Source organism: Spirillospora sp. CA-142024, from assembly GCF_050942325.1.
Classification (GTDB): domain Bacteria; phylum Actinomycetota; class Actinomycetes; order Streptosporangiales; family Streptosporangiaceae; genus Spirillospora.
The window spans coordinates 3,084,339-3,140,253 of sequence record NZ_CP192077.1 but is presented as its reverse complement, the minus strand read 5'-3'; the positions used below and the strand labels follow the sequence as shown (position 1 = coordinate 3,140,253).

The following is a 55,915-nucleotide window of genomic DNA, read 5'->3' as shown; positions in this document are numbered from 1 at the left end:
ATCAGGCCCTCGGCGCGCAGCAGGTCGAGCGCCTCCCGGACGGCGTTGCGGGACGCGCCGAACTCCCGGACGAGGTCGGCCTCGGAGGGCAGCGCGCCGCTGCGGAAGTCCCCGTACAGCACCTGCCGGCGCAGTACGTCCGCGATCTGCCGGGCGCGGTCGGCGCGCAGCCGCCGTGCCTCCGCGAGCGTGGCCGGTGCGGCACCGTCTCTGCTGGTCACGGGGGTAAACTACTAAATCAATCGGAATAGGTGAATAGCGGTCCGGATGCGCCACCCGCGACATCCGGCGCACCCTCCTCCACCTGCGCCGCGGCATCGGCACGGCGGCGTTCCGCCACCTCCGCGGGCCGGCCGGCGCGTCCGGCACCCCCGGCCAGGCGGGTCCCCGGGCCGGGCAATGCTTGATCCAAAAGGACGAAACCGGTCACCGGGAGGACTAACATCGGGCTACGTGACGAGCATCAGCCTTGACAGCGCAGACCTGGCCGGCCTGGACACCGACGCGATCGTGATCGGGGTCGTCCCGGGAGATGCGGGTGCCGCCCCGGCCGCCGGAGCCGACGCGATCGACCGCGCGATGAACGGCGGGCTCGCCGGCGCGCTGGCGGCGCTCGGCGCAACCGGCAAGGCCGGCGAGGTCACCAGGCTGCCGTCGCTCGGCACCGTCACCGCCAAGGTCATCGTGGCCGCCGGGCTGGGCGACGACCCGTCCGCCGAGGACGCCCGCCGCGCCGCCGGCGCCGCCGTCCGCGCCCTCGCCGGCACCCCCCGGGTCGCCGTCGCGCTGCCCGCCGACGGCGCCGAGGGCGTGGAGGCCGTCGCGCTGGGCGCGCTGCTCGGCGCCTACTCCTTCGACGCCTACCGCACCGGAGACGGCCACAAGAGCCCGGTCGAGGAGATCCGCCTGATCGCGCCCGCGTCCGAGGAGGCGGCCGTCGAACGGGCCCGGACCCTCGCCGCCTCCGTCAAGCTCGTCCGCGACCTGGTCAACACCCCGCCGTCCCACCTGTCCCCCGAAGACCTCGCCGGGGAGGCCGAGCGCGTCGCCGCCGACGCGGGCCTCGCCATCGAGGTGCTGGACGAGAAGGCCCTCGTGGAGGGCGGCTACGGCGGCATCGCCGGGGTCGGGCAGGGCTCGGTCAACCCGCCGCGGCTCGTCCGCCTCGCCTACACCCACCCCGAGGCGTCCAGGACCCTCGTGCTGGTCGGCAAGGGCATCACCTTCGACTCCGGCGGCCTGTCCCTCAAGCCGACCGACGCGATGGACTGGATGAAGTCCGACATGGGCGGCGCGGCCGCCGTGCTCGGCGCGCTCGCCGCCATCGCCGAGCTCGGCCCCAAGGTCGACGTCGTCGGCTACCTCGCCATCGCCGAGAACATGCCGAGCGGCACCGCGCAGCGCCCGTCCGACGTGCTGCGCATCTACGGCGGCAAGACCGTCGAGGTCCTCAACACCGACGCCGAGGGCCGGCTCGTCATGGCCGACGCCCTCGTCCGCGCGGGCGAGGACTCCCCCGACCTGATCGTGGACGTCGCCACCCTGACCGGCGCGCAGCTCGTCGCGCTCGGCACCCGGACGACCGGCGTCATGGCCAACGACGACGACGTCCGCGAGAAGGTGGTCGCGGCGGCCGACCGCGCCGGCGAGCCGTCCTGGGGCATGCCCCTCCCGGCGGAGCTGCGCAAGGGCCTCGACTCGGCGGTCGCCGACATCGCCAACATCAGCGGCGAGCGCTGGGGCGGCATGCTCGTCGCCGGGACGTTCCTGAAGGAGTTCGTCCCGGACGGCGTGAAGTGGGCGCACCTCGACATCGCGGGCCCGTCCTTCAACAAGGGGGAGCCGTACGGTTACACCCCGAAGGGCGGCACCGGCGCCGCTGCCCGTACGCTGGTCCAGATCGCCGAGGACGTCGCCGCGGGCATTCTGTAGAGCCGCAGGAATTCTGTGGTGGCCCCGCCCGCTGTGACCGGGTGGGGAGCAGAATAGGTTTTCTCGTGGCGGTCGGGGGCCCGGGCACCGGTGCGCCCCGTCCCGCCCAGGACGCCGCGGCCCACGCGGCGCCACAACCGGGGAAAGGGAGCGTCCAGTGGCCAACAACGGCCCCTTCGACATCGTCGTCCTGGGTGCCGGCAGCGGCGGATACGCGTGCGCGCTGCGCGCCGCCGAGCTCGGCAGGTCGGTCGCGCTCATCGAGCGCGACGAGTCCCTCGGCGGGACGTGCCTCAACCGCGGCTGCATTCCCACCAAGGCGCTGCTGCACGCGGCCGAGGTGGCGGACCAGTCCCGCGAGGCGGCCAAGTTCGGCGTGAGGACCACCTTCGAGGGCATCGACGTCGCGGGCGTGAACGCCTACAAGGACAAGGTCGTCTCGACGACCGTCAAGGGCCTCACCGGGCTGATCAAGTCCCGTGGCATCGAGGTCGTGCACGGTACCGGCCGGCTCGCCGGCCCGACCACGGTCGAGGTCGACACCCCCGGCGGGCTGCGGACGATCGAGGCCGGGCACATCGTGCTCGGCACCGGATCGGTGCCGAAGTCGCTGCCCGGCCTGGAGATCGACGGCGAGCGCGTCATCTCCAGCGACCACGCCCTGCGGCTGGAGCACGTCCCCGGCTCGGTCGTCATCCTCGGCGGCGGCGTCATCGGCGTCGAGTTCGCCAGCGTGTGGCGCTCGTTCGGCGCCGAGGTCACGATCGTCGAGGCGCTGCCCCACCTGCTGCCGCTGGAGGAGGAGTCCAGCTCCAAGCGGCTGGAGCGGGCGTTCCGCAAGCGCGGCATCACGTTCGAGGTCGGCACCCGCTTCGAGAGCGCCAAGCCGACGCAGGGCGGCATCTCCGTCACGCTCGAAGGCGGCAAGACGATCGACGCGGAGCTGCTGCTGGTGGCGGTCGGGCGCGGCCCGGTCTCCGACGGCATCGGGCTGGCCGAGGCCGGCGTCGAGACCGAGCGCGGGTTCGTCAAGGTCGACGAGTACTGCCGGACGAACGTCCCCACGATCTCGGCGGTCGGCGACCTGGTCCCGACGCCGCAGCTGGCCCACGTCGGCTTCGCCGAGGGCATCCTCGTCGCCGAGCGGCTGAGCGGGCTCACCCCGCCGCCGATCGACTACGACGGCGTCCCTCGCATCACCTACTCCGACCCCGAGGTGGCCTCGGTCGGCATCACGTCCGCCGTGGCCCGCGAGCGCGGGTACGAGATCAAGGAGGTCACCTACGACCTCGCCGGCAACCCCAAGAGCAAGATCCTGGGGACGCAGGGCGAGGTCAAGGTGATCGCGGCCGCGGACGGTCCCGTCCTCGGCCTCCACATGGTCGGCGCACGCGTCGGCGAGCTCATCGCGGAGGGCCAGCTCATCTACAACTGGGAGGCCCTGCCCGGCGAGGTCGCCCAGCTGATCCATCCCCACCCGACCCAGTCCGAGGCGGTCGGCGAGGCACATCTCGCCCTCGCCGGCAAACCACTGCACGTGCACGGCTGAACGTCGCACAAGTAATACGAAGGAGTCGCTGAGACATGCCGGTCTCCGTCACCATGCCCCAGCTCGGCGAGAGCGTCACCGAGGGCACCGTCACCCGCTGGCTGAAGAAGGAGGGTGAGCGCGTCGAGACCGACGAGCCGCTCCTGGAGGTGTCCACCGACAAGGTCGACACCGAGATCCCCTCCCCCGCCTCGGGCATCCTGACCAGCATCACCGTCGCCGAGGACGAAACCGTCGAGGTCGGCGCCGAACTGGCCGTCATCGGCGACGAGGGCGAGGCGCCGTCCGGCGGCGGCGCCCCGGCCGCGGAGGACGCGCGCGAGGAGGCCCCCGCCGCCCCGCCGCAGGCCGGGCAGGCGCCCCCGCAGCAGGCACCGCAGCAGCAGGCGCCGCCGCCCGCGGCGTGGCCGCCGCCGGCGCAGCAGCAGCCCGCGGCCCCGCCGTCCCCGGCGCCCGCCCCGGCCCCGCAGCCGCCGGCCCCGCCCGCGCGGCCGCCCGCGCCGACCCCGGTGTCGCAGCAGCCGGCGCAGCCGCAGGCGGAGCCGGGCGAGGGGCCGTACGTCACGCCGCTGGTCCGCAAGCTGGCGGCCGAGCACAACGTGGACCTGGCCACGGTCAAGGGCACCGGCGTCGGCGGCCGCATCCGCAAGCAGGACGTCCTGGAGGCGGCCCGCACCGCCCAGCAGGCCGCCCAGCAGCAGGCCGCGCCCGCCGCCCCGCCCGCTCCGGCCGCCCCGGCGCCCGCTCCGGCCCAGGCCCCGGTGGGCCGGCACGCGGCCCCGGCGCCCGCCGGCGCCCCCGCCGAGCAGCTCGCGCTGCGCGGCCGGACCGAGAAGATGTCCCGCATGCGGCAGACGATCGCCCGCCGCATGGTCGAGTCGCTGCAGGTGTCCGCGCAGCTCACCACCGTGGTCGAGGTGGACATCACCAAGATCGCGCGGCTGCGGGACCAGGCCAAGGCCGACTTCCAGGCGCGCGAGGGCGTCAAGCTGTCGTTCATGCCGTTCTTCGCGCTGGCGACCGTCGAGGCCCTCAAGGCGCACCCGAAGCTGAACGCGGTCATCAACGGCGAGACCAACGAGGTCACCTACCACGAGGTGGAGAACCTCAGCATCGCCGTGGACGTGCCCGAGCGCGGCCTGATGGTCCCGGTCGTGCACAACGCGGGCCAGCTGAACCTCGGCGGCCTCGCGCAGCGGATCGCCGACATCGCCGAGCGCACCCGCACCAACAAGGTGAGCCCGGACGAGCTGGCCGGCGGCACGTTCACGCTGACCAACACCGGCAGCCGCGGCGCGCTGTTCGACACCCCGATCCTCAACCAGCCGCAGGTCGGCATGCTCGGCACGGGCGCCGTCGTGAAGCGCCCGGCCGTCATCGACGACCCGGAGCTGGGCGAGGTCATCGCGGTCCGGTCGATGGTCTACCTGGCGCTGACCTACGACCACCGGCTGATCGACGGCGCGGACGCCGCCCGCTTCCTCGCCACGGTCAAGCACCGCCTGGAGGAGGGCAACTTCGAGGCCGAGCTCGGCCTCTGAGCACGCCACCGGGACCCCGCCGCGCCGCAGGCCGGCGGGGTCCCGCGCGTCCGGGGAAACGCGGGACCCCGATGAGAATCTCAGCGTTCGGTGGCGTCGTCGTCCTAGGCTGGGAGCATGAGGGTCACCGTCACGGGCTCGTCGGGCCTCATCGGCTCGGCGCTGGTGCGATCGCTGCGGGATGACGGCCACGAGGTCGTCCGGCTGGTGCGGCGGGAGCCGTCCAGATCCGACGAGGCACGCTGGTCCCCCGCCGACGGCTGCGTCGACAAGGGGGCGCTGGAGGGCGCGGACGCCGTCGTGCACCTGGCCGGCGCCGGGGTCGGCGACCGGCCGTGGACGAAGGCGTACAAGCGGAGGATCTACGACAGCCGGGTGGTCGGCACCCGGACCCTCTCCGAGGCGATCGCGGCCGCCGATCCGCGTCCCGGCGTGCTGGTCTGCGGGTCGGCGATCGGCTACTACGGCGACACCGGCGACCGCGAGGTCGACGAGAAGTCCCCCGCCGGGCAGGGGTTCCTGGCGGGCCTCGTGCGCGACTGGGAGGCCGCCGCCACACCCGCGCGGGAGGCCGGGGTCCGGGTCGTCCATCCGCGGACGGGGGTCGTGCTGGCGCGTGAGGGCGGGATCCTCGGGCGCACCCTGCCGCTGTTCCGGCTCGGCCTCGGCGGCGACCTCGGGGACGGCCGGCAGTGGACGAGCTGGATCTCCATCGGCGACCTGGTCTCGGCACTGCGGTTCCTGATCGGCCACGAGATCGCCGGGCCCGTCAACATGACCGCGCCGAACCCGGTGACCAACGACGCCTACACGAAGGCGGTCGGCCGGGTCCTGCACCGGCCGACCCGGCTGGCCGTCCCGAAGTTCGCGCTGCGGGCCGCGCTGCTCGGCTTCGCCGACGAAGGGCCGCTGGTCAGCCAGCGGGTGCGTCCGCGCCGGCTGGAGGAGGCCGGGTTCCGGTTCGCGCACGAGGACGTCGAGTCGGCCATCGCCGCCGTCCTGTGAGTCCCAAGAATCGTCAAAGTCCTGCCCGATCCCGTTCGGTAGTCATACGGTGACATTGAGACAACATGGCCTACGAGGGGGATGAATGAGCACCGACGGACAGCCGCACATCCTCGCGATCGGCGGGGGCACGTTCGTGCCCGACGGCCGGGACGGCCTCGAACCGAGCCCCCTGCTGCGCTACGCGTTCGACCTGACCGGCCAGGACCGGCCGCGCGTCTGCGTCATCACGACGGCCATGGGCGACGCCCCCCAGTACATCGCCCGCTCCTACGCCGCGTTCTCCTCCATGGACGCCGAGGTCAGCCACCTGGCGCTGTTCCCGATGCCGAACATCGCCGACATGCGGGCACACCTGCTCACCCAGGACCTCGTCTACGTCGGCGGCGGAAGCGTCGCGAACCTGCTGGCCCTGTGGCGGCTGCACGGGCTCGACGAGATCCTGCGGGAGGCGTGGCAGGAGGGCGTCGTGCTGTCCGGGCAGAGCGCGGGCGCGCTGTGCTGGCACGCCGGCGGCAACACCGACTCCTTCGGGCCGCAGCTGCGCCCGCTGACGGACGGGCTGCGCTTCCTGCCGTTCTCGTGCGGGGTGCACTACGACAGCGAACCGCAGCGCCGCCCGCTGCTCCAGCAGCTCGTCGGCGAGGGGTCCCTGCCGGGCGGGTACGCGGCCGACGAGGGCGTGGCGCTGCACTATGTCGGCACCGAGTTCGTCCAGGCCGTCTCCTACCGGCGGGACGCGGGCGCCTACCGGATCGAGCCCGACGGGCCGGGGACGGCGAAAGAGTACCGGCTGGAGCCCCGGCTGCTCGCCGCCCTCTGAGGAGCGGTCCGGCCGTCCACGGCATAAGCTGGCTCGCGTGAGCGATGTGGACGTACGCGAGCTGGTGGTGGTGCACGCGGGGTTCGGCACGGCGGCCGTCCCCTACGAGGCGGGATGGGAGCTGCAGAAACGCACCCATGCGCTGCGGGTGGACGACCTCGTCCCCGACACCGTCCTGCTGATGGAGCACCAGCCCGTCTACACCGCGGGCAAGCGGACCGCGGCGCTCGACCGCCCGTTCGGCGACCCCGGCGCCCCGGTCGTGGACGTGGACCGCGGCGGCAAGATCACCTGGCATGGTCCGGGGCAGCTCACCGGCTACCCGATCATCCGGCTGCCCGACCCGGCGGACGTCGTCGGCTACGTGCGGCTGCTGGAGCAGATGATGATGGACGTCTGCGCCGAGCTCGGCCTGGAGACGGTCACCGTCGAGGGGCGCAGCGGGCTGTGGGTGCCCGGCGCCCCCGACCGCAAGATCGGCTCGATCGGGATCCGGGTGGCGCGGGGCGTCGCGATGCACGGCTTCATGCTCAACTGCGACAACGACATGGGCTGGTTCGACAAGATCGTCGCCTGCGGGATCCGGGACGTCGGGTCCACCAACCTGAGCCGGGAACTCGGCCGGGAGGTCACGGTCGCCGAGATCGTCCCGCTGGTCGAGCGGCACCTGGCCGCGGCGCTCGGCGCGGCGGAGACGCTCCACCGCACCACGGCGCAGCTCGGCGTCTGACCGGCGTCCTCCCGGAGCGGCCCCGGGAAGACGCTCGGGGCCGCCGGTCGGGTCAGGCCATGACCTTGTAGACGGCCTGGCCTTCGGTGGCGGCGACCCGGAAGAAGTCCGCCAGCCCCCTGTAGGCGGGCTTGAAGACCTTGTCGCGGGCGGCGCCGTCCAGCCGTCCAGCGTCCTGGACGCCGGCCTTGCCCATCGCCGCCGGGTCGAAGCGCCGGGCGACGTCGGCGAACGGCGTCGCGGCCAGGTGGTCGGCGGCCGGCTTCACCCGGTCCGGCGCCAGGTAGATCACGTCCATGCCCAGCTCGTCGGCGCCGTCCTCGGTGAGCAGCCGGCCGCCGCACACGACGTCGGCCTCGGGCTGGCGGCCCTCCCACGCGTCGCCGGTGACGAGGAAGTGCATCGCCTGCCACGCCCAGCCGAGCTCGAACAGTTCCCTCGCGCCGCGCCGGCGCCAGTTCGCGTCGCCGAAGACGTGGCGCGCGATCCGGCCGGGATCGGGCTCCCCCTCCAGCACCGGCGGCACCCTGAGGTACGACATTGCCAGACCCACGGTGGTCCTCCTGCTGACGCTGTTGCGTGACGACAGGGAGTCACCTTAGAGAGATCCTCTGTTGAAGATGGCCGAAACACGCGAATCGGCTGCACGAACGGAGTACCGTCATGCGTTCGAGATCGCTCCGATACGGCTTTGAGGCCCCCGCCACACGTCGGGCCGCGGTGTGCCGGCACCGGAGATCGGGACGTACGCTGGGACCCGTGACGACGGTGACACCTGAGGGACGGAAGCTCCTGCGCGTCGAGGCGCGCAACAGCGAGACCCCGATCGAGCGCAAGCCCGAGTGGATCAAGACACGGCTGAAGATGGGGCCGCAGTACCGCGAGCTCACCGGCCTGGTGAAGTCCGAGGGCCTGCACACGGTGTGCCAGGAGGCCGGCTGTCCCAACATCTACGAATGCTGGGAGGACCGCGAGGCCACGTTCCTCATCGGCGGCGACCAGTGCACCCGGCGGTGCGACTTCTGCCAGATCGACACCGGCAAGCCCGCCGAGTTCGACCGGGACGAGCCGCGCCGCGTCGCCGAGTCCGTCGCCACGATGGGCCTGAAGTACGCGACCGTCACCGGCGTCGCCCGCGACGACCTTGAGGACGGCGGGGCCTGGCTGTACGCCGAGACCGTCCGGCAGATCCACGCGGCGATTCCCGGCTGCGGCGTCGAACTGCTCATCCCGGACTTCAACGCCGTCCCCGGGCAGCTGGCCGAGGTCTTCTCGTCGCGGCCGGAGGTGCTGGCGCACAACGTGGAGACCGTGCCGCGGATCTTCAAGCGGATCCGGCCCGGGTTCCGGTACGAGCGGTCCCTGGAGGTCATCACCCGCGCCCGCGAGGACGGCCTGGTCACCAAGTCGAACCTGATCCTCGGCATGGGCGAGACCCGCGAGGAGATCTCGCAGGCGCTGCGCGACCTGCACGAGGCCGGCTGCGAGCTGGTCACGATCACCCAGTACCTGCGGCCGAGCCCCCGCCACCACCCGGTGGAGCGGTGGGTGAAGCCGGAGGAGTTCGTGGAGCTGTCGGCGGAGGCCGAGGAGATCGGCTTCGCGGGCGTCATGTCCGGCCCGCTGGTGCGTTCCAGCTACCGCGCCGGCCGCCTCTACAAGCAGGCGGTCTCCGCGCGAGCTTGATTGCTTCCGTGGCCGGGGCGTCGGGTGTCGGCTCCGGGCGCCGACCCGACTATCCTTGGATTCATGTCGAAAAAGCCCACGGACGGGGCCCAGGACAGTCCAGGGCGCCTCAAGCAGATCCGCATGGTCGCCCAGGTGCTGCGCAAGGCCGACCCGAAGGCCCTGCCGATCGTGGTCGCCGCCGCGCTCGGGACCCTGGTCGTCGTCATCCTCATCGGGCTGATCATCGGCCAGCTGTGGTTCTTCATCCCGCTGGGCGTCCTCGCCGGGCTCGCCGTCGGCATGATCGTCTTCGGGCAGCTGGCGCAGCGCGCGCAGTACAAGGTGATCGCCGGGCAGCCGGGCGCGGCCGCCGCGATCCTGAAGAACATGCGCGGCAACTGGACGGTCACCGAGGCGGTCAGCGGCAACCGCAACCTCGACATGGTGCACCGCGCGGTGGGACGCGCCGGCGTGGTGCTCGTGTCCGAGGGCCCGCGCAACCGCGTCGGCCCGCTGCTCGGCGCGGAGAAGAAGCGCATCTCCCGCGCCGCCCAGCAGGTGCCGATCTATGACGTCCAGGTCGGGGACGACGAGGGCCAGATCCCGGTCGACAAGCTGCAGCGCCACCTGATGAAGCTGCCCCGCAACCTCACCAAGGGGCAGGTCGCGGACCTCAACGACCGGCTCCAGGCTCTGCCCCGGTCGATGCAGATGCCGAAGGGCCCGATGCCGCGGGGCGCGAAGATGCCCAAGGGCCCGAAGCCCAAGATGCGCTGACGCCCGAAGGGGCCCGAAAGAAGAAGGCGCCCCCGCCGGGGGCGCCTTCTCGTGTTCTGGCTAGATGTTGACGACGACGGTGTTGCCGGCGCGGTCGTGCATTCCCCGGTAGTCGCGGTCCCAGATCAGCGCGGGAACGACCAGGAGCAGCAGGACGGTCCTGGCGAGCGCCCAGCCGAGCCCGACCGGGCGTCCGTCCAGCCGCGCGACGCGGATGCCGCACAGCCGCTTGCCGATCGTCGTGCCGAGGAGCGCGGTGAGCACCCAGGCCTGGAGGCCGAAGACGGCGAGCGTCGCCAGGCTGCGCTGCGCCGGCGCCCAGTCGAACGAGCGCGCCAGAAGGCTCGCGACCAGCATCGACAGGCCCCAGTCGACGAACAGCGCGATCAGCCGCCGGCCGTAGGGCGCGACGGCGCCGCTGCCGCTCTCCGGGAGGCCGATGCGCTTGCCCGGCTCGCCGAGGTCGGCCCCGGCCGAACGGGCGCCGCCGAGCCAGGTCTGCGTCCACCGCGGCCCGGCCGCCTCCTGCCGCCCCTTGCCACCGCTCATGGCCCCTACGCTATCCGGTCCCCCCGCAGGTCCCGACGCGGCTCCCCCGGGCAGGCCGGAAGTGACGCGTAACACAGCGGAAACATACGAGACATGGCCGGGAAACGGCGCGCCCGTAGCGTGCTGGGAGCCAAGAACCGCCCTGAGGAGGCTGGATGTTCAGCAGCGCCGAAGAGGTCCTGAGCTACATCAGGAACGAAGGTGTGCGTTTCGTCGACTGCCGGTTCGTGGACCTGCCGGGCAAGATGCAGCACTTCACGTTCCCCGTCGAGAGCTTCGGCGAGAGCGTCTTCACCGAGGGGCTGATGTTCGACGGCTCGTCGGTCCGCGGGTTCCAGGAGATCCACGAGTCGGACATGCTCCTGCTCCCCGACCCGAGCACCGCCGTCGTGGACCCGTTCCGGCAGCACAAGACCCTGAACCTGAACTTCTTCGTCCACGACCCGCTGACGGGCGAGCCCTACAGCCGCGACCCGCGCAACGTGGCCAAGAAGGCGCAGGACTACCTGCGCGGCACCGGCATCGCCGACACCTGCTACTTCGGCCCCGAGGCCGAGTTCTACATCTTCGACGACGTCCGCTTCGAGACGAAGCAGAACGCCGGCTACTACTACCTCGACTCGGTCGAGGGCGCGTGGAACACCGGCCGCGAGGAGGCCGGCGGCAACCTCGGCGCCAAGCCCCCCTACAAGGGCGGCTACTTCCCCGTCCCGCCGATGGACCACTACACCGACCTGCGCTCGGAGATGGTGGCGCAGCTGCTGTCCGCCGGCATCCACGTCGAGATGCAGCACCACGAGGTCGGCACCGCGGGCCAGGCGGAGATCGACTTCCGCTTCGACACCCTCCTGAAGACCGCCGACCAGCTGCTGCTCTACAAGTACATCGTCAAGAACGTCGCGCGCGCCGCCGGCAAGACCGTCACGTTCATGCCGAAGCCGATCTTCGGTGACAACGGCTCCGGCATGCACTGCCACCAGTCCCTCTGGAAGGACGGCGCGCCCCTCTTCTACGACGAGGTCGGCTACGCGGGCCTGTCCGACAACGCCCGCTACTACATCGGCGGCCTGCTCAAGCACGCCCCGTCCCTGCTGGCCTTCACGAACCCGACGGTGAACAGCTACCACCGCCTGGTCCCCGGCTTCGAGGCCCCGGTCAACCTGGTCTACTCCCAGCGCAACCGCTCGGCCTGCATCCGGGTGCCGATCACCGGCTCGAACCCGAAGGCCAAGCGGATCGAGTTCCGCGTCCCGGACCCGTCCTGCAACCCCTACCTGGCCTTCTCCGCCATGCTCATGGCCGGCCTGGACGGCATCAAGAACAAGATCGAGCCCGCGGAGCCGGTCGACAAGGACCTCTACGAGCTGCCGCCCGAGGAGGCCCGCGCGATCCCGCAGGTCCCCGGCTCGCTGCCCGAGGTCCTCGCGGCCCTGGAGGCCGACCACGACTACCTCCTCGAAGGCGGCGTCTTCACCCCGGACCTCATCGAGACCTGGATCTCGATGAAGAACGAGTTCGAGATCGACCCCATCCGCCTCCGCCCCCACCCCCACGAGTTCGAGCTGTACTACGACATCTGATCCGCGGAAGTCGAGGGGCCCGGCGGCGGTGCCGCCGGGCCTCCGCGTCTGCGCGGGTCCGGGATCGACGCGCCGCCCGCCGTTGCCGGACCGGTGGGTCACTCGCGGGCACCGCCGCGCAGGGCGTCGATCGGGCGGGCGCCGAGCACCAGGACCGACGCCGCCAGGCTCGCGGCCAGGCTCATGGCGGCGACGCCCGCGAGGAGCAGCGGGTACTGCGGGAGGGGCAGGCCGGTCAGCCGCATCGTGCCGGTGAGCGCGCCGTTCGCCCCGGCGAGCGCCACGCAGGCGATGGCGCTGCCGCCCAGGACGCCGATCACCGTGGTGATGACCGTCTCCCAGGTGATCATGCGGATCAGCTGGCGGCGGCCGGCGCCCACGGCGCGGAGGAGCGCGAACTCCCCGACCCGCGCGGCCGTCCCCATGACCAGGGTGTTGACGAGCGACACGGCACTGAACGAGACGAGGACGGCGAGCACCAGGTACGTCCCGAACGAGTTCTGCTGGATCGAGGTATGCGCGGCGTCGCCGTAACCCGCCCGGTCCACCACCCGCACGGCGGGCTGGTCGCGCCGCAGTGCGCGCAGTGCGCGGTCGAGCTCGCCGGTGGCGCCGGGGCGTGCCCGGATCAGGACGGCGTCGTCCATACCGGTGCCCATGTGAGCGGCCAGCGCCGTCTCGGAGAAGACGATGTCGGCGAAGCCGAGCGAGCGGTCGAAGATCCCGCCGACCCGCAGGTCCGCCGGCGTCCCGTCCGGCAGCCAGCCGCGGAAGCGCGACCCGGCATGCCAGCCGTGCTCACCCGCGTGGGTGCGGCTGACCAGCACCGTCCCCGGCGTCCTGAGGCTCTCCAGCGAGCCCTCGCGCAGGCCCAGGTCGAGGACCCGTCCCGCCGTGGCCGGATCCACGGCCTGCGCCGGAAGGGCATCGGGGGTGCCCAGGACGTACGAGACGACCTCGGTGCCGCGCACCGCGGAGACCGTCTCGGCGCCCGGCAGTCGCCGCGCCGCGTCCGCCGCCTCCGCCGGGAGCCCTCCGCCGGCGCGCGGCAGCAGGATCCGGTCGGCGACGACCCGGTCCCGTCCTTGGGCGGCGGTGGTGTCGTCCAGGACGGCCGTCACCAGCAGCGCGTACCCGGCCATGGCCACACTGATCAGGATGGCGGCTGCCGCCGCCGAGACCCGGCGGACCGCCGCGGCCGAGCCCGCGTGGGCGAGCCATCCCGTCGTCCTCGTGACCGCGCCGATCGCGGCCCCGATCGGCGGTTCGAGCAACCGGGTCGGCAGCGGCGCCAGCAGGGCCGCCGCACCCATCAGCAGCATGACGACCAGTGCCTGGAACGCGACGCCGACCTGGCCGCCCGCATGCCGGCTCAGCATGAGGATCGCGAGGCCGCCCGCCAGCATGGCGAGGGCGAGCAGGACGCGCGGGACGGTCACGAGCCGCCGGGGCCGCGCCGCCTCCTGCAGCGCCTCGGCGGGACGGAACCGGGAGGCCTGGCGGACCGCCGTGAACGCCGACAGCAGCGTGAGCACCAGCCCGGCCGCCCCCGCGACGAGCAGCGGCAGCGGGCCCGTCACCACCGCGAACTCGGGCGGCGCGAGCCCCCGGTCGACGAGCAGCCCGCGCAGCAGGCGGGCCAGCGGGATGCCCAGCAGGTATCCCGGCGGCGCGGCGAGCAGCGCCAGCACCACGGCCTCGGCGGCGATCATGCGCCTGATCTGCCCGGACGTGGCGCCGATGGCCCGCAGCAGCGCGATCTCCCGGCGGCGCTGCAGGACCGACAGGCCCAGCGTCCCGCCGATGACGAACACGGCGAGGAAACCGCCGATCCCCGCCATCGGGCCGAAGAGCAGCGTGGAGTACTCCAGCTTCTCCGCCGTCTCGGGTGCGCCCGCCCGTGCCCGCTCGCCGCCGGTGAGCACCTCCTGGCCGGTGCCGTGCACCACCGTGCGCAGCCTCCCGGCCAGTTCGGCGGCCGGGATCCCGGGCCGCGCGATCACGCCCGCGACGTCGGCGGTGCCACTCGCTCCGGACAGCCGCGCCGCGGTCGTCTCGGCGAAGAAGAGCGTGGCCTGGGACGGCAGCGCGGCCCGTCCGCCACGCGGCCGGACGATCCCGCTCACCGTGAACGGCCGGGTCCCCGCGGCGGTGACGACCCGGATGCGGCTCCCGGAGCGCACGGAGGCCCGGCGCGCCAGGTCGGCGTCGATCGCGACCTCGCTGCCGGTCACCGGGGCCCGTCCGGCGGAGAGGGTGAACGGCGTGAGCCGTGCGGCCTGCCAGCCATGTCCGAGCGACGGCCCGTCGCCGCCTCCGGGCAGCGGCTCGCCGTCCTCGCCCAGGGCCTGCGCGTGGAACGGCGTGTCCCCGACGACGGCGGCGACGCCCGGCACGGCGCGCAGCGTCGCCAGCCGCTCCGCCGTCAGCCGGGGCGGCGCCTTGAGGGGGACGACCTCCTCGTCCTCGCCCGAGCGGACGCGCAGGTTCGGATCGGCGCGCACCACGGCGGCCGTGGCGCCGAACCGGTCGACGGCCGGCGTCGCGCGCATCCCGGACTGGATCATCGTCACGCAGGCCGCGACGAGCGTGACCGCCACCAGCACGGCGGCCAGCGAGCCGAAGAAGCCGATCTTGCGGGTGCGGATCGTGCCCAGTGCCAGACGCAGCACGCCGTCACCCGCCGAGCCGGGCCAGCCGCGCGGCGACGCGGTCGGCGGTGGGACGGTCCATGCCCTCGACGATGGAGCCGTCGGCGAGGAAGAGCACCCGGTCGGCATAGGACGCCGCGACCGGATCGTGCGTGACCATGACCAGGGTCTGGCCGAGGGTGTCGACGACCTCCCGGAGCAGCGTGAGGATCTCCCGGCCGGTGGCCAGGTCCAGCGCCCCCGTCGGCTCGTCCCCGAAGACCACCGCGGGCCGCGTGAGGAGGGCGCGGGCGATCGCGACCCGCTGCTGCTGCCCGCCCGACATCTCGCTCGGCCGGTGACCGGCCCGCTCGGCCAGCCCGGCGCGCTCGATGAGCTCGGCGAGCCAGGCGCGGTCCGGCCGCCGCCCGGCCAGCCGCAGCGGAAGGATGATGTTCTCGGTGGCCGTCAGCGCCGGGATGAGGTTGAACGACTGGAAGACGAAGCCGATCCGGTCCCGGCGCAGCCTGGTGAGCCGGGACTCGCCCATCGCCGTCAGGTCGTCGCCGCCCAGCAGCACCCGCCCCGACGTCGGCCGGTCCAGCCCCGCGGCGCACTGGAGCAGCGTGCTCTTGCCGGACCCGGACGGGCCCATGATCGCGGTGAAGGACCCGGCGGGCAGGTCCGCCGAGACGCCGCGGAGCGCCTCCACGGCGCTCCTGCCGCGGCCGTAGCGCCGGGTGAGCCGGTCCAGCCGGATGGCGGGCGGCACTGGTGCCGTCGCCGCCTCCGGCGCGAAGGCGGGGTCGAAGATCTCCACCCCGGAAAGCCTGGCAAGGCCGCGCCCGCCCGCCCACCGGGCAGTCCCTTGATCTTTTCAGGGGTGGCCCTGAGCGCCCGGGTCATGGCCCGCACCGAGCCGCCCGGGACTCCGGGAGCCTAAGCTGTCGATCACCATGCGGGTGATACTTGCGGAGGACAGCGCGCTCTTCCGGCAGGGGCTGGCCCGGCTGCTCACCGACTCCGGGATCACGGTCTGCGCCGAGGTCGGCGATGCCGACGCGCTGCTGGCGGCGGTCGCGGCCGACCCGCCGGACGTGGTGATCGTGGACGTGCGGATGCCGCCCGGTTACGGCGTCGAGGGCCTGGACGCGGCGCGGCGCATCCGCGGCGGGCATCCCGCGGTCGGCGTGCTCGTCCTGTCCCACCACATCGAGGCGCATCACGCGATAGGGCTGCTGGGCGACGACGCCCGCGGCATCGGCTACCTGCTCAAGGACCGTCTCTCCGACGTCGCGGAACTGACCGACGCCCTCCGCCGCGTCCACGGCGGCGCCACCGTCATCGACCCCGACGTGGTCGTCAGGCTCGTCGGGAGACGGCGCAGGGACGCCCCCCTGGAGCGGCTCAGCGTGCGGGAGCGCGAGGTGCTGGCGCTCATGGCCGAGGGCCGCTCCAACCAGGCGATCTCCGGGCGGCTGCGGCTGAGCCCGAAGACCGTGGAGACGCACGTCCACAACATCTTCGAGCGGCTCGGTCTCGCCGTGGCCGAGGACGACCATCGCCGGGTGCTGGCGGTGCTCGCCTACCTGCGTTCCTGAGGCTCCCCGCGGCCGGGCTCCGCCGGGTCCGGACGGCCGAGCGGGATCTCGGCCGTCACCCGGGTGCCCCGTCCCGGTGGGCTGTCGACGAGAAGGCCGCCGTCCAGCGCCGCCACCCGGTCGGCCAGACCGCGCAGGCCGGTGCCCGACTCCGCCCGCGCGCCGCCCACGCCGTCGTCGCGGATCTCCAGCCGCAGCCGCGTGCCGTCCCCGGCCGCCGGCAGGGCCGCCGTGATCGACACGTGCGAGGCCCCGGCGTGCTTGGCCGCGTTGGCCAGGGCCTCGGCGGCGACGAAGTAGGCGGCCTGCTCGGCCGCCGCGGGGAGCCGTCCCTCGGGCGCCTCCACCGTGACGGGGACCGGCGACCGGTCGGCCAGCGAGGCCAGCGCCGCGCGGAGGCCCGCTTCGCGGAGGATCGCCGGGTGGATGCCGCCGGCCAGCTCGCGGAGTTCGGTCATGGCGTGGCGCAGGTCGGCCGCCGCCTCGTCCAGCAGCCCGGCCAGCCCTTCGTCGGAGTTGCGGGCGCGGGCGAGCCCCAGCGTGGTGGTCAGCCGGGCCAGCCGCTGCTGCGCGCCGTCGTGCAGGTTGCGCTCGATCCGGCGCCGTTCGGCGTCCCCCGCTGTCACGATCCGGGCCCGGGACTCCCGGACCTCGGCCAGCCGCGCGGCCAGCCTGGCGCGCATGCGCTCGTTCTCCAGCACGAGCCGGACGATCGCCGCCGCGGACCGGATCGGTTCCGGGTCGTCGTCGAGCGCGGCGTCGTAGGACAGGACCGCGGCGGGCTCGCCGTCGACCTCCAGCAGGGCGGCCGAACGTCCGTGCGCGGCGTCGGGCCACCGCGCGGGGCGGCCGGCCGCGTCGGCGTAGCCGCCGTTCTCGTCCGGGTGGCCGAGGCGCAGGGTCGGATCGCGCAGCACGGTCGCTAGCGTCGCCTCCAGCATCCCCGGGTCCGGTGGGAGGCTCGCCGCGATGCGCGCCACGGCCGCGTGGTCGAGCCGGGCGCGGAGGAGCCCGGCCAGCACCCCGAGCGGCCACAGCACCAGCGTGGAGAGCTGCAGGAAATGCAGGACCGTTTCCAGCGGGGACCGCGCCACTGAATCCCCGAGCCAGAGGTAGACGCCCTGCCGGCCCCAGGTGGCGAGCAGCATCAGCGCGCCGGCCAGCGCTACGGGGGCGAAGGTGTGCCGCCGGGGTGCGGGCATCCGGACCAGCCACCGCCGTACGAGCACCCCCGTCAGCACGAGCCCGAACACCCACAGGAACCCGGCCAGGCCACGCGTCAGCAGGCGGGACGGCCCGTCGCCGCCCGGAAGGGCCGGCAGGCAGACGCAGCTCCCGTCACCGAGCCTGCCGAAGCGCAGCCACACCGCCAGCGCGATCGCCAGGCCGAGATAGACGGCGGCGACCATGGCCCGCTCCGCCCGGCCGGCGGCCCGGCCGTCGGGGACCACCAGCACGAGATGGGCCAGGACGGCCAGCGCGGCCCAGCCGAGGACGTTCCCGGCCAGCATGGCCGGACGCGCCGGGTGGTAGTTCACGCCCGAAAGCAGGAGGGTCGTCCCGACCGCGGTCATCAGCGTGCCGGTGCGGCCGGCGGGCCGGATGGCACGGGTGACCAGCCCGCCGGCGACGAACGACCACCCGCCGCCGAGGCCGAGGGCGAGCATCGCGAGCGCGCTCCCGGACGACGCCAGGCCCGGCAGCCGGAACGCCCAGATCACGTCGGCCGCGGCCGCCAGGGCGGCGAGCGCGAGGACGAGGACCCGGTTCATGACGTCATCAAGATCACTGTACGTCCTGGAGGCCGTCGCGGAACTGGCATCATGTGCGCGGAACCGCCCGCGGAGGATCGGGATGACGCACGAGGCCAAGGACGTCCTGCGGGACGCACATTCCCTGCTGCGCGCCGCGCGGGAACTGCTGGTCGACCACCGGCAGGCCCTTTCCGACGTGCATGAGGCGCTGGCGCCGTTGCGGAGGGAGGCGGCCCGGGAGCAGCTCGGGTCGATTCCGATCGCGAGGCTGAAGGACGTCACGGACGGGCGGCTTCGGCTCGGGCCGCTGGAGGAGGCGGGGTTCACCAGCGTCGGCGACGTGCTGGACGCGACCCCGTACCGGCTTCAGCTGCTTCCCGGGATCGGGCCCCAGACGGCGCGGCAGCTCCACGCGGCGGCGGGCAGCCTGGCGGAGGCGGCCGAGCGTTCGGCGGGCGTGCGGATCGACGTCGACCGGCGGGACGAGGCGATGACCCCCGTGGTCGTCGCGCTGCACCGGCTGGTGAACGCCGGGCCGGAGCTGCCGAGGGCGCACGCGGCCGCCGACTCGGTGGACGGAAGGCTCGGGCCGCTGGTGCGCGACGCGCGGCCGGCCGGGGCGTGGTGGCGGAGGGTCTTCGCGCGGCCGTCGCGGCGGGAGCGGGCACGGGAGGCGATCGGCGAGCTGGCGGAGGCCCTCGGTCAGGAGGAGGGGCGGAGCACCCGGCTGCTGCTCTCGCAGGCGTCGGTGGACCTGCTGCGGCCGCACGTCTCACCGGACGAGGCGTGGATCGATTTCGAGCTTCGCGCGTCCGACTACCAGACGCTGCTGGCCGAGCTCGCGGCGCTGGGACCGGAGCGGGAGGCCGCCGAGGGTTTCCTGCCCGGTGATCTCGCGGCCAGGGTCAAGGCCCAGCCTCTCGACGACGGGTTCCGGCGGGTCTCCCTGCGCGGGTACCAGTCGTTCGGGGCGCGGTTCGCGCTCGTCCAGCGGCGGGTGATCCTGGGCGACGAGATGGGACTCGGGAAGACGATCCAGGCGATCGCGGCGATCGCCCATCTGCGGGCCCGGGGCGAGACCCGCTTCCTGGTGGCCTGCCCGGCGAGCGTGCTGATCAACTGGGTGCGGGAGATCGAGACGCGCAGCACGATCTCCGCACACCCGCTGCACGGGCCGGGACGCGGGAAGGCGCTGGAGAAGTGGGCCGCGGAAGGCGGGATCGCCGTGACGACGCTCGCCACGCTGCACACACTGGACGTCCCGGGTGATGTGAAGCTCGGCATGTTCGTGGTGGACGAGGCCCACTACGCCAAGAACCACGAGACCCGCCGTTCCCGGGCGGTCGCGCACTGGTGCCGGAGGACGAACCACGTCCTGTTCCTCACGGGAACGCCGATGGAGAACCGCGTCGAGGAGTTCCGCAGCCTCGTCGCGCATCTGCGGCCCGAGGTGGCGGAGAAGGTCCGTCCCAGCGACGCGGCGATGGGCGCGCAGGCGTTCCGATCCGCGGTGGCGCCGGTGTATCTGCGGCGGAACCAGCGGGACGTGCTCGTCGAGCTCCCAGAGGTCGTACATGTGGACGAGCTGGAGGAGTTCAGCCGGGCGGACAAGGCGGCCTACCGGGACGCCGTGGCGGAGGGCAACTTCATGGCGATGCGCCGCGCCGCGTACGCCGTCCCCAAGAAGTCGGCCAAGCTCGACCGGTTGAGGGAACTGGTGGTCGAGGCCGCCGAGAACGACCTGAAGGTCGTGATCTTCTCCTACTTCCGCGACGTGCTCGCCACCGTGCAGGACGCGATCGGGGTGGCGGCGCGCGGGCCCATCTCCGGGGACGTGCCGCCGGCGCGGCGGCAGGAGATCGTGGACGCCTTCACCGCCGCGCCCGGCCACGCCGTCCTGCTCGCGCAGATCCAGGCCGGCGGGGTCGGGCTCAACCTGCAGGCGGCGTCGGTGGTGATCATCTGCGAGCCGCAGGTCAAGCCGACCATGGAGACGCAGGCCGTCGCCCGCGCGCACCGGATGGGGCAGGTGCGCACCGTGCAGGTGCACCGGCTCCTCACACCCGGCGGCGTCGACGCGCGGATGCTGGAGATCCTCCAGGCCAAGACCAGGCTGTTCGACGAGTACGCGCGGCGCAGCGATCTCGCGGAGCGGACGCCGGACGCGGTCGACATCTCCGAGCAGGCCCTGGCGCGCCGGATCGTCGCGGAGGAGCAGGAACGGCTCGGGACCTAGCGGGCAGCCGGCGTGTCAGGCCCGCAGGAAGTCCAGCAGGTCCCGGTTGAAGCGGTCCTTGTCGCCCGGGACCATCGCGATGCCGTGCGAGCCGCCCTCGTACACCTTCAGCATGGCGTCGGGGATGATCTCGGCGGCCTTGCGGGCGGTGGCGTCGATCGGGACGATCTGGTCGTCGTCGCCGTGCACGATGAGCGTCGGGATGTCGAACCTGCTCAGGTCCTCGGTGAAGTCGGTCCCGGCGAAGGCCGTCACGCAGTCCACCCCGGCCTTGATGCTCTCCTGCATCGCCATGAACCAGAACGCGTCCCGGTTGCCCTGGGTGGCCTTGGTGCCCGGCCGGGCGGCGCTGAAGAAGGCCTCCGAGGTGTCCTTCCAGAACTGCGACCGTTCGTTCAGGATGCCCTTCTTGATGTCCTCGAACACCTGGGCGGGCACCCCTTCGGGGTTGGCGTCGCTCTGGAGCATCATCGGCGTGATCGCCGACAGCAGCACCGCCTTGGACAGCCGCCCGGTGCCGTGCCGGCCGACGTAGCGGGCCAGTTCCCCGCCGCCCATCGAGTGCCCGACCAGGACCACGTCCCAGACGCCGAGCGCGTCGATCAGATCGTTGAGGTCGTCGGCGAAGGTGTCGAAGTCGTACCCCTCCCAGGGCTGGGACGAGCGGCCGTGTCCGCGGCGGTCGTGCGCGATGGCGCGGTGGCCGGCGTCGGCGACCGCCTTCATCTGGTCGTCCCACGCGTCGCCGTTCAACGGCCATCCGTGGATGAAGATGACGGGCTGCCCCCGGCCCCAGTCCTTGTAGTGGATCTCGGTGCCGTCGCGTGTCTTGATGTGACCCATCGTTCCCCCGAAGCGATGATGACGTGGCTTCCGGCGGCTCCGGCCCGCGGCCGCCTCATCAAGCCGGATACCCCGTCCGCCCTCGTGAAACGCCTTCGACCGGCCGGGAAGAACGCGGCGGTGCGCCGCGTTCACGCAGGCGGACTCCAGACGATCAAAGGAGAGGCCATGGCCGAGGTCAGGGTGGAGCGCACCGAGGACGGCTTCCGGGCCGTCAACGACCGGGGCGCCGAGGTCGCCATCGGCGACGGGGAGGCCGAGGGCGTCTTCACGCCCGTCGAGCTGCTGCTGGCGGCGCTCGGCGGCTGCGAGCTGGTCACCGTCGAGCCGCTGACGGCAAAGCGGGGGCACCGGATGGCGCGGCTCGCCGCGACCGTCCAGGCCGACAAGATCGCGACGAGCACGCTCGGCACGATCACGGTCACCTATGACGTCGAGCTCCCGGAGGGGGACGACAAGGCCGAGGACGTCCTGAAGGCCGTGGCCGAGCGCGTCCACGCGAAGTACTGCACCGTCGGCAGCGCGCTCCGCGAGCCGATGGAGGTCGAGCAGATCGTCTAACCGCAGGTGGCGCCCATGGCGGGCACGGTGCCGCGCAGGAGGTAGGCGTCGACCGCCTTGCGGACGCAGGGGTCGCCGGTGTCGTAGGAGCCGTGCCCCTGGCCCTTCAGGGTGAGGAGCGTGGCCTGCCCGCCGAGCGCCCTCGTCAGAGCGGGCGCCCACGCGTACGGGGTGGCGGGGTCGCCGGTGTTGCCGACGACGAGGATCGGCGCGGCGGACGGGGCGGACACCTCGCGGGCCGTCCCGTCGCCCCGCACCGGCCAGCCCGTGCACTCCAGCAGGCCCCACCCCATGGACGTCCCGAAGATCGGCGAGGTGCTCCGGAACCTCGGCAGCAGCCGCCGCACGTCGGCGACGGTGTACCGGTCGGTGCCGTCCGCGCAGGTGATGGCGGTGTTGGCGGCCTGGAGACCGGTGTAGGTTCCGTCGTCCTTCCGCCCGTTCTGGATGTCGGCGAGCATGAGCAGCAGCGTGCCGTCGCGGCGCTTCACCGCGTCGACGAGGCCCTGGGCGAGGTACGGCCAGGCGTCCCGGGAGTAGAGCGCGGTGGCCACCCCGGTCGTGCCGAGGCTCTGGGTGAGCCTGCGGCCGGACGACGTGGAGAGCGGTCTCCGGTCGAGCCCGGACAGGGTCCGGGCGATGGACGCGACGACGGAGGGGCCGTCCGTGCCCATCGGGCAGCCCTTCGGCCCGAGCCGGGCGCAGGCGGCGCCGAAGCCGCCGAGGGCGCGCTGGAACGCGGCGGCCTGCTGGAGGGCCAGGTCCACGCCGCTGATCCGGGTGTCGACGGCCCCGTCCAGGACGGCCCGTCCCACGCGGCCGGGGAACTGGTGGGCGTAGCTGCCACCGAGCCAGGTGCCGTAGGAGACGCCGAAATAGTGCAGCCTGTCGTCGCCGAGGGCGGCCCTGATCATGTCCAGGTCGCGGGCCGCGTTCACGGTGCCGACATGGGGAAGCAGCCGCCCCGACCTCGCCTGGCACTGCCGCACGTAGCCGGCGCGGGCGTCGAGGTACGCCCGCTCCTCCGCGGCGGTGTCGGGACTGTCGTCCAGGGCGAGGATCTTGTCCATGCGGGCGGCGTCCACACAGGTCACCGCGGTGCTCCGGCCAACACCCCGCGGGTCGAAGCCGATCAGGTCGTAGCGGGCGCCGAGGCCGGCGTACTCGCCGGCGGACTGCGCGAGCGTGTCGACGCCGTCCCCGCCGGGCCCGCCGAAGTTGAACACCAGCGAGCCGATCCGGTGCCGCCGGTCGGTCGCGGGCACCTTGATCAGGGCGATTTCGATCTGCTCGCCGGAGGGTCTCGCGTAGTCCAGGGGCACCCCGAGCGACGCGCACCGGACCCCGGCCGGAGGCGGGCCGGCTCCGGGCGGAGGCGACGGCAGCCCGGTGCACCTCTTCCATTTCAAAGGTGAAACGCCCGCGGAAGGGGTAGTGAGGACGGGAGAAGGGGTACTTATCGCCGCACGGGGTTCGCCGGCGGTCGTGCGGCGAGGTTCCGTCCCTCCCGCGAGGGAGATCAGTCCGATAGCGGCCAACGCGGCGGCGGCGACCGGAATAGTGCCGGGAATGCCCCGGTACCTGGCCATTCGTCCCTCCGTTCGATCACGGGGGGCGATCGGGACCTACCCACGGCCTCCTATGCTGACTCCTGATCGACTCCATAGGCTCCGCGCAGAGCGGGGAAGGGGACGGGGGGACCCACCCGGGGACCCCGAGGTCCTCCCCCGAAAGTCCGGATACCGCATCAGGGTCGTACTACTCAAGTCTGAGATGAAGACCATTCGCCGCGGTGATCTCATTCAGGGGGCCCTGCGGCAAAGATAGGTAACATGGCTCAATCCGCCCCCCCGACGACTCGCAGAGGCGAGGCCGGCGCCACCAGGATGCGGCGCCGGGTCCTCACCGCGCCCCCGGTCTGGCGCGAGCTCCTGCTGCTCGTTCTCTTCTACACCGGCTATACGCTGACCCGCGTCGTCCTGGTTCAGGGCGGGACGGGACCGGCGTTCGCGCACGCCGACGAGATCCTGCGCGTGGAACGCTATCTGGGGCTGGACGTTGAGCTGCACCTGAACCAGACGCTGCTGACCGTGCCGTGGCTGGCGCGCACCGCCAACGTCTTCTACGCCACGATGCACTTCATCGTGACGCTCGGCGTCGTCATCTGGCTGTACAGATACCGGCCGCAGCACTACCGGTGGCTCCGCACCTCCATCATGACCGCCACGGCCGTCGCGCTGATCGGCTTCTGGCTGTACCCGCTGGCCCCGCCGCGGTTCCTCCACGGCGAGGGCTTCGTCGATCCGGTGACCGCGCTGCACTCGCTCGGCCTCTACGCGAGCGACGCGTCCGGAAGCCTGACCAACCAGTACGCGGCCATGCCGTCCATGCACGCCGGGTGGTCGCTGTGGTGCGGGCTCATCCTGTTCAAGCTGGCGTCCCAGAAATGGGCCAAGGCCTTGGGAGTGCTCTACCCCGCGACGACCGTGTTCGTGATCCTCTCCACTGCCAACCACTACCTGCTGGACGCGGTGGCCGGCATGGCACTGATCAGCGGCGCGCTGTGGGTCTCCTGGATCCTGTACATGCGGTGCCCGGCGCCGATCATCATCGCCCGGGCCCGGGTCACCCACCGGCTCGCGCAGCGGTCGGGCCGGAGCACGGGCGGCTCCGGAGCCGGATCCGCCGCGACCGGCGGCGCCACCCGCTCCTGAGCGGCGTACGCCTCAGGACGACCCGCGTACATCTCCGGGATTACCCGGCCCCGTAGAACACACGGTCGACGACGGCGCGGGCACGGCGGGCGTGCCGGCGATAGTCCTCCAGAAGGTCACCCGTCCCGGGATAGCCGAGGACACGGGTGACCGCGCTGCGCTCCCGGTGGTGGTCGGTCGGCAGCAGGTCGGACGCGCGGCCCCGCACCAACATGATCGAACCACGGATCCGGGTCGCCAGGCACCACGCCTCCGCGAGGACGCCGGCGTCGCCCGCGTCCAGGACGCCGGCCTCGACCGCCGCGTCCAGCGCGTCCAGCGTGCGGGTGGTGCGCAGCCCGGGGACGTCGTGGGCGTGCTTGAGCTGGAGCAGCTGCGCGACCCACTCGACGTCCGCGAGGCCGCCGGGCCCGAGCTTGGTGTGCAGCCGGCGTTCGACACCGCGCGGGAGCCGCTCGGACTCCATCCGTGCCTTCAGCCGCCGGATCTGCCGGACGGCGTCCTCGCCGATGCCGTCCTCGGGCCAGCGGACGGGGTCGATCAGCGCCCGGAACCGGTCGCGCAGGCCCGCGTCGCCGATCAGCGGGTCGGCGCGCAGCAGCGCCTGCGCCTCCCAGGGCTCCGACCAGCGGGAGTAGTAGGCGGCATAGGAGGCGAGGGTGCGCACCAGCGGCCCCTGCCGTCCCTCCGGGCGCAGGTTCGGGTCGATCTCCAGTGGCGGGTCCGGGGCCGGCAGCGCGAGGAGGCGGCGCAGTTCCTCGGCGACGGCGTGCGCGGCGCGCCCGGCGGCCCGCTCGTCCGCGCCCGGCAGCGGGTCGTGGACGAACATCACGTCGGCGTCACTGCCGTAGCCGAGCTCGTGCCCGCCGAACCGCCCCATCGCGACGACCGCCATCCGGGTGGGCAGCGGCTCCCGCGCCTCCATCTCGATCTTGTTGACGGCGGCCTGCAGCGCGGCCTCGACCGTGACGGTGGCGATGCAGGTCAGGGCCTCCCCCACGGCCCGGACGTCCACGAGGCCGAGCAGATCGGCGACCGCCACCCTGAACAGCTCCCGGCGCCGCAGCCCGCGCACCACCCCGACCGCCTCCTCCGCCGGGCGGCTGCCCGCCGTCTCCCCCTGGGGCGACGGCTCCCCGGGCCCTGCGGGCCCCTTCTTGTGCCGCCGCACGGCCGCGAGGGCCTCCGAGCGCAGCACCTCGCACGGACGCGGGGTGAGATCGCCGTCGGCGCCGAGCAGGGCGACCGCCTCGGGGGCGCGCAGCAGGAGATCGGTGGCGTACCGGCTGGAGCCGAGGACCCACGCCATCCGCTCGGCGACGGTCACCTCGTCCCGCAGCAGCCGCAGGTACCAGGGCGTGGTGCCGAGCGCGTCGCTGACCTGCCGGAACCCGAGCAGGCCGGCGTCGGGGTCGGGCGCGTCGGCGAACCAGCCGAGCATGACCGGCAGCAGCGTCCGCTGGATCGCGGCTCGCCGCGACACGCCCGACGTCAGCGCCTCGATGTGCCGGAGCGCACCCGCCGGGTCGGCGTAGCCGAGGGCCTCCAGCCGGGTCCGGGCGGCCTCCGGGGTGAGGCGGGCCTCCTCCCCCGGGAGCCGCGCCACGGCCCGCAGCAGCGGCCGGTAGAACAGCTTCTCGTGGATGCGGCGGACCTCGCGGGCGTGCCGCCGCCACAGCGCGGTGAACTCGCCGACCGGGTCGGTGCGCAGGCCGAGGGCGCGGCCGAGGCGGCGCAGGCCGTCCTCGTCGTCGGGGACGAGGTGGGTGCGGCGCAGCCGGTGCAGCTGGACGAGATGCTCCACCCTCCGCAGGAACCGGTAGGCCGACGCAAGCGCCGCCGCGTCGTCGCGTCCGACATAGCCGCCCTGCGACAGATCGCTGAGCGCGACCAGCGTGGTCGGGCTGCGGAGCGTCTCGTCGGCCCGGCCGTGGACGAGCTGCAGCAGCTGCACCGAGAACTCGACGTCGCGGAGCCCGCCGGGGCCGAGCTTGAGCTGCCGCTCGGAGTCGGCGGTGCGCTGGTTCAGGTCGGCCTCGACGCGGCGCCGCATGTCCTGGACGTCCTCGACGAAGCTCTCGCCCTCCGCGGCCTTCCACACGATCGGGGTGATCACGTCGAGGTAGCGGGCGCCGAGACCCGCGTCGCCGGCGACGGGGCGGGCCTTCAGCAGCGCCTGGAACTCCCACGTCTTCGCCCAGCGCTCGTAGTAGGCGCGGTGGCTGGCGAGGGTCCGCACGAGCGGCCCCGCCTTGCCCTCGGGGCGCAGCGCCGCGTCCACCTCCCAGAGGTCGCCCTCCCGCGTCGACGCCGAGCAGGCCCGCATCATCGCCGACGCCAGCCGGGTCGCGGTGCGCAGGGCCGCGACCTCCGGCTCGCCCGCGCGCGCTTCGGCCACGAAGATCACGTCGACGTCGCTGACGTAGTTCAGCTCGCGGCCCCCGCACTTGCCCATGCCGATCACCGCGAGCCGGCAGGTGCCGTGCTCGGGGACCTCGGCGCGGGCGATCGCGAGACCCGCCTCCAGCGCGGCCGCGGCGAGGTCGGCCAGCTCGGCGGCGACCTCGGCGACGTCCGCCACGCCGATCAGGTCGCGTCCCGCCAGGGCGAGGAGCCTGCGGCGGTAGGCGACACGGAGCGCGAGGAGCGGATCCGGGGCGGCGGCCACGGGGTCCTGCGCGCCCGGGTCGGCGCCCACGGCGGCCAGCAGATCGTCGCGGGCAGGCCCGGCAGGAACCGCAGGGCCGTCCCGCAGCATCCGCCAGTGCTCCGGGTGGCGGGCCAGGTGATCGCCCAGCGCCGCGCTCACCCCGAGGACGGCGGTGAGCCGCTCCCGCGTTCCCGGCTCCCCGGCGAGCGCCCCGCGCAGGTCGCCGCCCACGCCCCGCTCGTCCGCGGACGCGAGGAGCCGCAGCAGGCCGTCCAGCGCGAGATCGGGATCGGCGGTGCCGCCGAGGGCGTCGAGCAGGCCGGTGCCGGGCATGGCGCCGGTCTCCCGCTCCGCGTCGGCCAGCAGCCGCTCCGCCCGCGCCGCGTCGATGAAGCCGAGCCGCGCCAGGCGCCCGGCGAGCGAGGGACGGCGGTCGGGAGTCCATGACTCGGTCACAGGTCAACCGTAATCCGGCCGGGCGTCGAGCGGAGCTCGTCCGTTGAATGGCGGTGGGTGGGGGCTGGAGGACGGTCAGAGAACCGCCAAAAGCCGCTTGCGCTCGAACTCGGTCACCTGCCGCCGGTACTCCTCCCACTCCTGGCGCTTGTTGCGCAGGAAGAAGTCGAACACGTGCTCCCCGAGGACGTCCGCCATCAGCTCGCTGCGCTCCATAGCGCGGATCGCCTCGTCCAGGTTCTGCGGCAGCGGCTCGATGCCGAGGGCGCGCCGCTCGGCGACGGTGAGCGCCCAGACGTCGTCCTCGGCGCCCGGCGGCAGCTCGTAGCCCTCCTCGATCCCCTTGAGCCCCGCGCCGAGGATCGCCGCGAACGCCAGGTAGGGGTTCGCGGCCGTGTCCAGCGACCGGAACTCGATGCGGGTCGAGTGGCCCTTGTGCGGCTTGTACATGGGGACGCGGACGAGCGCCGACCGGTTGTTGTGCCCCCAGCAGATGTAGGACGGGGCCTCTCCCCCGGCGCCGGCGGCCGAGCCGACGTTGCCCCACAGCCGCTTGTAGGAGTTGACCCACTGGTTGCACACGGCGGTGATCTCCGCGGAGTGCCGCAGCAGCCCGGCGATGAACGCCCGCCCGGCCTTGGACAGCTTGTACTCGGCGCCCGGTTCGTAGAAGGCGTTGCGGTCGCCCTCGAACAGCGACATGTGGGTGTGCATGCCCGAGCCCGGGTGCTCGGTGAACGGCTTCGGCATGAACGAGGCGTGCACGCCCTGCTCCAGTGCGACCTCCTTCATGACGAGCCGGAACGTCATGATGTTGTCGGCCGTGGTCAGCGCGTCGGCGTACCGCAGGTCGATCTCCTGCTGGCCGGGGGCGCCCTCGTGGTGGCTGAACTCCACCGAGATGCCCATCGCCTCCAGCATCATGATCGCGTTGCGGCGGAAGTCGTGCGCGGCGCTGTGCGGGGTGTGGTCGAAGTAGCCGGCCGCGTCCGCCGGCTCGGGCTCGCGGCCGTCCTCGGGCTTGTCGTTGAGGAGGAAGAACTCGATCTCGGGGTGGGTGTAGAAGGTGAACCCGAGGTCGGCGGCCCGGGCCAGGGAGCGCTTCAGGACGTACCGGGGGTCGGCGAAGCTCGGCGTCCCGTCCGGCATCAGGATGTCGCAGAACATCCGGCCCACGCCGGGGGACTCCGACCGCCACGGCAGCACCTGGAACGTGGACGGGTCCGGCTTGGCGATCATGTCGGCCTCGTACACCCGGGCGAAGCCCTCGATCGCGGAGCCGTCGAAGCCGATGCCCTCGCCGAAGGCGCCCTCCAGCTCGGCGGGGGCGACGGCCACCGACTTCAGGAACCCGAGCACGTCGGTGAACCACAGCCGGATGAAGCGGATGTCGCGCTCCTCCAGCGTGCGGAGCACGAACTCCTGCTGACGGTCCAATGCCCTCTCCCTCGGTGCGCTGCCCTCGTCGCTGACGCGGGGCCCGGTATGCCGGCCTGCGGTCCGGTCGCGGACGCCGGTCCGGCTACGTTTTGCAGTATGCCCCGCCGCTGTTACCGCGACGTTACGCGCCCGGGGCCGGTGATCGGAACATATACGACTACTCGCCCTCCCCGACCCGCGCCGCGGCCGGGTCGAGGACGCGGGAGAGGAACGTCCTGGTCCGCTCGTGCGCGGGGTCGGCGATCACCCGCGACGGCGGGCCCTCCTCGACCACCACGCCGCCGTCCATGAACACGACCCGATCGGCCACCTCCTGGGCGAAGCTCATCTCGTGGGTGACCACGAGCATGGTCATCCCCGCCTCGGCCAGCCCGCGCATGACGCCGAGGACGTCGCCGACGAGTTCGGGGTCCAGCGCGGACGTCGGCTCGTCGAACAGCATCACCTCCGGGCCCATCGCGAGCGCGCGGGCGATCGCCACGCGCTGCTGCTGCCCGCCGGACAGCCGCGCCGGATAGGAGGCGATCTTGTCGGCCAGCCCGACCCGCTCCAGGTTCTCCCGGGCGACGCGCTCGGCCTCCGCCTTGTCCCGCCTGAGCACCTTGCGCTGCGCGATCATCACGTTGCCGAGCGCCGTGAGGTGCGGGAACAGGTTGAACGACTGGAACACCATGCCGATCCGGCGGCGGACGGCGTCGATGTCCACGTCGGGGTCGGTGACGTCCGCGCCGACGACCCGGATCGTCCCGGCCGACGGCTCCTCCAGCAGGTTGACGCAGCGCAGCAGCGTCGACTTGCCCGACCCGGACGGGCCGATCACGCAGACGACCTCGCCCGGCTCGACGTGGAAGTCGATGCCGCGCAGCACCTCGTTCGTCCCGAACGACTTGCGCAGGCCGCTGATGTCGATGGCGTTCCCGCCGGTCTTCCCCTTGCCGAGGCTCGTCATCGCTGCCCCCTGCGCTGCCGCGCCTCCAGCCGCCGGGCCAGCAGGCTCAGCGGGATCGTGATGATCAGATAGCAGATCCCGGCCACGATGATCGGGGTGGTGTTGCCCTGCTCGCCCGCGAGGTCGCGGCCGAACTTGGTGAGCTCCCGCTGTTCGAGGGTGATGCCGAGGAACAGCACGAGGGAGGAGTCCTTGCAGAGCAGCACCAGCTCGTTCGTCAGCGGCGGGATGATGATCCGGAACGCCTGCGGGATGATGATCGACCGCATCGCGCGGGCGTGCGACATGCCGAGCGAGCGCGCCGCCTCCAGCTGCCCCTTCGGGACGGCCTCGATACCGGCCCGGATCGTCTCGGCCATGTAGGCGGTCGCGGCGAGCCCGAGGGCCAGCCCCGCCTGCCCCGCGGCGCCGCCCGGGATGTTCGTGCCGGGGAAGGCCAGCGGCACGCCGACGCCCACGAAGATGAAGATCAGCAGCAGCGGCAGGCCGCGGAAGATCTCGATGTAGGCGGTGGCGAACCACCGGTACGGGGGGACGGACGACAGCCGCATCAGCGCGACGACGAGCCCGCCGCCGAGGCCGAGGCCGAAGCCGACGGCGGTGTAGAGCGCGGTGTTGCGCAGCCCGATCGTGATGATGTCGGGGAAGAGCTCCTTCGCCACGCTCCAGTTGGCGAAGTTGAGCCGCAGGGTGTTCCAGTCGGCCAGTACCGCGACCAGCACGACGACGACGGCGAAGACGCCGTACTGCCCGCCGAGCGAGAGCTGCCGGCGGCGCCGGCGGGACAGCCCGCCCGGCGCCGCCGTGTCGACCGGCTCGGAGGTCACGAGCCGCCGCCGGTCTTCGGCATCGTGCCGATCCACTTCTCGTAGATCTTCTTGTAGGTGCCGTCCGACTTGGCCTGTGCGATCACCTGGTTGGTGATCTTGACCAGTTCGGGGTTGTTGTTCTTGCGCATCCACATGCCGTACTGCTCGCCGGTGTTCAGGTTCGCGACGATCTCGTACTGCGCGTTTAGCGGGACCTTCAGCCAGCCCTTGACGACCGGGTCGTCCTGCACGATCACGTCCACCTGTTCGGTGCGCAGGCCGCTGAGCTCGGCGTTGGAGTTGTCGAACGAGCGCGGGTCGAAGCCCTTGCTCTTGACGTAGTCCTCGCCGGTGGTTCCGGCCTGCGATCCGAGCTTGAGCTTCTTGGACTTGACGTCGTCCAGCGAGGTGATGCCGCTGCCCTTCTTCGCCATCAGCGCCTGCGTGGCGTCGAAGTAGGGGTCGGACACGTCCATGAACCTCTTGCGCTCGGGCGTGATCGTCATGCCGCCCATCTGGATGTCGCACTTGCCGGCGTTCAGCGCCGAGCCGGTCTTCATCGTCTCGAACGGGGTGTCGACCACCTTCTGGGTGACGCCGAGCTTCTTGGCGACGAGATCGATGATGTCGACGTCGAAGCCGACGACCTTGCCGGTCTTCTTGTCCTCCGACTGGAAGGGCGGATAGGGCAGGTGCGTGCACGAGGTGAGCGCGCCCTTCTCGATGAGCTTCACGCCCTGCACCGTGGCGCCCTTGTCTCCACCGCACGCCGAAGCGGTCAGCGCCAGGGCCGCCAGCCCCGCGCCCAGTGCCCACCGCGTGGTCCGTCTGGACACGTTTCCTCCTGATTGAGCTGCTTCTCGATCATCGAACTATCCCACGTCCGCCCACGTGAGCGGCAGTGCCGGGCAGCCACCCGGCCCGGATATCCGTTTCCCGAAAATTGACGTGGCGATCATGGTCGCCGCACACGGTGATCGTTAGCGTGGGCAGGGTCGTGGACATCTCACTTCTTCTCTCGATGACCGACCGGGTGACCGCCCTGGCCACCCCCTCGGCCATGCATCCGGAGTCGTGGCAGCTGTGCGCGCAGGTGGAGACCTGGGCGCGCGGCCGCGGGCTGGTGCTCGGAGATCCGGACACCTCCCCGCTCGGCCGGGCCCGCTGCGAGCGGCTCGCCGCCCGCGTGTTCCCGGACGCCGACCTCGCCGCCGTGGACCTGTTCGCCCGCTGGCTGACGTGGACGCTCGCGCTGGACGACACGATGGACCACCCGCCGCTCGCCGACAGCGGCAGCGCGGTGCACGCACTGTACGACGACCTGACGCGCGCGATGCGGCGCGGCCACGCCCGGCCCGGCGCCCGGCCGCTGGAGGCCGCGCTGGTGGAGCTGTGGGACGCGACGTCCAAGGGCATGAGCCGCGACTGGCGCCGCCGGTTCATGCTGCACCTGGAGGCGCACCGGGACGGGTGCGCGGAGGAGGCGGTCAACCGGCGGATCAGGCACGTCCCGACGGAGGCCGAGTACGCGCCGCTGCGCCGCCGGGCGTGCGGGCCGTTCCTCTACGACCTGGTCGAGCCCGTCCTCGGCGTCGAACTGCCGGCGCGGCTGCTGCGCACGCCCCGGTGGAAGACCCTCGCGCACAGCGTCGCCGACGTCGTGGCCTGGTCCAACGACCTCGCCTCGCACGACCTGGAGGCCGACCGCGGCGACATGCACGACCTGCCCGCCGTCCTCGGCCGCGCGCAGGGGCTCGACCCTCCGGAGGCCGCGGCCGCGGTCGCCGCCCGGATCGCCGACCGGCTCGAAGAGGCGTGGACGGCGGCGCGCAAGCTGCCGGAGATGCTCGACCGGCTGGAGCTGACCGTGGCGCAGCGCGCCGCCGCCGCCCAGGTCGTCAAGGTCCTGCTGGACACGCCGCGGGCGCACATGGACTGGCTCGCCGAGTCCGGACGCTACGGCCCCGGCGGCACGCCCGCGCCACCGCGGCTGGACGCTCTCGCGTCGCTGCGCTGAGCACCGGCGAGGGCGTCCCCGGCCGCGGTGCGGACGTAGAGGACGCGGCGGCCCATCCGGTGCCCGATGACGAGGCCGCAGGCGCGCAGCACGCCGAGATGCTGGCTGACCGCGCCGGCGGTGACGCCGGTCCGCCTCGCCAGGTCGGTGGTGGACGCGGGGGTCGCGAGCGCCGAGAGCAGTTCGGCGCGGCGGCGGCCGATCAGCGCGGCGAGCGCGCCGGCCCGGTCGTCGTCCGGCCGCCCGGTCTCCCACAGCGTCGCCACGCCGCGCGGCGGATAACTGAGCATGGGCTGGTAGGGCGGCACCATCACCGACACCTTCGGCCACACGAACGCGCTGGGGACGAGCAGGATCCCGCGCCCGGCGAGCTCACCGCGGAATCGCCAGGGGCGGTCGACGGTCAGCGTCCCGGCGCGCCAGGTGACCGCCCCGTGCAGGTCGCCGAAGACTCCGGCCGCGCCCTCGGCGGTGAGCGCGCCCGCACGGCGCAGGACGTCCCCCTCAAGGAGGTCGCGGACCCGCGGCCAGAACGGCTCCATGGCGACCTCCCAGTACCGTTCGAGAAGGTCGGCGAGGTGCGCCAGGGTGCGCTCCGGGTCGGCGGCCATGGCGAGGCGGGCCTGGGCCGGACGCCGGCCGCGCGTCGTCCAGCGCAGCTCCGCGGCGACCACCTCGGGGGGCGTGGCCCGGACGATCTCCAGTTCGGCGCCGAGCTCGGGCAGCGGGGTCCCCGGCGGCGGGGTGAGGAAGTCCGGGATGTACCCGGCGGGCTGGACGACCTCCTGGAGCGGCTCCAGGCCGAGCCCGCGCAGGCGGGGCCGGACGGTGCGCACCCACGGCAGGTGCAGGGCGTGGCCGGACGGGTCGGTGAGGACCCGCAGGCTGCGCACCATCTCCCACAGCGGCGAGAACGCGAACCGGACCCGCGCCACGTCCTCCGGCGCGAACACGAACTCGATCATTTAGTTCAGGCTAAATGATTATCTCGGGGCGTGCGGAGCCCTCACCATCGGGCGAGTGACCACTCTGGGAGACACTCCTGTCGGCACCGAAACCGGCAGGCTCGCGGCGTTCCTGCGACCCCGGGTCGGCGGCTTTCCCCGGACGTTCTGGGTGCTCTGGGCGGGGACCCTGCTCAACCGGCTCGGAACCATGGTCGAACCGTTCCTCGGCCTGTACCTGACGACCATGCGCGGGCTGTCGCTCACCCAGGCCGGCCTGGTGATGGCCGTGCTGGGCACCGGGTCGCTCGGCGGGCAGCTCGCGGGCGGCGCGCTCGCCGACCGCCTCGGCCGCCGCGTGACGCTGACGTCCGCGACCGTCGGCACCGGCGCGGCGATGCTCGCGCTCGGCTACGCGCAGGGCCTCGCCGCGATCGTCGGCGCGGCGCTCCTGCTCGGCCTGCTGCTGGACATGTACCGGCCCGCCTCGCAGGCGATGGTGGCGGACATCATCTCCCCCGCGGACCGCCCGCGCGCGTTCGGGCTGCTGTTCTGGGCGGTCAACCTCGGCTGGGCCGTCGCCATGGTGCTCGGCGGGACGCTCGCGCAGCAGGGCTTCCTGTGGCTGTTCTGGATCGACGCCCTCACCTGCGCCGCGTTCGGCCTCCTGGTGTGGCGCGCCGTGCCCGAGACGCGGGCGCGGGAGGCCCGTGCTGAGCGGGCGGGCGGGTTCGGCCGCGTGCTCCGCGACCGGGTCATGGTCGCCTACGTGCTGATCACGCTGGTCTACACGTTCGTGCTCATGCAGGGCATGACGACGATGCCGCTGGCGATGAAGCTGGACGGGCTCGGCCCGCGGTCCTACGGCCTCGCGATCGCCGCGAACGGGGCCCTGATCGTCCTCGTGCAGCCGCTGGTGAACGCGTGGCTGGCGCGGCGCGACCACAGCCTGGTGATGGCGGCGGGGTTCGCGCTGGTCGGGGTCGGGTACGGGCTCACGTCGCTCGCCTCGTCCGTGAGCGCCTACACCGCGACGATCCTGGTGTGGACGCTCGGGGAGATCACCGCCGCGTCCGTCCTGCAGGCCGTCGTCGCCGACCTCGCGCCCGCCGGCCTGCGCGGCCGGTACGGCGGCCTGTACGGCGTGGCGTGGTCGGGCGGCTTCCTGCTGGCGCCGCTCGGCGGCACGCAGCTGCTCGACGCCGGAGGGGCGCCCGCACTGTGGCTGAGCTGCGCGGGTCTCGCCCTCACCGCCGCCGCGGCGCAGCTCGCGCTCGGCCCCGCGATCAGGCGGCGGCGCGCAGTGGCGCTCGACACACCCTTCTCGTCAAAGTGACGAAACTGGCTCCGTCGTTCTACCCTTGGAGCGTGGCACAACTCAGGATCGCGCTCGCGCAGGTGAACCCGACCGTCGGCGACCTCGAAGGCAACGCCGGCCTGATCGTGGAATGGAGCCGCCGCGCCGCGGACGCGGGCGCGCACCTGGTCGCCTTCCCCGAGATGGCGCTGACCGGATACCCGGTGGAGGACCTCGCGCTGCGCACGTCCTTCGTCGAGGCGTCCCAGCGGGCCCTGGAGCGGCTCGCCCGCCGGCTCGCCGACGAGGGCCTCGGCGACCTGCCGGTCATCACCGGCTACCTCGACCGGCGGACGGTCGGGCTCCCCGTGCGGTCGAGCCGCTCCGGGCAGCCCGCCGGCGCGCCGCTCGACGCCGCCGCGTGGCTGCACGGCGGCGAGGTGCTGGTCCGCTCGGCCAAGCACCACCTGCCCAACTACGGCGTCTTCGACGAGTACCGCATCTTCGTGCGCGGCGACCGGCTGCCCGTCGTCCGCGTCCACGGCGTCGACGTCGCCACCGTCATCTGCGAGGACCTCTGGCAGGACGGCGGCCCCGTCAGCGTCACCGGCGGATCCGGCGCCGGGCTGCTGCTGGCCGTCAACGCCTCCCCGTACGAGCGCGACAAGGACGACGTCCGCCTCGACCTGTGCGCCGAGCGCGCCCGCGAGGCGGGCTGCGCGCTCGCCTACGTCAACATGGTCGGCGGCCAGGACGAACTCGTCTTCGACGGCGACTCGGTCATCGTCGGCCCGGACGGGGCCCTGCTCGCCCGCGCCCCCAAGTTCACCGAGCACCTCCTCGTCGCCGATCTGGCGCTGCCGGCCGCCGGCTCGCCCGCCGAGCCGGGCCGCACCCCGGTCGACGCCCCGGACGGCACCACGATCACGATCGACCGGCACGTCCTGTCGCCCGGCACGCTGCCCGCCTACCCGGTCGAGCCGCAGACGGTCGCCGAGCCCTTGGACGACCTCGCCGAGGTGTACGCGGCGCTCGTGCTCGGCACCCGCGACTACGTCCGCAAGAACGGCTTCCGCTCCGTCGTCCTCGGCCTGTCCGGCGGCATCGACTCCGCCCTCGTCGCCACGATCGCCTCCGACGCCATCGGCCCGGAGAACGTGCACGCCGTCCTGCTCCCGAGCCGCTACTCCTCCGAGGGCTCCGTCGTGGACGCCGAGGACCTCGTCAAGCGGCAGGGCCTCAACTCCCGCATCGTCCCGATCGCCGACATGGTGGAGGCGTTCGAGAAGCACCTGGACCTGCACGGCCTCGCCGACGAGAACCTCCAGGCCCGCATCCGCGCCAACGTCTGGATGGCCCTGTCCAACGAGCACGGCCACCTCGTCCTCACCGGCGGCAACAAGAGCGAGCTCGCGACCGGCTACTCCACCCTCTACGGCGACTCCGCGGGCGGCTTCGGCCCCATCAAGGACGTCTTCAAGCTCACCGTGTGGGAGCTGGCCCGCTGGCGCAACACCCAGGCCGGCGAGGACTCGCCCTTCCTGCACCCGTTCGCGCTGGAGCCCATCCCCGAGGCGATCATCGTCAAGGAGCCGTCCGCGGAACTGCGCCCCGGCCAGCGCGACCGCGACACCCTCCCCGAGTACACCGTCCTCGACCCGCTCCTCACCGACTACGTCGAACGCGACATGGGCCGCGACGCGCTCGTCGCCGCCGGGCACGACCCGTCCCTGGTCGAACGCACCATCCGCCTCGTCGACCTCGCCGAGTACAAGCGCCGCCAGTACCCGCCCGGCCCCAAGATCACCCCGAAGAACTTCGGCCGCGACCGCCGCCTCCCCATCACCAACGCCTGGCGCGAAAGAACCTGACCACCCCGAACAAGCCGGAAACGGGCTTCCGCCCGTGGCGTGGGTCCCAGGGGATCGCCCCCTGGGAAGGCACCTTCATTCCCGGTGGTGGTTTTCGCCGGGCCAGGCTTCGTCGGGCCAGGAGGGGACCTCTTCGGAGGCGTCTGGGTCGACGCCGGGGACGATCTGCTCGCACCAGACGACCTTTCCGGCGGCGGTGCGGCGGCTGCCCCAGCGGTGGGCGAGCTGGCTGACGACGAGGAGGCCGCGGCCGTTCTCGTCGTCGTCCTCGGCGCGGCGCAGGCGGGGCAGCGCGGCGGAGCGGTCCAGAACCTCCAGGACGAGGGTGCGTTCCAGCAGGAGGCGCAGCTCGATCGGGCCGGGCGCGTAGCGCAGCGCATTGGTGATGAGCTCGGACGCCAGCAACTCGGTGGTGTAGTCGAGCTCCTCCAGGCCCCACTCCTCCAGCCGGGTGCTGACGAGGCCGCGGGCGCGGCGGACGGCCGCCGGGTCGGCGGGCAGCGTCCAGGAGGCGTAGCGGTCCTCGGGGAGGCGGCGCAGCCGGGCGATGAGAACGGCGATGTCGTCGCGGTGCTGGTCGGCGTAGACGCCGGCGAGGGTGGCCTTGGCGAGGTCCTCCATCGGGCGGTCGACCGAGTCGGGACCGAAGATGCCCTGCAGCCGGGCGAGGCCGTCGTCGATGTCGCGGCCCCGGTTCTCGACGAGGCCGTCGGTGTAGATGACGAAGAGGCTGCCGTCCTCGACGGTGAACTCGCGGCTCTCGATGGCGGCGCCGCCGGCCACGCCGAGCGGCGGGGCGGGCGGCACCTGCAGGTACTCGTTCTCCCCGGTCGGGCCGGCGAGCAGCGGCGGCAGATGCCCGGCGGACGCGATCTCGATCGTGCCGGTCGTCGCGTCGTACACCGCGTACACGCAGGTGGCGAAGTGCGGCTCCTGCTCGCCCAGCTCGATCATCAGCTCGTGCATGACGTGCAGGGCGTCGGCGGGCGGCAGCTCCAGGTTCGCGAGCGTGTGCAGGGCGGTGCGCAGCCGGCCCATCGTGACGGCGGCGCGGACGCCGTGCCCGGCGACGTCCCCGACGATCAGCGCGACCCGGGCGCCGGGCAGCGCGATCGACTCGTACCAGTCGCCGCCGACCTCGACGAGCTTGCTGCCCGGCAGGTAGCGGTGCCGGACCTCGACCGAGGACGGCGCGGACAGCCGCATCGGCAGCAGGCTGCGCTGCAGCGCCAGCGCGGTCGCGCGCTCCCGGCTGTACCGGCGGGCGTTGTCGATGACGATCGCGGCGCGGGCGGCGAACTCCATGCCGATCTCGACGTCGTAGGCGTCGAACTTGCGGAAGCCGGGGATGCGGGTGCAGGCGATGAAGCCGAGCAGCGTGTCGCGGGCGATCAGCGGGAGCAGCACCATCGACACGTTGGACAGCAGTTCGCCGGCCGGTCCGCGCCGCCACAGCCGGCCGATCTCGCTGGCCGCGTCCAGGCTGATGTGCGGCAGGTGGACGGGCCGGGCCGTCTCCATGACCTCCCGGTACGGGGTGCCCTCCGGGAAGACGAGCACCTCGCCGACGGGGAACGTGGACGTCCACGCCGGGTTGCCGTCGTCGGAGGTGACCGCGATGCGGCGCAGCACCGCACCGCCGGACTCGGTGTGCACCTCGTCGGCGGCGACCAGGCTCTCCAGCACCAGCACGGACGCGGCGTTGCAGAAGTGCGGGACGATGACGTCGACGAGCCCGCGGGCGGACTGGTCGAGGTCGAGGGTGGCGCCGAACCGGGTGAGCGGGTCGTCCATCAAGGCGCGCCGCATGAGGGCCGGGTCCTGGTAGCGCTCGCTCGGCGGCAGCTCGACCCGGACGAACAGCAGCGCCGCGGGCGCGGATCCGGCGGCGCCGCCGACCATCGGCTGCACGGTGACCAGCGCGCTGGTGGCCGTGGCGTCGTCGCCGCGGAGCACGGCCATCACGCCGTTGCGCTCCTGGCCGGCGTCGTTGGCCTCCAGCAGCGCCTCCAGCTCGGCCTTCGCCTCGTCCCCGACCAGGTCGGTGGCGGGCCGGCCGATCAGGTCCCCGGGGACGCGGCCGAGGACCGCTTTGGCGTTCGGCCCGCACTGCACGATCTGCCGGGCCCCGTCGATGCCCAGGACAAGCGTCCGGGACGCCGAATCGGTGGCTGGCGCATCGCCTCGCGGCGCCATGACGGATCTCACCTGACGCGCTCCAGACAGCCGGTCGTCTCAGCACTACCCAGCGACAGTATGGGGCATGACACCGTGCCGAGGGGAGAAGATCACGCTTACCACGCCGAAATCCGCTCGGATCTTTCGTCCGGACGTCATTGCGGAGTGGTTCCGATGCCCCGCAGGAGGGTGCCGACGACGGCCTCGGCGTAGCCGTCCGGGAACCCCTCCTGCGGCCGCTTGGCGGTCAGGGTGCCGAGCAGCAGCGCCATCGCGACCTCCACGTCGAGGTCGGCGCGCAGCTCCCCGCTCTCGATCCCGCGCCGCAGCACCCGGCGGACGACGTCGCGCCGCGGCTCGATGACCTCCTGCCGGTAGCGGGCGTACAGCTCGGGATGCTTCTCCGCGCCGCCGACGACGTTCCAGAAGCACCGGGAGTACCTGCTGACCGGGCCGGCGGCGAGCGTCCGCGCGATCTCGGTGAGGTCGGCGCGGGCGGTGCCGCCGGACGGCTCGGGCAGCGGCTCCTTCACCGCGCCGAGTGCGTGCACGATCAGCGCGTCCTTGCTGGGCCAGCGCCGGTAGATCGTCGTCTTGCCGACGCCGGCCCGGGCGGCGACCGCCTCGATGGAGACGCCCGCCACCCCCGACTCCTCGGCGAGCAGGTCGAGGGTCGCCTCGACGATGGCCTTCTCGGCGCGTTCGCTGCGGGGCCGCCCCGCCTGCCGCTGCCCGGTCTCGGTCATAGTGCCCATCACGCTCTCACACGGCGGCCTTCTCCGGCCGCTGCACCTCGGTTTCCGCGGCGGGACCGGCGGCGGCGCGGCCCGGCATCCACTTCAGGACGACCAGGGCGCCGAGGAAGGAGACGACGGCGGCGGCGATGGACGCGGCGTGCATGGCGTGGACGAACGCGGCGTCCGCGGGGCCGATGAGGTTCTGCCCTGCCGGGCCCAGCTGGGCCGCGACGGCGTGCGCCCCCTCGATCGACTCGCCGGCCGCCTCCCGCGCGCCGGCGGGCAGCGCGGCGAGGTTCTCGCGGAGGTCGCCGCGGTAGACGGACGCGACGACGGAGCCGAGGACCGCCACGCCCATCGCGACCGCGACCTGCCGGGCGGTGTTGTTGATGGCCGACCCGGCGCCCGCCTTCTCGCGGGGCAGCGCCGACATGACCGACTCGGTGGCGGGCGGCATCACGTTGGCCATCCCGACGCCCTGCACGAAGAAGATCGCGCCGAGGATCCACATGGAGGTGTGGACGCCGACGAACTGGTAGCTCGCCAGCGCGACCGAGACGAGCAGCAGCCCGGTCGTGCAGACCGCCTTGGCGCCGAAGCGGCGGACCATCGCCGCGCTGCGCGGGGCGAAGGCGAGCTGCGCGACGGCGAACGGCAGCACCATCGCGCCGGACTCCAGCGGAGTCAGGCCGCGCACCGACTGCATGTAGAAGTTGGCGAAGAAGAACACGCCGGTCGCGGCGAAGAAGCACAGCGCGATGGACGCGACGGCGGCCGACATCCGCGCGTCCTTGAACAGCCGGACGTCGAAGGCCGGGGACGCGGTGCGGGCCTCGTGCCACACGAACAGCGCGAGGACGGCGGCGCCGGCGAGGATCGGGCCGAGCACGGACAGCTCCAGCCAGTTCCCCTTCTCGCCGCCCTGGATGATGCCGTACGACAGGACGACCAGGCCGACGACCGACAGCACGACGCCGACCGGGTCGAGCCGTCCGGGCGCGGGGTTGCGGGACTCGGGCACCAGGAACGCCATGAGCGTCACGCCGAGGGCGATGACCGGCACGTTGATGAGGAAGACCGAGCCCCACCAGAAGTGGGCGAGCAGCAGGCCGCCGGTGAGCGGGCCGATGGCGACGCCGAGGCCGACCGCGCCGGCCCAGATGCCGATGGCGCGGGCGCGCTCGTGCGGCTCGAAGACGTTGGTGATGATGGACAGCGTCTGCGGCATGACCGCCGCGCCGCCGAGGCCCATCAGGGCGCGGGCGTAGATGAGCTGCTCCGGGGACTGCGCGTACGCCGACAACAGCGAGGCGAGGGCGAACACGGCCATGCCGCCGATCAGCACGCGCTTGCGGCCGATCCGGTCGCCGAGCACCCCGAAGGTGAACAGCAGGCCGGCGAAGACCAGCGTGTAGGAGTTGATCGCCCATTCGAGCTGGCTCTGGGTGGCGCCGAGGCCCTTGTCCGGGTCGGCGATGGTCTTGAGAGCGACGTTGAGGATGGTGTTGTCGAGCACCACCACCAGGAGGCTCATGGTCAGGACGCCGAGGATGTACCACCGGCGCCGCTGGATCGTTCGGGGGTCCATGTCGATACGCAACGGTATCGTTTCGGAATTCATTCCCCGCACGACCGACCGAGAGCCCGGAGGGCGTCGTGCGCCTTGCGCGGGGGGTGTGGGGGGTCACCCCCCCACAGGAGGCACACCAGAAAAATCCGGAATCGCGAGGGGTATCCGAAACGTTTGCCAAGTGGCACGATCGGTTCCGTCTGGGTACGCCACCGTGGCGCCTCAAGACCGGAGGTTTCTCGCATGTCTTCTTCTGCCGCACCCCCAGCACAGCCGACCGCACTCTACGGCGGTACGAGCGGGCGAAGGGTGACCGTACGCGACATCGCCGCCGCCAAGGAGCGGCACGAGAAGTGGCCGATGCTCACCGCGTACGACGCGCTCACCGCGCGGATCTTCGACGAGGCCGGCATCCCCGTGCTGCTCGTCGGCGACTCCGCCGCCATGGTCGTCTACGGCTACGACTCGACCATCCCCGTCACCGTGGACGACCTGGTCCCGCTCACCGCGGCCGTCGTCCGCGGCTCCAAGCGCGCCATGGTCGTCGCCGACCTGCCGTTCGGCTCGTACCAGACGGGCGTCGCGGAGGCGCTGACCACCGCCACCCGGTTCATGAAGGAGACCGGCGCGCACGCCGTCAAGCTGGAGGGCGGCCGCCGGAACATCCCGCAGGTCGAGGCGATGGTCGCCGCCGGCATCCCGGTGATGGGGCATCTCGGCCTCACCCCGCAGTCGGTGAACGCCTTCGGCGGCTACCGGGTGCAGGGCCGCGGCCAGGACGGCGACGAGCTGATGGCGGACGCGAAGGCGCTGCAGGCCGCGGGGGCGTTCTCCGTCGTCCTCGAATGCGTGCCCGAGGACCTCGCCGCCCGCGTCACCTCGTCCCTGTCCATCCCGACGATCGGCATCGGCGGCGGCAACCAGACCGACGCGCAGGTCCTCGTCTGGCAGGACATGGCGGGCCTCACGCCGCACACCGCGAAGTTCGTCAAGAAGTTCGCCGACATGAACACGCTGCTCGGCGAGGCCGCGCGCACCTACGCCGACGAGGTCGTCAGCGGCGTCTACCCGGCGCCCGAGCACTCCTACCACTAGGGCCCCGCCCCGCACGGCCGCGCCCTCCCGGCGCGGCCGTGCGCCGTTCTACTGGTCGGGGTTGGAGCGGGCCGGCTCGGGGCGGGCCTCGCCGTTCTCGCGGGCCTGGCCGTCGCGCGGCGGCGGGACGGGACGCGGGACGGGCTCGTCCGTCGTGATCTCGGCGCGCAGCGTCTCCACGGCCGAGCGCAGCACGTCCGGCCCGGCGACGTTCATCAGCAGCAGCCCCAGGTTGAGGGCCATCTGCCCGTCGGTCATCTCACTGCCGGCGAGGGCGTCCACGGCGGTGCGCAGGTCGGCCTGGTCCTCGGCGGACACGTTCTGCAGCAGGCCGAGGCAGTACGTCGGCAGCGCCAGCCGGGACTTGGCGAACGAGACGCCCCGCATGATCTCGCCCGCCTCCTGGGCGCGGGTCTTGGCCTGCATCCGGTCGACGCCCCGGTCGGCGGCGGCGAGCAGCGAGGTCAGCAGCGTGCTCGGCCCGACCGCGACGTCCTCGTCCCCGACGCGGACGGTGAACACCGCGCTGCGGAACACCATCATCGAGCCGAGGCTCGCCACCAGTATCTGCGTCGCCCCGGCGACGTCCGGCGACTGCACGCCGAACCGCCAGTCGAAGGTGTGCAGGAGCAGCAGCGAGCCCGCGCCCGCTCCCCCGTTGATCAGCACGTACGCCCAGGTGCTCGGCACCCGGACCAGCGTGGTGGGCCGGTCCCGGTAGCGGCTGACCAGCTCGGCGATGCCGACGAGGCAGCTCAGCGAGACGGCGAGGAGGTATCCGGTCATCGGGCGCCGGTCACTCCCCGGTCAGCCGGACGACCTCGTCGATCTCGCGCTCCACGGCGACCAGGCCGCGCTCGCGCAAGGTGTCCACGGCGTCGGCGACCTCCATCAGCCCGAGCCGCGTCGCGTGGTGGATCTGCTCCAGTGACAGCGGGCCGTTCGCCGCCCTCAACTGCGCCAGCACGAGGCGGCACGCGTCCTCCGCGCCGGCCTCGGCGTACTCGGCACGGCGGGGCTCACCCGCCGGAGCCACACCCGGCCGAACCCCGGCGTCCCTGCCCGAAGGGGCCAGAAACGCGCTCCACGGATCTGCCGACCGGATCTCTCTCATCTCCACCCCGCCTGTCGCCACCCCGATGATATGTCAGCCCTTGGACGCGGCGAAGGCGGAAACCGCTCCCCGGTCTCATGCGGTGTCTCGCCGGGGAACGCCCGTTAGACGTCGGTGATGCGGAGTCCGGCGTGGGCCTTGTAGCGGCGGTTGATGGAGATGAGGTTCGCGGTGAACGCCTCGATCTGGTGGGCGTTGTGCAGCCTGCCGCCGTAGACGCCGCGCATGCCCGGGATGCGACCGGCGAGGGCCTGGACGAGGTCGGTCGCCTCCCGGTCGTTGCCGAGGACGAGGACGTCCAGCTCCATCTCGTCGACCCCGGGGTCGAGCAGCAGCCTGGCCGACACGTGGTGGAACGCGGCGACGACCCGGCTGTCCGGCAGGACGGCGGCGGCCTGCTCGGCGGCGCTGCCCTCCTCGACCGGCAGCGCGAACGCCCCCTTGCCCTTCTCGAAGCCGAGCGGGTTCACGCAGTCGACGACGATCTTGCCCGCCAGCTCGGCGCGCAGCGACTCCAGCGTGGCCTTGTGCCCCTCCCACGGAACCGCCACGATCACCACGTCGGACTCCCCGGCCGCCACGGGGTTCTCCGCACCGGAGACGGGCAGGCCGGCCCCGAGGTCGTCGGCGGCGGCCCGGGCGCGCTCCGCCTTGCGCGATCCGATCGCCACCCGGTGCCCGGCGATCGCGAACCGGCGCGCGAGGCCCTTGCCCTGGTCTCCCGTCCCGCCCAGGATGCCGATGGACAGGCCGCTCGCATCGGGAAGGTCGTAGGGCGTCTTCTGCTGCTGCTCAGTCATGCGGCCGAGTCTGCCAGGCGGGCGTCGCGGCACGTCGCGCCGGGCTCGCGCATCGCGAAAACGGCCTGTCCAGGGCGCCCGGTGCGGCACCATGGTGGCCGTGGACGCCGAGCAGATCACGATGTTGCGCGAGGTCCTGTCGACGACGGGCTGGCTGGAGCGGACCCAGGAGTTCGGCCGCGCGCTGCGGGTCACGTCCCGCACACCGGGCGGGCTGCTGCTGGTCGGCACGCCGGCCGAGGACCCGTGGCATCTGGCGGCGCACCTCGACGACGAGAGCCGGCTCGGCGACGCCCCCGGCCTGGCGCCCACGCTGGTGCGCTGGAAACCGCCGGAGGGCGCCCCGGCGCATCTGCGGATCGGGCTGGAGCGGCTGGAGTCGGCCCGGCGCGGCGAGACCCTGTTCGTCGTCGCCGAGGAGGAGGCTCCCGTCCCGCTGCTGGAGCGGGTGGACGACGCGCGCCGCACCGGGGCGACCGTCCTCGCGCTGGAGGGCGGCGACCGCGAACTGCGCGGCCTCGCCCACGAGGCGCTGACCGTCCCGCCGGAGGAGTCGCTCATGTCGTTCGACGGCGCGCAGCACCTCGTCAGCGCGGCGGCCGGGCAGGAACCGGCGCGCGGCCCGCGCGGGTTCCGGCACCGGCTCGCCCGGCTGCTCGACGCCGTCTCCGGCCCGGTGGTCGACTAGTCGTCGTTCTGGCGGCGCCACGCCTCGTTGCGCTCGCGGGCCAGGGCGAGCGCGCCGGCCGCGGCGCTCTCGGTGTCGTAGGGGCCCATCCGGTCCTTGCCGGGGCAGCCGGGCCCGTGCTCGACCTTCATGTGCTTCAGGCAGAACCACCAGTCACCCTCGTCACCGGCCATCGGCGCTCCTCTCGATCTCGCGTCGCGCGGGATTCGTTGCCGCGATCGCGCTGACTACACTCCATCACTATGACGACCCAGTTGCTCCGGCCCGGAAACGTTTCCCCGATGCGCAAGGTCCCGTCGAGCATCCCGCGGCCGGAGTACGTGGGGAAGAAGCGGCCGAAGACGGGTGAGCCGGACGTCAAGACGCCCGAGATCATCGAGCGGATGCGGGTCGCCGGCAAGATCGCCGCGCAGGCGCTGGAGGAGGTCGGCAAGCACGTCCGGCCGGGCGTCACGACCGACGAGCTGGACGTCGTCGGGCACGAGTTCATGCTCGACCACGGCGCCTACCCGTCCACGCTGGGCTACCGCGGGTTCCCCAAGTCGCTGTGCACCTCGATCAACGAGGTGATCTGCCACGGCATCCCGGACGACACGGTCGTGCGCGACGGCGACATCATCAACATCGACATCACGGCCTACATCGACGGGGTGCACGGCGACACCGACGCGACGTTCCTGTGCGGGGACGTCGACGAGGTGTCCCGGCTGCTGGTGGAGCGCACGCACGAGGCGGCCATGCGCGGCATCCGCGCGGTCAAGCCGGGACGGGCGCTGAACGTGATCGGGCGGGTCATCGAGTCCTACGCAAAGCGGTTCGGGTACGGGGTCGTCCGCGACTTCACCGGGCACGGGATCGGCACGACGTTCCACTCCGGGCTGGTCGTCCCGCACTACGACGACCCGTCGGCCACGACGATCATCGAGCCGGGCATGACGTTCACGGTCGAGCCGATGCTGACCCTCGGCACCCACGACTACGACATCTGGGACGACGGCTGGACGGTCGTCACCAAGGACCGCAAGCGGACGGCGCAGTTCGAGCACACGCTCCTGGTGACCGAGGACGGCCACGAAATCCTCACCCTGCCGTGACCCCCCTCTTGATCTAGAGTCCGATTCGCCCCACATCCGGCCGGGAGACTCTCCAGAGATGAACGCCCCAGCGCCGTACGAGCCTAGGGTTCCGTCCGACAGCATGCCGCCGGGGCGGGCGGCGCTGAGCGTGACGTGGGCGGCGCTGCCGTTCCTGTCCCTCGGCTATGCCACGCCGTTCACGTTCGCGGCGGCGCTGCTGTGGCGGCGGAGCCTGCATCTGCTGGTGTCGACGGCCGCGTACGCGGGCGTGTTCGCGCTGGTGCTGTACCTGCTCCCGGACATCGGCGACAAGCAGGGCACCGAGCGGGCCGTCGGCGTGCTGCTGTTCGTCCTGGCGGTGGTGGGCTGCGGGCACGCGTTCCTGATCCGGCGGCGGGTGTTCGACCCGCACGGGCTGTCGGCGGTCGACAACGAGGCGGTGGTGGAGCGGGTCAAGCGCAGCCGGCTGCTGCGGGACAAGGCGCGGGAGCTGGCCGCGGCCGACCCGGGCCTCGCCAAGGAGCTGCGCATCGGGCGTCCGGACCTGCCGCGCCAGTACAACGACGGCGGGCTGATCGACGTCAACCACGCTCCCGCGGAGGTGCTGACGCTGCTGCCCGGGATCACCCCGGAGCTGGCGGACAGGATCGAGCGGGTGCGGGCGGAGGCGGGCGGGTTCATGTCGGCCGAGGAGCTGTCCGCGGTCGCGGGGCTGCCGCCGGCCCTCACCGGCGATGTGGCCGACTACGCCGTCTTCATCCGCTGATCGCGGGTATGCACCGGGCGTGACCCCGAAGAAGCCGAAGAAGGACGCCGGGAGGAACGCGCGGCCCCGGGGGCGCGAGCGCGGCGACCGGCTCGCCGAGTACCGGGGCAGACGGGACGCGGGACGGACGCCGGAGCCCGTCCCGGAGGAGGAGGCGGTGCCGCGCGGCGACGACGACACCTTCGTCGTCCAGGAGCACCACGCGACCAGCCTGCACTGGGACCTGCGGCTCGAACGCGACGGCGTGCTCGTCTCGTGGGCCGTGCCGAAGGGCCTGCCGTGGAGCCCGGAGACCAACCACCTCGCCGTGCACACCGAGGACCATCCGCTGGAGTACGCCACGTTCGAGGGTGAGATCCCGCGCGGCGAGTACGGCGCCGGCACGATGACCATCTGGGATCGCGGGACGTACGAGACGGAGAAGTGGTCCGAGCGCGAGGTGAAGGTCGTCATCCACGGTTCGCGCGTGTCCGGCCGGTACGTGCTCTTCAAGACGCGCGGCAAGAACTGGATGATCCACCGGATGGACCCGCCGGCGGACCCGGACGCCGAGCCGCTCCCGGAGTCGCTGCGCCCGATGCGCCCGGTGGAGAAGGCCCGCCTCCCCCGCGACCAGGACGCGTGGGGCTTCGAGTTCGCGTGGGTCGGCCGGCGGCTGGCCGCCTACGTCGAGGGCGGCCGGACGCGGTTCACCGACGGCCGGGGCCGCGCCGTCGACGGCCCCGGCGGGCTGGGCTCCCGGCTCGGCGCCGAACTGGGCTCCCGCCCCGCGCTGCTCGACGGGGAGCTGGCCGTCCTGGACGGCCGCGAGACCTACATGATCTACGACCTGCCGCACCTGGACGGGCGTCCGCTGCTGGACGTCCCCTACGAGGACCGGCGGAGACGGCTCGACGACCTCGGCCTGTCGGGCGATCTGTGGCAGACGGCCCCCTGGTTCCCCGGCGACGGCGGCGCCGTCCGGGACGCGGCGCGCGACCAGGGGCTGCCCGGCATCGTCGCCAAGCGCCTGGACTCCCGCTACGAACCGGGCGAGGAGTCCGGCGCCTGGCGCTTCATCCCATCCTGACCTAGTACGCGACCGTGATCCGGCGCTGGACGGCGTTGCTCTTCTCCAGCTCGTCGACCAGGGCGACGGCGTAGTCCTCGGCGCTGATACGGCTGTTGCCCTCGGCGTCGCTGAGCAGCTGGTCCCCGCCCAGCCGGAACGTGCCGGTGCGCTCGCCCGGCTCGATGATCGCGGCGGGTGAGATGAAGGTCCAGTCCAGATCGCCGGCCTCGGCCCGGATGAGGCCGAGCTGCGCGGCCGCTGCGAGCGCCTCGTTCTTGTAGAGGTCGGGGAACTCGGGGGTGTCGACGAGCCGGACCCCGCGCGCGACCTCCAGGCTTCCGGCGCCGCCGACCACGACCAGGCGGCGGACGCCGGCCCGCCGCAGGGCGTCGAGCACGCCGCGGGTGGTGGCCAGCAGCGGCCCCTCGGTCTCCGAACCGTCCCTGGGCGGCGGGACGGTCAGCACGACGGCGTCGTGCCCCTCGGCCAGCCCGGCGATCGCGGCGGCGTCGCCCGCCTCGGCCTTGACCGTCCCCTCGTTCCCGCTGCGGGTGACGCCGGTGACCTCGTGGCCGCGGTCGCCCGCCTCGCCGGCGATCCGCCGGCCGACCATGCCGGTCGCGCCGATCAGCAGAATCCTCATGATGACCTCCTCGAACGTCGTCGCAAACGAAGGTATCCATCGGATACTGGTTACTTCAACGTGACATTGGTACCCTACGGAAACCATGAAGGGCAACGCGTTCGACCCCAACTGCCCGACCCGGCTGATCCTCGACCGGATCGGCGACAAGTGGTCGGTCCTCGTCGTGCTCGGCCTGAGCGACGGCCCCCGCCGGTTCACCGAGCTGCGCGACCTGATCGGCGGCGTCACGCCGAAGGTCCTCACCCAGACGCTCCGGACCATGGAACGCGACGGCCTCCTCACCCGGACGGTCTTCGCCGAGGTGCCGCCGCGCGTCGAGTACACCCTCACACCGCTCGGCCACTCGCTCCAGAAGCCCATCGGGGCCATCACCGAATGGGCGGAGGAGAACGTCGAGGCGGTCGTCTCCGCCCGGGAGCGCAACGCCGTCTGACCGCGGATCCGGTGGAACCGGCGCAGCCCGTCCGGCATCAAAGGAACACGCATCAAAGGGACGCGGTGCCCCGTACGGCGCGTCGTCACTGCTAACGATCAGGAGCGGGTTAGAGTCCCGCCCTGAGACGGGCGGCGATACGCGCTGAAAGGCGGGGGAACGGCACATGATGGGCAAGACGCATGCCCTGAGCGGTGCGCTGGCGTGGCTGGCCGCCGTCCCGGTGATCGCCCAGGAGCGGCTGCTCGGCGACCACGCTGTCTCGCTGTCGCCGGAGCAGATCGCGGCGGGCGCCGTGGTCTGCGCGGGCGCGGCGATCCTGCCCGACATCGACCACCACAACGGCCGCATCGCCAACACTTTCGGGCCGATCACGCACCACATGTGCAAGTGGATCGGGAAGCTCTCGGGCGGGCACCGGCACGCGACGCACTCGATCCTGTTCGCGGTCGGCATCGGCTGGGCGATGGACGCCCTCGCCACCCACTACGTCTACGCCTGGTGGGCCTGCCTCTTCATGATCGTCGGACTGGGGCTGCGCGGCGTCGGCCTCGACTTCGAGGGCAAGGAGCCGCAGTCGGCGCTGGCGGACTGCGCGCTCGCCCTCATCGCCGTCTGGCTCATGCACAACCTCGACATGAGCTTCGTCGGGTTCGCGGTGACGCTGGGCTGCCTGGCGCACGTCGCCGGCGACTGCCTGACCCCGAAGGGATGCCCGGTGTTCTGGCCGCTGCCGTGGCGCGTCGACGTCCCCGTCGTCCCGAGGACGGACGGGAAGGTGGAGCGCTGGGTGGTGATGCCCGTGCTGTCCGTCGGCATCGCGATCCTCGCCGTCCGGTCGGTGCTCGGCGACGTCACCACCCAGTGGCTGACACGGCGCTGATCAGCTGATCAGGTCGGAGAACCGGTCGCAGGTCACGATCTCCCATCCGTTCTTGTCCGGGTCCGGGGCGCCCCACAGGTTGACCCGGTCGATGCCGGGAATGGCCTGCGCGGTGCACGCTATCTGGGCCATGGCCAACCGCGACCAGGTCTTCGTCCACTTCTCGGAATCGGCCGGCCGGACGACCAGCTGGGACCGCTGGCGTTCCGGTTTCGACGCGTCGACGACCGAGTACGCCTCAAGCGGACCGTGGACCTCGGTGCGCAGCCCCAAGGCGCGCTCCGAGGTCGTCGGCGGCACGGCCAGCTGCTCGGCGGCCAGGAACGGGTGACCGGGCAGTCCGGGCCGGACCACCGGCACCAGCCGGGAATCCTTCACCAGGTAGACGGTGATGGTGGCGGCCCGCCCGTTGGCGATCGGGCGGGTGCCCGCGCTCAGGATCCCCGTGGGGCGCACACCGCACCCGGACACGGCGGCCAGCGCCACGGCCGCCGCCCACACCCGCGGACTCCGCCATCTCATGCCTGCTCCTCGTCCGGATCGCGCCGGGCGGGCAGCCAGAGGGTGAACACCGCTCCCCCGTCCGGGCCGTTGGCCGCCTCCAGCCTGCCGCCGTGCAGGACCGCGTTCTCCTTCGCGATCGACAGGCCGAGCCCGCTGCCCTCGCTGCGGGACCGGGCCGCCTCCGCCTTGACGAACCGGTCGAAGGCCACGGCGAGCAGATCGTCCGGCAGTCCCGGGCCGCCGTCCGCGACGACGATCTCCACTCCCACGGCGCCCGCCCGCTCCGCCGCCCCGAAGCGCAGCGAGACCGGCGCGGCGCCGTGCTTGAGCGCGTTGCCGGCCAGGTTCGCCACGATGACGTCGAGACGGCGCGGGTCCACCCGGGCGAACAGGTCCGCGGTCCCCTCGACCGCCACGTCGTCCGTCCAGCCGCGCGCGGCGAGGGTGCCCGCGACCGCGTCCGCCACGTTCACGTCGTCCAGGACGAGCGCGGCGGCGCCCGCGTCGAACTTGCTGATCTCGATCAGATGCTCGACCAGCAGGCCGAGCCGCCGGGTCTCGCCCGCGACGAGCTCGGCCGGGCCGCCGTCGGGCAGGCCCGCTGCCTCCTCCGCCAGCAGGCCGGTCATCGCGATCATCGAGGTCAGCGGGGTGCGCAGCTCGTGCGAGACGTCCGCGACGAACCGGCGGGACGCCGCCTCCATCGCGCGGAGCTCGGTCACCGTCCGCTCCATCGCCTCGGCGGTGCGGTTGAAGGTTGAGGCCAGGTCGGCGAGCTCGTCCCGTCCCCGCACCTCCACACGGGTCTCCAGCTCGCCTTCGCCGAGGGCTCGGGCGGCGGCGCCGAGCCGTCGCACCGGACGCAGCACCCCGCGGGTGGCGAGCAGGGCGAGCAGGAGCGCGGCCATCAGCGCCAGCGCGTCCGCGACCGCCAGCACGCGGGTGAAGGAGCGCAGGTCGGCGGCCTCGCGGGTGAGGCTCGCGGTGACGAACACCATCGGCGGCGTCAGGCGCTCCGGCTCTTCCGCCGTCGTCGTGTAGCCGGTGACCCACGCGCCGACGAGCAGGTAGGGCCGGCCTTTCCGGACGACCCGCTGGAACACCATGCCCTTCATCGCCCGGCGGGCGAACTCCCTGGTGACGGGGACGTCGAGAAACTCCGAGGGCGGTACGGGAACGGACCCGTCCAGCGTCACGCGCACCGCGACCGCCTTGCGCCCGGGGCCGCTGAGGTCTTCTTCGAGTTCGGCGCCGATGCTGGCGCTCATGTCCGGGGGAAGCTTCGGCGGAACGTGCTGGGCGAGGGTGCTGCGCACCTGGGTCAGCACCGCGTCCTGCGCGCGCTGCAGCATCACCCGGCGCAGCAGCACGTAGGAGATGCCGGACGCGAGCACGGACGCCAGCAGCGCGACCGCGGTGAAGGCCGCGGCGAGCCGCACCCGCAGCCCGGTGAACCGGAGACGCCGCATCACGGCGCCGTGAACCGGTAGCCGAAGCCCCGGACGGTCTCGATCAGCCGCGGCTCGGCCGGCTCGTCCTCGATCTTGGCGCGGACGCGCTGCACGCAGGCGTCCACGAGCCGGGAGTCGCCCGGATAGGTGTGCTCCCACACCTCGGCCAGCAGGTGCTGGCGGGTGAGGGCCTGGCCGGGACGGCGGGTCAGCTCCAGCAGGAGCCGCAGCTCGGTCGGGGTCAGGCGCAGGTCGGTGCCCGCCTTGGTGACCTTCAGCGAGGTCCGGTCGATGACGAGGTCTCCGTGGACGGACCGGTCGACGCGGGTGTGGTCGGCGCGGCGCAGGACGGCGCGGATCCGGGCGTCCAGGACGCGGGGCTCGACCGGCTTCACCACGTAGTCGTCGGCCCCCGCCTCCAGCCCGAGGACGATGTCGAGGTCGTCGCCGCGCGCGGTCAGCAGGATCACCGGGAGCGAGTCCTCCCGGCGGATGCGCCGGCACACCTCGATCCCGTCGATGCCGGGGAGCATCACGTCCAGGATCGCGATCTCCGGGCGCCGCGCCCGCAGCGCCTCCAGCCCGTCCTCGCCGGTGGCCCGGGAGGTCACGCCGTGTCCCTGGCGGGTCAGCGCGAGCTCCAGGGCCGCCCGGGCGGACGGATCATCCTCGATGAACAGAATGCTCGCCACTCAGACATTATTGGACGTCCATGGTCGCCCGGCGCGCCGTGTCACAAGATCCGGACATCACCGCCACAAGATCATGACAGCCCGCCGGAACCGTGGGGCGCATGACGCTCGCGACCGTTCCGCCCCGCCAGGACGTCCCGCCCGCTCCCCCGCGTCCCGCCCGCCGTTCTCCCCGCACCCTGCCGTGGCTGCTCGCGGCCGGGGTCCTCGCGCAGGCGGTGGTGCGGCTCTGGTTCGCCTGGGCCCGGACGGCACCGGCCGCGAACCCGGACGAGACCGGCTACCTGGTCGCCGCCCGCCTGCTGGCCGGCGGGCCGGGCGCCGACCTCTCGGGGAACACCTTCTACCAGGGCGGGTACCCGCTTCTGCTGACTCCGGCGTACTGGGCGTCGCACGACCCGGCGACGGTCTACACGATCGTCATGGTGATCAACGCGGCGCTGGGCGCGGCGCTGTTCCCGCTCGGATACGCGGTCGCGCGGCGGTTCGGGCTCGCCCGCCGGCCCGCGCTGCCGCTCGCCTTCGCCGCGGCGCTGCTGCCCGCCACGACGTTCTTCGGCGCCTTCGCGCTCGCGGACGCGGTCCTGCCGACGCTCGTCCTGGCCTGGCTGCTGGTGCTGGACCGTTTCGCCCGGAACGGCCGGGCCGTGGACGCCGTTCTCGCGAGCCTGGTCGCGTCCTCCATGGCCGCCGTGCACACCCGCGGGACGGTCCTCCTCGTCGTCCACGCCGCGGTCCTGACGGTCATGGCGCTGCGCGGACGGCTTCGCGCGGCGCTGGCCGGGGGCGGTGCCGCGCTCGCCGGATACGCGGCGGGCGCGGCGCTGAACGCGCACATTCGCGGTGAGCTGTATCCCGGCGGCACACGGAATCTCGGCGGCATCCTGGAGTCCCGCCTGACGACGCTTCCCGGACAGGAATGGGCGCTCTCGGGAGCCGCCGGGCAGATCTGGTACCTGATCGTCTCCACCTGGGGCCTGGCCGGGGCCGGGCTCGTGATCGTCGCGGTGACGCTCGTGCGGCGGCGGACGCCGGCGGCCGACCGGATCATGGCGGGCGCGCTTGCCGCCGCGACCTGCGGCATCGCCTACGCCTCGTCGGCCGCGCTGCCGGACGAGCACCGGGTCGGCAACTTCGCGTACGGCCGGTACCTGACCTGCCTCGCGCTCGTCTACGCGCTGGCCGGGGCGGCGGCGCTCCTGCGGGCGGAGGGCCGGACGGCGACCCGGACGGCGGCCGCGTCCGTGCTGCTTTCGGCGGGCACCGGGGTCTGGGTCAGCGCCTACGCGGGCGAACGGCTCCACACCCACACGTTCATCGGCTTCGACTTCCCCGAGGTCATGTTCCTCACCGACGACCGGAGCGCATTGCACCTGCACGAGGCCACGCTCGCCGCGTCCGCCCTGTTCTGCGGACTGCTCTTGCTGTCCCGGCTCAACAGGACGGCCGCGACCGCCATCGCGATGGCCGGGATCAACCTGGCGGCGCTGACGTTCGCGATGGGACCGCCGTCACGACGCGTCCGCCCGGAACCGCCGCTCCCCGGTCCGGCGGCCGGGAAGGTCGTGGCGGACGTGTCACTCGGCTGGGAGGTCAAGACCGCACTCATGTACCCGGTGTGGTGGACGCGCATCGGCTCCATCGACGTCCGCGACGGGCGGCCGCCCGCGCCCGGCGTGTGCACGGTCGTGGTGCCCCGCCCGGAGGGGACGGCCCCGGAGGCGACATGGCCCGCGCGTCCGGCGGGCTGGCGGCCGCACGCGGGACGCTTCTGGTCGATCGGCTGGGTGAGCTGGCACGACCCGTCCTGCACGGCGTCCGCTCAGTAGCGCGTCAGACGCGTTCGATCACCGGGCCGAAGACGTCCATGAACGGCGAGTGGACCGTGATGTAGGAGAACCCGAACCGCTCGCGCCGCTCCCGGATCTGCGCGGCGATCTGCGCCTCGGTCCCGAGCAGGACGAACGGGGTGTCGAGGATCTCCTCCACGGTCATGTCCGGCATGCGCTCCGCGTGGATCCGCTCGGCCTCCGCGCGCCGGTCGGGCGTCACCTGCACATGCTGGACGAGGACGTTCCATTCGATGCCGTCCGCCCTGTCCCCGGCCTGCTCGCGGGCGAACCGCACCCGCTCCTCCGCCTCCGCGGCCGTGCCCAGCCGGAACGTCCCGGGCGGCTCCCCCTTGACCTGGTACGCCCCCGCGATCCCGACGATGTCGGCGTACCGGGCGGCCGTCCGCAGGACGGTGTCGCCCGTGCCGCCGACGAGCAGCGGCGGCCCCGACCCGCCGAACCCGGTGCGCTGGACGGGCGCCAGCTCGGCGAGCCCGAAGAAGTCGGCGACCGGCCTGTGCTGCTCGTAGCCGCCCCCGCCGAGGACCCGGCCGATCTCCTCGATCAGCCCGGCCATCCGTTCCGCGCGTGCGCCGAACGGCTCCCAGGGGATGCCGGCGGCGTCGAACTCCCACTTCATGTGCCCGGCGCCGATGCCGAGCTCCAGCCGCCCGCCGCTCAGCCGGTCGGCGGTGGCGATCTCGCGGGCGAGCAGGTGCGAGTTCCAGAACCCGGCGTTCAGCACGAGCGTGCCGACCCGGAGCCGCTCGGTCGCGTCCGCGGCGGCGACCACGGTCGGGAACGGCGCCGGAGCGCCGAGGTGGTCGGGCACCAGCGCGGTGTCGTAGCCGTACCGCTCGCCGCGGCGGCAGCGCTCGGCGAAGTCGCCGGGGGACGCGATGTCGAAGAAGTTGAACCCGAACCGGAAGTCCCTCATGCGATCACCCTGTCACGTCACCCTGGGGTGATGAAGGCCGTCTCGTAGGCGAAGATCACCGCCTGGGTGCGGTCGCGGGCCTGGAGCTTGGCGAGGATGTTCCCGACGTGCGTCTTCACCGTCTGGGGGCTCACGAACAGCTCCTGGGCGATCTCGGCGTTCGAGTGGCCCTTGGCCATCAGCCGCAGCACGTCGCCCTCCCGCTCGGTCAGCCGCCCGTGCCAGCGCGCGCCGCCGCCCTCGCCGCCGGACGTGCCGTGCAGCGCGGCCAGCTCCCGGATCGCCGCCGGGAACAGCAGGCTGTCGCCGTGCGCGACCATCCGGATCGCCTGCAGGATCTCCTCCGGCCGCGTCCGCTTGAGCAGGAAGCCGTTCGCGCCCGCCTTCAGCGCGTCGTAGACGTACTCGTCGTTCTCGAACGTCGTGACGACGATGATCCGCGGCGGCTGCGGCTCGGTGTCCAGGATGCGGCGGGTCGCCTGGATGCCGTCGAGCCGCGGCATCCGCACGTCCATGAGGATCACGTCCGGGCGCAG

51 protein-coding genes (2 of these 51 only partly in view) are annotated in these 55,915 nt (G+C 73.0%); 24 read left to right on the top strand and 27 right to left on the bottom strand.

The features are described 5' to 3' along the window. Positions 1-221 carry the start of a GntR family transcriptional regulator gene (locus tag ACQPZP_RS15255; protein ID WP_433478270.1) on the bottom strand. Its footprint begins 544 nt before the window's first position, so the window shows 221 of its 765 coding nt (coding positions 1-221); it begins with the start codon at positions 219-221; the stop codon falls past the left edge of the window. Between the two features lie 178 nt (positions 222-399). On the opposite strand from ACQPZP_RS15255, the gene ACQPZP_RS15250 reads away from it, so the two are divergent. From ACQPZP_RS15250 to lipB, 6 genes are all read left to right on the top strand, one after another. Beyond that, a complete protein-coding gene (locus tag ACQPZP_RS15250) occupies positions 400-1,932 on the top strand; it encodes a leucyl aminopeptidase (protein WP_433478269.1) in 1,533 nt (510 codons plus the stop codon). Between the two features lie 157 nt (positions 1,933-2,089). After that, positions 2,090-3,481, top strand: coding sequence for a dihydrolipoyl dehydrogenase (lpdA, locus tag ACQPZP_RS15245; RefSeq protein WP_433478268.1), 1,392 nt, complete (start codon positions 2,090-2,092; stop codon positions 3,479-3,481). A 35-nt stretch (positions 3,482-3,516) separates the two neighbouring features. Then, positions 3,517-5,022, top strand: coding sequence for a 2-oxoglutarate dehydrogenase, E2 component, dihydrolipoamide succinyltransferase (sucB, locus tag ACQPZP_RS15240; RefSeq protein WP_433478267.1), 1,506 nt, complete (start codon positions 3,517-3,519; stop codon positions 5,020-5,022). A 117-nt stretch (positions 5,023-5,139) separates the two neighbouring features. Continuing rightward, complete coding sequence (locus tag ACQPZP_RS15235; protein WP_433478266.1) at positions 5,140-6,027, top strand: TIGR01777 family oxidoreductase; 888 nt, start codon at positions 5,140-5,142, stop codon at positions 6,025-6,027. An 85-nt stretch (positions 6,028-6,112) separates the two neighbouring features. Beyond that, on the top strand, positions 6,113-6,850 hold the full coding sequence (locus ACQPZP_RS15230; RefSeq protein WP_433478265.1) for a Type 1 glutamine amidotransferase-like domain-containing protein: 738 nt from the start codon (positions 6,113-6,115) through the stop codon (positions 6,848-6,850). A 37-nt stretch (positions 6,851-6,887) separates the two neighbouring features. Then, positions 6,888-7,580 (top strand): lipoyl(octanoyl) transferase LipB, encoded by a 693-nt coding sequence (gene lipB / locus ACQPZP_RS15225; RefSeq protein WP_433478264.1) that lies wholly within the window; start codon positions 6,888-6,890, stop codon positions 7,578-7,580. Between the two features lie 52 nt (positions 7,581-7,632). Here lipB and ACQPZP_RS15220 read toward each other — a convergent pair whose 3' ends face one another. Continuing rightward, complete coding sequence (locus tag ACQPZP_RS15220) at positions 7,633-8,133, bottom strand: DUF1877 family protein (RefSeq protein WP_433478263.1); 501 nt, start codon at positions 8,131-8,133, stop codon at positions 7,633-7,635. Between the two features lie 206 nt (positions 8,134-8,339). On the opposite strand from ACQPZP_RS15220, the gene lipA reads away from it, so the two are divergent. Beyond that, positions 8,340-9,266 (top strand): lipoyl synthase, encoded by a 927-nt coding sequence (gene lipA / locus ACQPZP_RS15215; protein WP_433478262.1) that lies wholly within the window; start codon positions 8,340-8,342, stop codon positions 9,264-9,266. A gap of 63 nt (positions 9,267-9,329) precedes the next feature. Beyond that, the gene (locus ACQPZP_RS15210; protein WP_433478261.1) at positions 9,330-10,025 is read left to right on the top strand and encodes a DUF4191 domain-containing protein; all 696 of its coding nucleotides are present in this window, start codon (positions 9,330-9,332) and stop codon (positions 10,023-10,025) included. A gap of 60 nt (positions 10,026-10,085) precedes the next feature. Here the strand turns inward: ACQPZP_RS15210 and ACQPZP_RS15205 are convergent, their stop codons facing one another. Further along, positions 10,086-10,574, bottom strand: a complete 489-nt coding sequence (locus ACQPZP_RS15205; protein WP_433478260.1) for an RDD family protein — start codon at positions 10,572-10,574, stop codon at positions 10,086-10,088. 155 nt (positions 10,575-10,729) lie between these two features. Here ACQPZP_RS15205 and glnA (ACQPZP_RS15200) point away from each other — a divergent pair, with 155 nt between their 5' ends. Further along, a complete protein-coding gene (glnA, locus tag ACQPZP_RS15200) occupies positions 10,730-12,154 on the top strand; it encodes a type I glutamate--ammonia ligase (protein ID WP_433478259.1) in 1,425 nt (474 codons plus the stop codon). Positions 12,155-12,252: 98 nt separating this feature from the next. Here the strand turns inward: glnA (ACQPZP_RS15200) and ACQPZP_RS15195 are convergent, their stop codons facing one another. Both ACQPZP_RS15195 and ACQPZP_RS15190 read right to left on the bottom strand, forming a co-directional pair. Beyond that, a complete protein-coding gene (locus ACQPZP_RS15195; RefSeq protein WP_433478258.1) occupies positions 12,253-14,826 on the bottom strand; it encodes an ABC transporter permease in 2,574 nt (857 codons plus the stop codon). Between the two features lie 4 nt (positions 14,827-14,830). Then, positions 14,831-15,604, bottom strand: coding sequence for an ABC transporter ATP-binding protein (locus ACQPZP_RS15190; protein WP_433478257.1), 774 nt, complete (start codon positions 15,602-15,604; stop codon positions 14,831-14,833). A 136-nt stretch (positions 15,605-15,740) separates the two neighbouring features. Between ACQPZP_RS15190 and ACQPZP_RS15185 the strand changes: the two genes are divergently transcribed. Continuing rightward, on the top strand, positions 15,741-16,385 hold the full coding sequence (locus tag ACQPZP_RS15185) for a response regulator transcription factor (RefSeq protein ID WP_433478256.1): 645 nt from the start codon (positions 15,741-15,743) through the stop codon (positions 16,383-16,385). Here ACQPZP_RS15185 and ACQPZP_RS15180 read toward each other — a convergent pair. Then, complete coding sequence (locus tag ACQPZP_RS15180; protein WP_433478255.1) at positions 16,370-18,157, bottom strand: sensor histidine kinase; 1,788 nt, start codon at positions 18,155-18,157, stop codon at positions 16,370-16,372. The genes ACQPZP_RS15185 and ACQPZP_RS15180 overlap by 16 nt on opposite strands. Positions 18,158-18,239: 82 nt before the next feature. On the opposite strand from ACQPZP_RS15180, the gene ACQPZP_RS15175 reads away from it, so the two are divergent. Further along, a complete protein-coding gene (locus ACQPZP_RS15175; protein WP_433478254.1) occupies positions 18,240-20,375 on the top strand; it encodes a DEAD/DEAH box helicase in 2,136 nt (711 codons plus the stop codon). 15 nt (positions 20,376-20,390) lie between these two features. Here the strand turns inward: ACQPZP_RS15175 and ACQPZP_RS15170 are convergent, their stop codons facing one another. Next, on the bottom strand, positions 20,391-21,218 hold the full coding sequence (locus tag ACQPZP_RS15170) for an alpha/beta fold hydrolase (RefSeq protein ID WP_433478253.1): 828 nt from the start codon (positions 21,216-21,218) through the stop codon (positions 20,391-20,393). A gap of 168 nt (positions 21,219-21,386) precedes the next feature. Between ACQPZP_RS15170 and ACQPZP_RS15165 the strand changes: the two genes are divergently transcribed. Further along, the gene (locus ACQPZP_RS15165) at positions 21,387-21,779 is read left to right on the top strand and encodes an OsmC family protein (protein WP_433478252.1); all 393 of its coding nucleotides are present in this window, start codon (positions 21,387-21,389) and stop codon (positions 21,777-21,779) included. Here the strand turns inward: ACQPZP_RS15165 and ACQPZP_RS15160 are convergent. Further along, the gene (locus tag ACQPZP_RS15160; RefSeq protein WP_433478251.1) at positions 21,776-23,101 is read right to left on the bottom strand and encodes an alpha/beta hydrolase; all 1,326 of its coding nucleotides are present in this window, start codon (positions 23,099-23,101) and stop codon (positions 21,776-21,778) included. The genes ACQPZP_RS15165 and ACQPZP_RS15160 overlap by 4 nt on opposite strands. 510 nt (positions 23,102-23,611) lie before the next feature. Here ACQPZP_RS15160 and ACQPZP_RS15155 point away from each other — a divergent pair. Continuing rightward, positions 23,612-24,493, top strand: a complete 882-nt coding sequence (locus ACQPZP_RS15155) for a phosphatase PAP2 family protein (protein WP_433478250.1) — start codon at positions 23,612-23,614, stop codon at positions 24,491-24,493. A gap of 40 nt (positions 24,494-24,533) precedes the next feature. Here the strand turns inward: ACQPZP_RS15155 and ACQPZP_RS15150 are convergent, their stop codons facing one another. The 5 genes from ACQPZP_RS15150 to ACQPZP_RS15130 form a co-directional block, all read right to left on the bottom strand. Next, a complete protein-coding gene (locus ACQPZP_RS15150) occupies positions 24,534-27,599 on the bottom strand; it encodes a bifunctional [glutamine synthetase] adenylyltransferase/[glutamine synthetase]-adenylyl-L-tyrosine phosphorylase (RefSeq protein WP_433478249.1) in 3,066 nt (1,021 codons plus the stop codon). A 75-nt stretch (positions 27,600-27,674) separates the two neighbouring features. After that, positions 27,675-29,036, bottom strand: a complete 1,362-nt coding sequence (gene glnA, locus ACQPZP_RS15145; RefSeq protein ID WP_433478248.1) for a type I glutamate--ammonia ligase — start codon at positions 29,034-29,036, stop codon at positions 27,675-27,677. Between the two features lie 160 nt (positions 29,037-29,196). Then, on the bottom strand, positions 29,197-29,988 hold the full coding sequence (locus ACQPZP_RS15140) for an amino acid ABC transporter ATP-binding protein (RefSeq protein ID WP_433478247.1): 792 nt from the start codon (positions 29,986-29,988) through the stop codon (positions 29,197-29,199). Then, positions 29,985-30,851 (bottom strand): amino acid ABC transporter permease, encoded by an 867-nt coding sequence (locus ACQPZP_RS15135; RefSeq protein ID WP_433478246.1) that lies wholly within the window; start codon positions 30,849-30,851, stop codon positions 29,985-29,987. Before ACQPZP_RS15135 ends, ACQPZP_RS15140 begins: the two co-directional genes overlap by 4 nt. Continuing rightward, positions 30,812-31,633: a substrate-binding periplasmic protein gene (locus tag ACQPZP_RS15130; protein ID WP_433478245.1), complete on the bottom strand. Its 822-nt coding sequence runs from the start codon at positions 31,631-31,633 to the stop codon at positions 30,812-30,814. The genes ACQPZP_RS15135 and ACQPZP_RS15130 overlap by 40 nt, the downstream gene beginning before the upstream one ends. Before the next feature lie 161 nt (positions 31,634-31,794). On the opposite strand from ACQPZP_RS15130, the gene ACQPZP_RS15125 reads away from it, so the two are divergent. Then, the gene (locus ACQPZP_RS15125) at positions 31,795-32,814 is read left to right on the top strand and encodes a terpene synthase family protein (protein WP_433478244.1); all 1,020 of its coding nucleotides are present in this window, start codon (positions 31,795-31,797) and stop codon (positions 32,812-32,814) included. Here ACQPZP_RS15125 and ACQPZP_RS15120 read toward each other — a convergent pair. Further along, positions 32,754-33,779: a DUF5937 family protein gene (locus ACQPZP_RS15120; RefSeq protein WP_433478243.1), complete on the bottom strand. Its 1,026-nt coding sequence runs from the start codon at positions 33,777-33,779 to the stop codon at positions 32,754-32,756. The genes ACQPZP_RS15125 and ACQPZP_RS15120 overlap by 61 nt on opposite strands. A gap of 55 nt (positions 33,780-33,834) precedes the next feature. Here ACQPZP_RS15120 and ACQPZP_RS15115 point away from each other — a divergent pair, with 55 nt between their 5' ends. Then, positions 33,835-35,094, top strand: a complete 1,260-nt coding sequence (locus tag ACQPZP_RS15115; protein ID WP_433478242.1) for an MDR family MFS transporter — start codon at positions 33,835-33,837, stop codon at positions 35,092-35,094. 32 nt (positions 35,095-35,126) lie between these two features. After that, positions 35,127-36,926 (top strand): NAD+ synthase, encoded by a 1,800-nt coding sequence (locus ACQPZP_RS15110; protein WP_433478241.1) that lies wholly within the window; start codon positions 35,127-35,129, stop codon positions 36,924-36,926. Between the two features lie 75 nt (positions 36,927-37,001). Here the strand turns inward: ACQPZP_RS15110 and ACQPZP_RS15105 are convergent, their stop codons facing one another. The 3 genes from ACQPZP_RS15105 to ACQPZP_RS15095 all read right to left on the bottom strand — a co-directional run bounded on the left by ACQPZP_RS15105 (position 37,002) and on the right by ACQPZP_RS15095 (position 41,429). Then, positions 37,002-39,122: a SpoIIE family protein phosphatase gene (locus tag ACQPZP_RS15105; RefSeq protein WP_433478240.1), complete on the bottom strand. Its 2,121-nt coding sequence runs from the start codon at positions 39,120-39,122 to the stop codon at positions 37,002-37,004. 137 nt (positions 39,123-39,259) lie between these two features. Then, positions 39,260-39,859, bottom strand: a complete 600-nt coding sequence (locus ACQPZP_RS15100; protein ID WP_433478239.1) for a TetR/AcrR family transcriptional regulator — start codon at positions 39,857-39,859, stop codon at positions 39,260-39,262. 7 nt (positions 39,860-39,866) lie between these two features. After that, positions 39,867-41,429, bottom strand: a complete 1,563-nt coding sequence (locus ACQPZP_RS15095) for an MFS transporter (RefSeq protein WP_433478238.1) — start codon at positions 41,427-41,429, stop codon at positions 39,867-39,869. A gap of 225 nt (positions 41,430-41,654) precedes the next feature. Between ACQPZP_RS15095 and panB the strand changes: the two genes are divergently transcribed. Then, positions 41,655-42,506 (top strand): 3-methyl-2-oxobutanoate hydroxymethyltransferase, encoded by an 852-nt coding sequence (gene panB / locus ACQPZP_RS15090; protein WP_433478237.1) that lies wholly within the window; start codon positions 41,655-41,657, stop codon positions 42,504-42,506. Between the two features lie 48 nt (positions 42,507-42,554). On the opposite strand, the gene ACQPZP_RS15085 is transcribed toward panB, so the two are convergent. The 3 genes from ACQPZP_RS15085 to npdG form a co-directional block, all read right to left on the bottom strand. Further along, the gene (locus tag ACQPZP_RS15085; protein WP_433478236.1) at positions 42,555-43,292 is read right to left on the bottom strand and encodes a hypothetical protein; all 738 of its coding nucleotides are present in this window, start codon (positions 43,290-43,292) and stop codon (positions 42,555-42,557) included. A 10-nt stretch (positions 43,293-43,302) separates the two neighbouring features. Beyond that, entirely contained in the window at positions 43,303-43,542 is a 240-nt protein-coding gene (locus ACQPZP_RS15080; RefSeq protein WP_433478235.1) for a hypothetical protein, read from the bottom strand. A 182-nt stretch (positions 43,543-43,724) separates the two neighbouring features. After that, complete coding sequence (gene npdG / locus ACQPZP_RS15075; protein ID WP_433478234.1) at positions 43,725-44,420, bottom strand: NADPH-dependent F420 reductase; 696 nt, start codon at positions 44,418-44,420, stop codon at positions 43,725-43,727. Positions 44,421-44,511: 91 nt separating this feature from the next. Between npdG and ACQPZP_RS15070 the strand changes: the two genes are divergently transcribed. After that, entirely contained in the window at positions 44,512-45,108 is a 597-nt protein-coding gene (locus ACQPZP_RS15070) for a hypothetical protein (RefSeq protein WP_433478233.1), read from the top strand. Here the strand turns inward: ACQPZP_RS15070 and ACQPZP_RS15065 are convergent. Beyond that, positions 45,105-45,281 carry a hypothetical protein gene (locus tag ACQPZP_RS15065; RefSeq protein ID WP_433468376.1) on the bottom strand — a complete coding sequence of 59 codons (177 nt, stop codon included), beginning with the start codon at positions 45,279-45,281 and terminating at the stop codon, positions 45,105-45,107. The genes ACQPZP_RS15070 and ACQPZP_RS15065 overlap by 4 nt on opposite strands. A gap of 69 nt (positions 45,282-45,350) precedes the next feature. Here ACQPZP_RS15065 and map point away from each other — a divergent pair, with 69 nt between their 5' ends. The 3 genes from map (at position 45,351) to ACQPZP_RS15050 (ending at position 48,019) form a co-directional block, all read left to right on the top strand. Continuing rightward, positions 45,351-46,202 carry a type I methionyl aminopeptidase gene (gene map / locus ACQPZP_RS15060; RefSeq protein WP_433478232.1) on the top strand — a complete coding sequence of 284 codons (852 nt, stop codon included), beginning with the start codon at positions 45,351-45,353 and terminating at the stop codon, positions 46,200-46,202. A 103-nt stretch (positions 46,203-46,305) separates the two neighbouring features. After that, positions 46,306-46,950: a ComEA family DNA-binding protein gene (locus ACQPZP_RS15055; protein WP_433478231.1), complete on the top strand. Its 645-nt coding sequence runs from the start codon at positions 46,306-46,308 to the stop codon at positions 46,948-46,950. 19 nt (positions 46,951-46,969) lie between these two features. Further along, entirely contained in the window at positions 46,970-48,019 is a 1,050-nt protein-coding gene (locus ACQPZP_RS15050; RefSeq protein ID WP_433478230.1) for a DNA polymerase ligase N-terminal domain-containing protein, read from the top strand. Position 48,020: 1 nt separating this feature from the next. On the opposite strand, the gene ACQPZP_RS15045 is transcribed toward ACQPZP_RS15050, so the two are convergent. Beyond that, positions 48,021-48,644, bottom strand: coding sequence for an NAD(P)-dependent oxidoreductase (locus ACQPZP_RS15045; protein ID WP_433478229.1), 624 nt, complete (start codon positions 48,642-48,644; stop codon positions 48,021-48,023). Positions 48,645-48,729: 85 nt separating this feature from the next. Between ACQPZP_RS15045 and ACQPZP_RS15040 the strand changes: the two genes are divergently transcribed. Continuing rightward, a complete protein-coding gene (locus tag ACQPZP_RS15040; protein ID WP_433478228.1) occupies positions 48,730-49,080 on the top strand; it encodes a winged helix-turn-helix transcriptional regulator in 351 nt (116 codons plus the stop codon). Between the two features lie 166 nt (positions 49,081-49,246). Further along, positions 49,247-49,963, top strand: a complete 717-nt coding sequence (locus tag ACQPZP_RS15035; RefSeq protein ID WP_433478227.1) for a metal-dependent hydrolase — start codon at positions 49,247-49,249, stop codon at positions 49,961-49,963. On the opposite strand, the gene ACQPZP_RS15030 is transcribed toward ACQPZP_RS15035, so the two are convergent. The 3 genes from ACQPZP_RS15030 to ACQPZP_RS15020 are packed head-to-tail and all read right to left on the bottom strand — an operon-like array spanning position 49,964 to position 52,610. Beyond that, entirely contained in the window at positions 49,964-50,485 is a 522-nt protein-coding gene (locus tag ACQPZP_RS15030) for a hypothetical protein (protein ID WP_433478226.1), read from the bottom strand. It abuts the gene before it with no gap. Then, on the bottom strand, positions 50,482-51,936 hold the full coding sequence (locus ACQPZP_RS15025) for an ATP-binding protein (protein ID WP_433478225.1): 1,455 nt from the start codon (positions 51,934-51,936) through the stop codon (positions 50,482-50,484). The genes ACQPZP_RS15030 and ACQPZP_RS15025 overlap by 4 nt, the downstream gene beginning before the upstream one ends. Continuing rightward, positions 51,936-52,610: a response regulator gene (locus ACQPZP_RS15020; protein ID WP_433468367.1), complete on the bottom strand. Its 675-nt coding sequence runs from the start codon at positions 52,608-52,610 to the stop codon at positions 51,936-51,938. Before ACQPZP_RS15020 ends, ACQPZP_RS15025 begins: the two co-directional genes overlap by 1 nt. 101 nt (positions 52,611-52,711) lie before the next feature. Between ACQPZP_RS15020 and ACQPZP_RS15015 the strand changes: the two genes are divergently transcribed. After that, positions 52,712-54,439 carry a hypothetical protein gene (locus tag ACQPZP_RS15015; RefSeq protein ID WP_433478224.1) on the top strand — a complete coding sequence of 576 codons (1,728 nt, stop codon included), beginning with the start codon at positions 52,712-52,714 and terminating at the stop codon, positions 54,437-54,439. 4 nt (positions 54,440-54,443) lie between these two features. Here the strand turns inward: ACQPZP_RS15015 and ACQPZP_RS15010 are convergent, their stop codons facing one another. Together ACQPZP_RS15010 and ACQPZP_RS15005 are read right to left on the bottom strand one after the other, a co-directional pair. Next, positions 54,444-55,379 (bottom strand): TIGR03621 family F420-dependent LLM class oxidoreductase, encoded by a 936-nt coding sequence (locus ACQPZP_RS15010; protein ID WP_433478223.1) that lies wholly within the window; start codon positions 55,377-55,379, stop codon positions 54,444-54,446. Between the two features lie 17 nt (positions 55,380-55,396). After that, on the bottom strand, positions 55,397-55,915 hold the 3' portion of the coding sequence (locus tag ACQPZP_RS15005; protein ID WP_433478222.1) for a response regulator. The gene runs 138 nt beyond the window's last position; 519 of the gene's 657 nt are visible here — the last part of the coding sequence; its start codon lies off the right edge, out of view — the gene reads right to left on this strand; it ends in the stop codon at positions 55,397-55,399.

What these genes read in the sequence shown, in the direction of transcription:
- ACQPZP_RS15235 (WP_433478266.1), top strand. Translation starts at nt 5,140, where the DNA reads ATGAGGGTCACCGTCACGGGCTCGTCGGGCCTCATCGGCTCGGCGCTG.
- ACQPZP_RS15015 (WP_433478224.1), top strand. Translation starts at nt 52,712, where the DNA reads ATGACGCTCGCGACCGTTCCGCCCCGCCAGGACGTCCCGCCCGCTCCC.
- ACQPZP_RS15205 (WP_433478260.1), bottom strand. Translation starts at nt 10,574, where the DNA reads ATGAGCGGTGGCAAGGGGCGGCAGGAGGCGGCCGGGCCGCGGTGGACG.
- ACQPZP_RS15165 (WP_433478252.1), top strand. Translation starts at nt 21,387, where the DNA reads ATGGCCGAGGTCAGGGTGGAGCGCACCGAGGACGGCTTCCGGGCCGTC.
- ACQPZP_RS15230 (WP_433478265.1), top strand. Translation starts at nt 6,113, where the DNA reads ATGAGCACCGACGGACAGCCGCACATCCTCGCGATCGGCGGGGGCACG.
- ACQPZP_RS15185 (WP_433478256.1), top strand. Translation starts at nt 15,741, where the DNA reads ATGCGGGTGATACTTGCGGAGGACAGCGCGCTCTTCCGGCAGGGGCTG.
- ACQPZP_RS15095 (WP_433478238.1), bottom strand. Translation starts at nt 41,429, where the DNA reads ATGGACCCCCGAACGATCCAGCGGCGCCGGTGGTACATCCTCGGCGTC.
- ACQPZP_RS15105 (WP_433478240.1), bottom strand. Translation starts at nt 39,122, where the DNA reads ATGGCGCCGCGAGGCGATGCGCCAGCCACCGATTCGGCGTCCCGGACG.
- ACQPZP_RS15180 (WP_433478255.1), bottom strand. Translation starts at nt 18,157, where the DNA reads ATGAACCGGGTCCTCGTCCTCGCGCTCGCCGCCCTGGCGGCCGCGGCC.
- ACQPZP_RS15030 (WP_433478226.1), bottom strand. Translation starts at nt 50,485, where the DNA reads ATGAGATGGCGGAGTCCGCGGGTGTGGGCGGCGGCCGTGGCGCTGGCC.
- ACQPZP_RS15065 (WP_433468376.1), bottom strand. Translation starts at nt 45,281, where the DNA reads ATGGCCGGTGACGAGGGTGACTGGTGGTTCTGCCTGAAGCACATGAAG.
- ACQPZP_RS15040 (WP_433478228.1), top strand. Translation starts at nt 48,730, where the DNA reads ATGAAGGGCAACGCGTTCGACCCCAACTGCCCGACCCGGCTGATCCTC.
- map (WP_433478232.1), top strand. Translation starts at nt 45,351, where the DNA reads ATGACGACCCAGTTGCTCCGGCCCGGAAACGTTTCCCCGATGCGCAAG.
- glnA (WP_433478259.1), top strand. Translation starts at nt 10,730, where the DNA reads ATGTTCAGCAGCGCCGAAGAGGTCCTGAGCTACATCAGGAACGAAGGT.
- ACQPZP_RS15155 (WP_433478250.1), top strand. Translation starts at nt 23,612, where the DNA reads ATGGCTCAATCCGCCCCCCCGACGACTCGCAGAGGCGAGGCCGGCGCC.
- npdG (WP_433478234.1), bottom strand. Translation starts at nt 44,420, where the DNA reads ATGACTGAGCAGCAGCAGAAGACGCCCTACGACCTTCCCGATGCGAGC.
- ACQPZP_RS15170 (WP_433478253.1), bottom strand. Translation starts at nt 21,218, where the DNA reads ATGGGTCACATCAAGACACGCGACGGCACCGAGATCCACTACAAGGAC.
- ACQPZP_RS15140 (WP_433478247.1), bottom strand. Translation starts at nt 29,988, where the DNA reads ATGACGAGCCTCGGCAAGGGGAAGACCGGCGGGAACGCCATCGACATC.
- ACQPZP_RS15070 (WP_433478233.1), top strand. Translation starts at nt 44,512, where the DNA reads ATGGTGGCCGTGGACGCCGAGCAGATCACGATGTTGCGCGAGGTCCTG.
- ACQPZP_RS15210 (WP_433478261.1), top strand. Translation starts at nt 9,330, where the DNA reads ATGTCGAAAAAGCCCACGGACGGGGCCCAGGACAGTCCAGGGCGCCTC.
- ACQPZP_RS15175 (WP_433478254.1), top strand. Translation starts at nt 18,240, where the DNA reads ATGACGCACGAGGCCAAGGACGTCCTGCGGGACGCACATTCCCTGCTG.
- panB (WP_433478237.1), top strand. Translation starts at nt 41,655, where the DNA reads ATGTCTTCTTCTGCCGCACCCCCAGCACAGCCGACCGCACTCTACGGC.
- ACQPZP_RS15035 (WP_433478227.1), top strand. Translation starts at nt 49,247, where the DNA reads ATGATGGGCAAGACGCATGCCCTGAGCGGTGCGCTGGCGTGGCTGGCC.
- ACQPZP_RS15120 (WP_433478243.1), bottom strand. Translation starts at nt 33,779, where the DNA reads ATGATCGAGTTCGTGTTCGCGCCGGAGGACGTGGCGCGGGTCCGGTTC.
- ACQPZP_RS15100 (WP_433478239.1), bottom strand. Translation starts at nt 39,859, where the DNA reads ATGGGCACTATGACCGAGACCGGGCAGCGGCAGGCGGGGCGGCCCCGC.
- ACQPZP_RS15250 (WP_433478269.1), top strand. Translation starts at nt 400, where the DNA reads ATGCTTGATCCAAAAGGACGAAACCGGTCACCGGGAGGACTAACATCG.
- ACQPZP_RS15055 (WP_433478231.1), top strand. Translation starts at nt 46,306, where the DNA reads ATGCCGCCGGGGCGGGCGGCGCTGAGCGTGACGTGGGCGGCGCTGCCG.
- sucB (WP_433478267.1), top strand. Translation starts at nt 3,517, where the DNA reads ATGCCGGTCTCCGTCACCATGCCCCAGCTCGGCGAGAGCGTCACCGAG.
- ACQPZP_RS15025 (WP_433478225.1), bottom strand. Translation starts at nt 51,936, where the DNA reads ATGCGGCGTCTCCGGTTCACCGGGCTGCGGGTGCGGCTCGCCGCGGCC.
- ACQPZP_RS15045 (WP_433478229.1), bottom strand. Translation starts at nt 48,644, where the DNA reads ATGAGGATTCTGCTGATCGGCGCGACCGGCATGGTCGGCCGGCGGATC.
- ACQPZP_RS15085 (WP_433478236.1), bottom strand. Translation starts at nt 43,292, where the DNA reads ATGACCGGATACCTCCTCGCCGTCTCGCTGAGCTGCCTCGTCGGCATC.
- ACQPZP_RS15010 (WP_433478223.1), bottom strand. Translation starts at nt 55,379, where the DNA reads ATGAGGGACTTCCGGTTCGGGTTCAACTTCTTCGACATCGCGTCCCCC.